Below are 56,005 nucleotides of genomic sequence, written 5' to 3' on the forward strand. Positions count from 1 at the left end.
CCCCCGCTCGCTCTTACCGGCCGGCGTGGGCCCGGTCGGCGGTTCGTTCGAAACGCACGTCGCCGAACATCACGTTCCGTGTCATCGGTCTGGCCAGGAAATCGTGCGGGAATCCGAGTTCGATCGCACTGACCTCGTCGAGCTCGGCGAGCGTGTCCTCGGTGAACGACAGGTCGAGGGCACCGAGGTTGTCCTCCAACTGGGCGACCGTTCGCGCCCCGATGATCGGAGCCGTCACCGCCGGGTCGCGCATGGTCCACGCGAGCGCGACCCGCGACGGCGTGGTGCCCATGTCGGCCGCGACCTTCTTGACGACCTCGGCGATGGCCAATCCGCGTTCGGTGAGCGCGCCGTTGGCCGCCGCGACGTTCTTGCGGGTACCCACGGCATCGGCCGAACCGCCCTCGTGAGCCAGATCCGCCCGCGTGTACTTGCCGGTCAGCACTCCGCTGGCCAACGGCGACCAGGGAATGACTCCGAGCCCCATCTCACGGGCCATGGGGATCAGGTCGCGCTCGACGGTCCGCTCGATCAGGCTGTGCTCGATCTGCAGCGCGATCAGCGGCGACCAGCCCCGCAGGTCGGCGATCGCCTGCATGCGGGAGACCTGCCACGCCGGCGTGTCGGAGATGCCGACGTACAGCACCTTGCCGGCCCGGACGAGGTCGTCCATCGCCCGGAGCACCTCCTCGACGGGGGTGGTGCCGTCCCAGGCGTGCAGGTACAGCAGGTCGATGTAGTCGGTGCCCAGCCGGCGAAGGCTCTCCTCGACCGAGCGGACCATGCTCTTGCGGTGATTGCCGCCCGAGTTCGGATCGCCCGGCCTGGTGGTCAGGGTGTACTTGGTGGCGAGCACGAGCCTCTCGCGCTTGTCGCGGGAGAACTCCCCGACGAGTCGTTCGGACGTTCCCTCGGTGTACTGGTTGGCGGTGTCGATGAAGTTGCCGCCCCGATCGACGTACGAGTCGAAGATGCGGCGGGCCTCGTCCCTGTCCGCGCCCCATCCCCAGTCGGAGCCGAACGTCATCGCGCCCAGCGCCAGCGGTGACACACGCAGCCCGGATCGGCCCAGCAGACGGTACGTGTCCAGCGATGCAGCCATGGTGATCTCCCTGTTCTCAATGTCCTGGTCCAGGGTGCGGCGGCTGCGGGTGCGAGGGTAAGGGAAGCTCTTTCCTGGGACTGGCCGTCCCACCCGGCCGAATTAGGATCAAGAGCATGAGCGCCAACGTGGACGTCACCCATGAGCTGGCGGTCTTCCTACGGGACCGCCGCAAGCGCCTGGCTCCCGAAGAAGTCGACCTGCCGGCGAGCAGGCGTCCGCGCCGCACTCCCGGGCTCCGCCGGGAGGAGGTCGCCGAACTGGCCGGCGTCAGCGTCGACTACGTGATCCGGCTGGAGCAGGGACGCGGGCTGCGTCCCTCCCCGGAGGTGCTCGACGCCCTCGCGCGGGCACTGCGACTCAGCGACGACGAGCACGCGTACCTGTTCGACCTGGTCGGGCACAGGACGACGGGCAGGCGGGGCAACGTCACGGCGGACTCCCTCGCCCACCTCGTCCGTGCGATGTCGCCCTTGCCCGCGATGCTGGTCGACCGGCGTTTCGACATCCTCGCCTGGAATCCGGAGATGGCCGAGCTGATGCTCCGGTTCGACCGGCTGCCGCCCGAACAGCGCAACACGATGACGCTGTGCGTCCTGCATCCCGCCTACCGCGACTTCTACCGCCACCGGGAGCAGACGATCCGGGAGGGCATCGCCGACCTACGAGCCGCGTGGGCCGCCCATCCCGACGACACGGCGCTCTCCGACCTGGTCCGCACACTCAGGTCGGAGAGCGAGGAGTTCGCCCGCCTTTGGGAACGGCGCGACGTCAAGGTGAACGGACACGGCCTCAAGGCCCTGCTCCACCCCGATGTCGGCCCGCTCACGATCGAGTTCGACGTGCTGACGCCGCTCGGAGACACGGCGCATCGCCTGGTCGTCTACCGCCCCGCCGACGTGCCGTCGAAGAAGGCACTGGACCTGATCGCGCGTAGGACGGAGTCCTTGCCCCTCCGCGCGATGGAGTCCACGCCGGCCGGCTGACCTGGTCGTCGGCCGGATCGCCGGCATTTGAGAGCGCGCGTCGCTCACCGGGGCTGGGGTCGTAGCCCGTCGAGGATGAGCTGGGCGATGTGGGCCGAGCGCTCGCGACTGTTCTCCGCGCCGGCGTGGCGGATCGCGGCGAAGGCGCCGGCGACCAGTGCCATCACCTCGTCGACGGTGAGATCGTCGCGTACGGCGCCGGCCGCGTGCGCGCGATCCAGCAGGTTCGCGACCTGGCGGGTGAGATCCGCCGCGACATCCGGCGCGGCGGTGCGCAGGTCGAACTCGGCGGCCACCAGCGCGCTCTTCACCGCGACGTTCTCGGCGCCGTCGGCCATCATCCGGGACAGCAGCGTGAACAGGGCTGCGGGATCGCCGGTGGCGGCGAGCACTTCCGCCTCCGCCACCAGCTGCTTCAGCTGATCGATCGCGACGGCGAGATACAGCGCCTCCTTGGCCGGGAAGTGCCGGTGGACGGTGCCGGGGCCGACGCCCGCGCGGCGGGCGATCTCGTCCAGCGAGACGCCGAGACCTTCCGTCGCGAACAACCGCTGCGCGGTCCGCAGCACCCGCTCGCGATTGCGGCGCGCGTCAGCGCGCAGCTCACGGTCACTCCCGTGAACCGCCGGTGCGGGCTTTGGGGGCTGGCTGGACATCTCGGTATCAGCATAACCGGGGCGTCGCACCGGATACGCTGAGGATCGTAACCGGGGCGACGCACCGCTTACGGCTCGCGCCGCTCCCCATGACCCCCATGAGGAGATCACGCCGATGCCCACACGCGATGACGCCGCCGCCCTGATCCAACGGATGCAGGAGTGCTTCAACAGCCGGCGATTCGACCGGGCCACCGATCTGCACACGCCCGATTTCTTCAGCCACCCGCTCGGCGGTGGGTTCGAGGCGGGCATGGACGCCTGGCGCACGCTCACCGCCCGGTTCCCCGACATGCGCGTCGTCGCCCAGGACATCCTGGTCGACGGCGACAAGGCCGCCGTCCGCTCGACGGTCGAAGGGATCGCGACGCCGGACGGCGACGCGCAGCCGATGCTGTTCGAGATCTTCCGCATCGACGATGGCCGGTTCGCCGAAATGTGGGGAGCCAGCGCGGGATTCCCAGCCTCAGCCAGCCCCGAGGATGCGCTCGGCCACTGAAGCGAACGCGTGGGTGGCGCCGGCCTGCTACCGCTCGTGGACGGTGTAGGTCAGGTGGGTCACCCGCCGCATCGGCTCCGCGCGGACCGGCTCCAAGGCCACGCGGCCCGCGTCCACGCCCTCGAACAACCTCCTCCGGCCATGCCTGCTCGCCGGCGTCGAACATGCGCTTGCCCATCACGCTCGCGCCCGTGCGCTCGAACGTCTCCCGCACGATGTCGTTGTCGCGCCCCTCCTCACCGCCCTCGCCGAGCTTCAGGTTCTCCCGGAAGAACCGCTGCGGGAATATCCACTGCTGCAGTTCCATCCACTGCTGCCCCATCAAGTCCTCCATGGCCTCGGGGGCGATGAACCCGTCCAGCGACATCGACACGCTGAAGAACACCTTGCCGGCCATCAGTCCTCAACTCCCTTCCGAACGATCTCGGTGACGTAGGCAGCCGCTGCGGGAGCGCTCGGGGTGGGCCGGTGCTGGTAGACCCGGGCTAGGGACTGTTTCAGAAGTGGATCAAGTGATGACGTGCCGGGATGGGCCGTATGCTGCACTCGCATGAAGGATCTTGGTAGTCAGATCGCGTACTGGGACAGCATCGGCGCAACGAAGACGTTCACCCATCCGGTGAATCTCAGCTGGCTGGCGGGGGTGAGTCCGGACGCTCGGGTCCTGGACTACGGCTGCGGGTACGGCCGTGTCATGTCCGAGCTGAGCGAGCACGGCTTCCGTGACGTATCCGGCGTGGACCTGTCTCCCGCGCTGATCGAGCGGGGCCGTCAGTTGCAGCCTGGCCTGCGCTTCGCCGTCCTGGAGTCCCCGCCGGACCTGCCTGACGCGTCGGAGAGCTTTGATGTCATCCTGCTGTTCGCAGTGCTGACGTGCGTCCCCGACGGCAATGCTCAGCGGGCGCTGGTCGACGAGCTGAACCGCGTCCTGGCGCCCGGCGGGATGCTCTACGTCAGTGACATGGTCCTGCAAGACGACGAACGAAACCACAGCCGTTACGCCGCCTACGCCCGGCAATTCGGCACACCGTACGGGGTCTTCGCCACTGACGACGGTGCGGTGTGCCGGCACCACGACATCGTGGAGCTGCGCACTCTGTTGTCGGACTTCGACCTGGTGGACGAGCACCCGATCGAGGTCACCACAATGAACGGCCACCGGTCGCAGGCGGTGCAGCTGCTGGCCCGCAAGCCGTAGCGATCACAGCCACTCGAGGATGGCCGCGATCAGCACGGTCGCCTCGTAACGGACGGAGAGCTCGTCGTACCTCGTGGCCATCGCGCGGTGTGGAACTGCGGGGAGTCACCGCGCTGCCCGGCCGTGATGACCAGCGACATCGGCTTCTGGGCCTGCTCGACCGCGAGGTGGATCTTGGTGGTCAGATGTCCCAGGTGATCAGGCCTTTCGCGTCAGCCTGAGCCTGGAGCTGCTCGAAGATGCGGTGCCATGATCCGTCGCGCTGCCAGCGGCGGAACAGTCCGTACACGGTCTCCCACGGCCCGTACCGTTCGGACAGGTCCCGCCACGGTATCCCTGTCCGAGTGCGAAACCGTATGCCGTTGATCAGCTGCCGCTTCGTGTGGACCGGCGGCCGACCAGGCTTAACGCCCTTCGGCAGCAACGGTTCCAGCACCGTCCACTGAGCGTCTGTCAGATCTCCCCGAACCACGAGGAGCGATCATCGCACGCTCTTGATCCACTTCTAAAACAGGCCCTAGGACGGGAGAAATCCCGAATACCGCGAAGAAAGAATTCTTCACGGTGCTCAGCATGCAATGGGCACGCCTGGCGTTGTGGTCACCATTTCAGCGCAACATCCGTACGCTGACCAGCGAAGACGTCACTGCGGGAGGGAATCCGCAAATTCCGCAAGGAGGCATAACATGCCCACTCCCCCAAGCCCTACGCTGATCACACTCGGCCGCCTCGTCCGGCGTTACCGCGACGCGTCAAGCATCCTCCAGGCCGACCTCGCGAAAAGGCTCGGCTACTCCGACGGATGGCTGAGCAACATCGAGACCGGCCAGCGACGCCTCCGACGCGACCAGGTCACCGCCATCGAGCAGGAGCTGCGCGTCCCGCCCGGCGTGCTCATGGAGGTCTACGACCTACTCGAGAGTGAGAGCCTGCCAGGCTGGATGCGCGACTGGGTCGACGAGGAACGCCGCGCGTCGGCGCTCCGGGCGTTCGAACTCTCCGTCGTCCCCGGCCTGCTCCAGACGCCCGACTACGCCCGGACGGTCCTCGATGGCGACGAGGCGGCCGTCACCGCACGCCTCGAACGGCAGGCCATTCTCAATGGCGAAAATCCACCTACACTCAGGTGTGTACTGGACGAAACGGTCCTCACCCGCGGCTTCGGCGATGCGAAGGTGATGCGTGATCAACTAGAGCACCTGGTTAATTCCGTGTCCCCGCGACTCGCGGTCCAGATCGTCCCCTCCGGCGTTCGCTATGAGGGTCTGGCGGGCGCATTCACGATCGCAACCGTCGACGGCAGCGACGTGGCCTATGTCGACACCGCCGTCCGCGGTCTGGTCACGAGCAACCGGGACGACATCGCATGTCTCATCGACGTCTGGGAGTCGATCCGGACGTTCACCCTGTCCCAACGCGAATCGATCGAACTCATCAAGAGAACGGCAGACGAACAATGGACCTGAACAACGCAGCCTGGCGTAAGTCTCAGCGCAGCAGTACCAACGGTGGAAACTGCGTCGAGGTATGCGTCGCGGAGCAGGCGAAGTAACCTCGTCTCGTTCGATGCCCCCTGGCCGTGAACGGCCCGGCCAGGAGACATCGAACGGGTTAGTCCGCCACCAGTTTCAAACGGATGAGGCTTTCCCCGGTGTCGACGATCGTGGTCTCCGGGTCGCGGGGCGCCCACCCGAGCATGTCACGGGCTTTCTCGGTGTGCAGGACGGGAATTACGCCCAGGCGGCCGACCACTTCCTCCAGCGCGGGGTTGGACCGGGCCGCCTCGCGCACCTGATCGGCTGTCAACTCCTGCGTCGGCACCTTGGCCGCCGACGCGCCCAGGTGCTCGGCGAGTATCTGAGCGACCTGGAGGAAGCTGATCGCCTCGCCGCTGCCGGCCAGGAACCGCTCGCCGGCAGCGGCGGGATGCCTCATGGCCCGTACGTGGAGGTCCGCGACGTCGCGCACGTCCACCACGCCGAAGTACACCGGGGGCACCACCGGCATGCCGCCTTCAAGCATCGCCTTGACCAAGCCGGTGGAGGTGGACAGGTGCGGGCCGAGAAGTGGGCCGAAGATCCCGCTAAGGTTGATCACCGTCAGTTCGAGGTCGTTCCCTTCCGCCTGGGCGAAGTCCCAGGCGGCCCGTTCGGCGATCGCCTTCGACTTGATGTACGGGGGATTGTCGTCAGCGGGGTCCGTCCAGTCGGTCTCGTCGTACTCGTTGCCGGGCTTGTGGCTGTATCCCACTGCCGCGAACGACGACGTCATGACCACTCGCTTGACCTCGGCGTCGCGTGCGGCTCGTAGGACGCGAAGCGCGCCGTCCCGCGCCGGAGCGATGACCTCGTCGGGGTTCTCCGGTTGAGTGGCCGGAAACGGTGATGCGACGTGCAGGACGTAGGTGCACTCGGCCACCGCGTCGGCCCAGCCTTCGTCTGCGGACAGATCGGCGCTGACGATCTCCAGCCGACCGCCCGGATCGGCCACCATCGCCCGAAGCTCGGTCGCCCGCCTGGGCGAGCGGACGGTCGCACGTACCCGGTGCCCGTCCGCGAGCAGGCGGCCGACCACGTGCGACCCGAGGTAACCGCTGCCACCGGTCACCAGCACAAGACCATCGTCGTTCGTGGACTCCAGCGTCATGTCGTTCTCACCCCATCTCGGGCACCACGCGGATGATCTCCGCGATGACCTGGCGCTCGGTCTCGGCGTCGCCGCGCTCGCGCGCGTCCCACAATTCGGCCTTGAGCCGGAGGTAGCGCAGGCGGACCTGCATGCGTTCCATCTCTTCGGCGATCCGCTCGGCGTTCCGTTGGAACAGCTCGCGCATCTGTCCGGCCTCCCGGTGCCCCGAGGCCAGATGCCGGAGATAGGCCCGCATGTCCTGGACGCTCACCCCGGCACCTCGCAGACAGCTCAGCGCCTCGATCCTGTCCACCACGACGGCGCTGTAACGCCGGTGACCGCTGCTCTCGTCCCGGTCGACCGAGTCGATGAGGCCGATCTTCTCGTAGTAGCGCAACGTCGGTTCCGACAGGCCGCTGAGCCGGGAGACCTCCTGAATCGTCAGGGGCCAGGCGTTCTGAACCTTCTGTGCCGCCGTCATGCACCGAGTGTCGGATACTTGAAGTGCTTTAAGTCAAGCGCGATCACGCGCGATGCCCCTGCCCGGAGAGGGGACGCCGGAGGTCGTGCTACGGCACGCGCCGGGGCTCAGGCGACGGCGTGGACCGCGCGAGCGGCCAGGAGGCGGCTGCGGAGCAGGATGCCCAGGCGCGTGGCGACCACCATGCTGAGCGTGAAGAACAGGATCGAGTCGCCGAAGGCGGCCGGGCTGATGCGGTTCTCGACGAGGAACCGGCCCAGGTCCCGGGTGAACCAGTGCTGGCAGCCGTACACGAACAGCTGGCGCAGCACGGTGATCAGAACCCAGACGACAACGTACGCGTAACCGGCGTCGTACCAGCCCCTGCCCTCCTCGTCCACGCTCACGCGCAGCATCGCGCAGGCGAACACTCCCACCGCGACGCCACCGGCCAGCGCTGCGGCCTCCAGTGCCAGGCCACCGCCACCGGCGTCGAACTTCGGCAGGAAGAATGGCACGATCAGGACGCTGAGCAGAAGCGGCCGGAAGACGGCGAAGAGCGTCACCCGGTTGTGCCCCCAGTCCTTGATCAGGACGGCGGCGAAGATCACCAGGTTGACGATCGTTATGGCGGACAACATCTTCTCCTCGCGCTGCCCCGGCGCACCCCGGCCGGTCGTGTCCGTCAACGTACGAGGAGAGCCGGGTGGAGATCGTCCGCCTCCTGGTTGGATATCCGGGTGGAAGCCGCCGCATCACCGTGGTGGGGAGGGTGTGGATCGTGCGAAGGTCGTTTCGCGGCCGGTTGAGCGGCCAGTGGCCGGCCCGTGCGGCGATGCTCGCCGGGCTCGCGTTCATGGTGTGGGGGGAGACCGCCCACCAGGGAGCCGCCGGGCTGCACGGCGCGCAGCTGCGGACCTCGATCGCGCTGACGGTCGCGTCGGTCGCGTGGTTCGCCTGGGCGGTCATCGGGCCGCGCGGGAACGGCCCGGCGCTGCGAGCGGCGATCGCCTGCACCGGCCTGGCCGGCAGCGCGCTGCTGTTCGTGCACCCGCAGCCCGCCGTGTACTGGTTCACCTTCTGGGCGAGTGTGGACGCGGGGACCGTCTTCTCCCGCCGTGAAGGCACGGTGCTGATCGGCGGCTGCTGCGGCGTCCTCCTCACCGGCTACCTCTTCGGGTACGGCGACGCGCTCGCCACGTTCTCGGCGGTCACCTTCGTGGCCTACCTGGTCGGCCGCAACCACCGCCTCCACGCCGACCGCGCCGAGCAGGCGCGGCTGCTCGCCGAGCAGACCGTACTGGCGAGCGAACGCCAGGCGCAGGCGGCGACCCTCACCGAGCGCGGCCGGATCGCCCGTGAGCTGCACGACGTCCTCGGGCATTCGCTGACCGCCCTGTCCCTCCAGCTCGAGGCCGCCGACGCCGCGTTGGAGTTCGCCGACGACCCCGACCAGGCCCGGCGGCACCTCGCGCGGGCCCGGACGCTCGCGCGGTCGGGTCAGGAAGAGGCCGTCGCCGCCGTACGGACGCTGGGCGACGGCGAGGTCGCCGTCCAGGAGCTGATCGAGGGACTGGTCGAGGCGTTCCGCCATGACACGGGGGCGTCCGTCGAGTGGTCGCTGCGCGGTGACGCCTGGCCACTACCCGCCGACTCGGCGCTGGCGATCTACCGGGCCGTCCAGGAGTCCCTCACCAATGCCCGAAAACACGCGCCCGGCGCCGACGTACGCGTCAGCCTCGACTACCTCGACGACGGTCTGGCGGTCGAGGTGACCAACGGCGCGGCACGAGCGCGCGTCACCGACACCGTCGGCGGCGGATACGGGCTGTCCGCGATGCGGGAGCGCGTCCGGCTGGCCGGCGGCACGGTCACCAGCGGATCGACCGAGAACGGCTGGCGGGTGCACGCCCGGGTCGGCCGGTGAGCGAGCCCGCCGTCCGCGTGGTCGTCGCGGACGACCAGGCCACCGTACGGGAGGGGCTCGTCGCGCTCCTCGAACTGCTCCCGGGCGTCGAGGTCGTCGCCCAGGCCGAGGACGGGCACGCGGTGCTCGCGGCGGTCGCCGCCCATCGGCCGGACGTCGTGCTGATGGATCTGCGCATGCCGGGGATGGACGGAACACGGGCCACAGAGCGGATCGTCGCGGACCATCCCGAGGTCGCCGTCGTCGTGCTCACCTCGTACGCCGACGACGACTCGGTCCTGGCCGCCCTGGCCGCCGGCGCCCGCGGGTTCCTGACCAAGAACGCGGGCCATCGTGAGATCCGGCAGGCCGTCACCGCTGCGGCGGCGGGTCTGGCCCCCGTCGACCCGGCCGTCCAGGCACGCCTGGTCGCGACCGCCCGTACCGGGCGTGTTCCCGAACGCACGCGGCTCCCCGACGGGCTCACCGTACGGGAGGCCGAAGTGCTCACACTGATCAGTGCCGGGCTGTCGAACGGGCAGATCGCCGCCCGGCTGCACATCGAGACGGTGACCGTGAAGTCGCACATCAACCGGGCCTTCGCCAAGGCGGGGATCACCGCCCGAGCCGAGGTCGCCGGCTACACCGCCCGCCACGGCCTGACCGGCTGACCCCGCCTTTCCCCTCAATGGTGGAAGCTCGTGCCGTCCTCGGGGCCCATCATCGGCCGGGGCTGCTTTCGCAACCACGGCAGTAGGCTCACCAGGTCCTCGATGAGCCTGTCGGCGAGGTCCAGGGAGAATCCGTTCCGGACCACGATGCGGAGTACCGCCAGGTCCTGGCGGTTGGCCGGGAAGGTGTAGGCCGGCACCAGCCAGCCGAACTCCCGCAGCCGTCGAGAGACGTCGAAGACGTCGAACTCGGTCACGTCATCGGTGGTGGTGAAGGCGAGCACCGGTAGCTGGTCGCCTCGAGTGAGCAACCGGAAGCAGCCCATCGCCTCGATCCGCTCGGCCAGGTGCGTCGCGACGTCCCGGCTCGCCTGCTGGACGGCGCGATAGCCCTCGTAGCCGAGCCGCAGGAAGTTGTAGTACTGCGCGACCACCTGCGAACCGGGCCTGGAGAAGTTGAGCGAGAAGGTGGGCATGTCGCCGCCCAGGTAGTTCACGCGCTCGACGAGCTCTTCGGGCAGCGCGTCGCGGTCGCGCCACAAGGCCCAGCCCACTCCCGGGTACACCAGCCCGTACTTGTGGCCGGAGGTGTTGATCGAGGCGACGCGCGGAAGCCGGAAGTCCCATACCAGGTCGGGATCCAGGAACGGCGCGATCATTCCCCCGGATGCGCCGTCCACGTGGACGCGCACGGTCCACCCGGTGCGCTCCTCCAGCGCGTCGAGGGCGGCGCAGATCTCGGCGACCGGCTCGTAGCTGCCGTCCATCGTCGAGCCGAGGATGGCCACCACGCCGATGGTGTTCTCGTCACACCGGGCGGCGGCTTCTTCCGCACCGAGGTGGAACCGGTCGCCCTCCATCGGCACCTGACGCGCCTCCACCTCCCAGAAGTTGCAGAACTTCTCCCAGCACACCTGCACGTTGGTGCCCATCACCAGGTTGGGTCGCGCCCCGGCGGCGTACCGATCGGCGTTGCGGTGCATCCATCGACGCTTGAGCGCCATCCCGGCGAGCATGCACGCTTCGCTCGATCCGGTCGTTGAGCAGCCGACCGCGGTTTCGGGGTCGGGGGCGTTCCACAGGTCGGCCAGCATCGCGACGCAGCGGCGCTCCAGTTCGGCGACCTGCGGGTACTCGTCCTTGTCGATGATGTTCTTGTCGGCGGTCTCGGCCATGAGCGTGGCCGCCTGCGGTTCCATCCAGGTGGTCACGAACGTGGCGAGGTTCTGCCGGGAGTTGCCGTCCAGCATCATCTCGTCGTGGACGAGCTGATAGGCGGTCGCCGGTGCCATCGGACGCTCGGGAAGCCGATGCCGTGGGAGGACGGCCTCGACACCGGATACCGGGTCCGCCTCCCCGAACAGCGGATTCACGTGTAGCGGCCGTTGACGGCCGTCCTCGCCCTTGTGCAACGCCATCGGTCGTGACCTCCTTCGTCGGATTGCGCGAGCCGCAAGCCTGACAGGCAGCGCCTTAAGAGGAAGTATGTCGCGCAGTCCGGTGACGTGGCTCAGGCGAGTTCGGTCGTGTAACTTTCAGCCGCGCGTCGCGCGATGACCGGCCCGTACGTGGGGCGGGTCGGTCCGCGCTGGACGACACCGCGGCCGGGGTGTTCGACTCCCCATCCGGGATTCGCAATCGCGGAGGCTCGCATGTCTCGAACCGGACGCCGCGTCAGGCTGACCGCCACCACCGCCCTCGTCCTCGGTCTGGCGTATCCGATGCAGCCGGCGAATGCCGCGTCAGCGGTGACCGTCAACGGCGGCACGACGTACCAGAAGATCGACGGATTCGGTTTCTCCGAAGCCTTCGGCCAGGCCAACTCGATCCGCAATGCGACGAGCGCGACGCGGCAGCAGGCGTTGGACATGCTGTTCAGCACGACCAAGGGCGCCGGGTTCAGCATTCTGCGCAGCATCATCCCCTCGGGCAGCGACTCCATCGAGCCGAACGCCCCATCCAGCCCCTCGGCGACCCCCAAATACGTCTGGAACGGCAACAGCGACGCGCAGGATCAAGGGCAGGTGTGGCTGGCCAAGCAGGCGAAGAGCTACGGCGTCACGGGCTTCTACAACGACGCCTGGAGCGCGCCGGGGTTCATGAAGACCAACGGCAGCGAGTCCAACGGCGGCTCGTTGTGCGGCACCCCGGGAGCCTCGTGCGGTTCAGGTGACTGGCGGCAGGCCTACGCCGACTACCTGGTCCAGCACGCGAAGTTCTGGGCCTCGGCCGGCCTCACCCCGTCCGCGGTCGGCTTCGTGAACGAGCCGACCCTGAGCACGAGCTACTCCAGCATGCTGGTGAACCCGGCGCAGGCCGCGAGCTTCCTGTCGGTGTTCGGCCCCACCATGAAGGCCTCCGGCCTGACCACCAAGGTCGCGTGCTGTGACGCCCTCGGCTTCAACAACCTGCCCGGCTACGTCAGTGCCGTGCAGGGCAACCCGACCGCGAACTCCGGCGTCGGGCTGTTCACCAGCCACGGATACTCGGGCGCGCCGGCGTCCCCGATCGACACCGGCGGCCGACCGCTCTGGGAGTCCGAGTGGTCGGTGAACGGGAGTACGTGGACCACCGCGTGGGACGACGGCAGCGAAGGCTCCGGATTCACCTGGGCGCAGCGTGTCCACACGGGCCTGACCCAGGCCGGTCTCAGCGCGTTCCTGTACTTCTGGGGAGTCAGTTCGACGAGCCACGACAGTTCGCTGATCGGGTTGAGCGGCTCGACGCTGACACCGTCCAAGCGGTACTACGCGCTGGCCGGCTACAGCCGGTTCGTCCGCCCGGGCGCGACCCGGATCTCAGCCACCACCGGGGACGGCACCCTCAAGGTCTCCGCCTACAAGAACACTGACGGCTCCGTCGCCATCGTGGTCCTCAACACCGGTACGAACGCCACGTCGGCGACCTACACGCTGTCCGGCACCGGCGTGTCGACCGGAACCGTGACCCCGTACCTGACCAATGGGAGCAACAGCACCACGCCTCAGGGCACGACCGCCCTGAGCGGTGGCGCCTTCACCGCGACCGTGCCCGCACGGTCCCTCGTCACCTACCAGGTATCGCGCGGCTGACGGCAGAGCTAGGGCGTCGGTGAGGTCGTTCCCGACGAGCAGGCGTTGCGGGTCGGTGAGGCGCCCGCTGGACAGCCGTACCGGCGGACGCTCGCGATGATCTTGTCCAGATCGGCGTCGGTGAGCGCGCCGCGAACATCGCGGTCGGCGAAGACGGTGAACATCAGCGGGCCGGACGTCGCGGCGTTCTTGCCCGCCGCCATGGCGACCGTCTCGACGAGGGCGTGCGGCGGCGTGCAGGCGTCGTGCCGCGCGGTGGTGGTCACGTTGAACGACACGCGCGCCGCCTGGATGCCGTGCATCGTGACGGTGCCGGTCGGACCGGGCTCGGACTTCGGTGGGTGCGGCGGGGTGTCGACGCCGCCGTAGAGGGCCGACACCCATTTACGGGCCTCCGTCTGCGCCGCGCCGGTCAGCGCCGACATCTGATCGGCCCCCGGATTCGCCACCGGGTCCGAGCCGCCTCGAAGGCCGGTCTGCGCCCGCGTGCACTTGCCGTTCTGGCTGTCGGCCACCGCGTTCTCACCGGCGTACACCTGCCCCTGGTCATCCTGGACCCAGGATGACCAGTCGGGCGTCCGCACCTTCCACCGGGGAGGGACGTCGTACGCCACGCCCCACTTCGGCGCGAGGACGGCCTGCCAGCCTGGTGTCACGGGCCTCGGGTCCGACGGCACCTTCGCGGTGACGCTGTGGGAGGGCGTAGGGGTGGAGTGCGGCTTGCCGCCTTTGAAGACACCGCTGAGGGCGACCGCCCCGCCCCCGACCACGACGCCGGCGACCACGACCGCCGCCACCGCGGTGCGGACGGCCTTGCGGCGGCGCGGGTGCGATGATTCGGCGGTCGTCGCTTTTTGCCCGCCTTCCCACGTTTCGGTGAGCGCCGGCCGGTCGGGTCTCGTCGGCGGTGTCGGCATCGCCGAGTGGCGTGTGTCCTCGGACCCTCGGAGCAGGGCGGCGACGGCCGCCGCGCCGGCGGGCCGCTCGCCGGGGTCCTTGGCCAGCAGTTGCAGCGTCACCTTCTCCAGGTCCGCGGGCACGGCGGGGCGGCGGGCGCGCAGCGGGTCGGGAGCCTTGTTGAGGTGCTGGTACATGAGGGCGGCCGGGCCGGTGTCCTGGATGAACGGCGGAGTTCCGGTCAGCAGCTCGTACAGGACACAACCGAGGGCGTACAGGTCGACGCGCGCGCTGAGCTCCCCACCGCGGAACTGTTCGGGCGCCATATAGAGGGGTGTCCCGATGAAGCCGCCGGCGGCCGTGAGCCGCGTGGTGGTGTCGGCGAGCCGGGCTATGCCGAAGTCGCAGATCTTCACCCGGCCGTCGCCCAGCAGGAACAGGTTGGCCGGTTTGATATCTCGGTGAACGATGCCGTGCGCATGCGCCGCGGCCAGTGCGTCGGCGGTCTGCGTGGCGAGTGTGACCGCTTGGCCGATCGGCAGGCCATCGGCGTGCCCGGCAAGGAGCGTGCCGAGGTCCTGTCCGGTGAGCAGCTCCATTACCAGGAACAGCAGACGTCCTTGTTCGGACGGGTGCTCGTCGACGTCGAAGATCACGGTGATGCCGGGATGCTGGAGCGCCGCGGTGGTCTCGGCCTCACGCCGGAACCGCTCGGCCGCGGTCTGGTCGGCCGCCAGTTCGACGGGCAGAATCTTGATCGCGACCGGTCGGCGCAACCGCAGGTCGACGCCGCGCCACACTTCGCCCATGCCGCCGGCACCGATCCGTTCCTCGAGCCGGTATCGGCCGCACAGTTCCACTCCGCGCCGCAGGCCCGAGTCGCCGCGCAAGACGCCTCCCAATGGTCGTGATCAGCTACTCGCAGGACATTCCACCAGAACCTCCCAGGTCTCGCAGGCATCAGCGCGACAGATGCGGCACATCGGCGAGACCTCCGCGATCACCTGACGTTCATGCCATGGCCGACCACCGGTGGCGAGAGTTTGATCTCCGCCGGTTTCACTCGCCCTGCTTCCTCATGATCGGGAGATGGGCGAATGACGCAGGACCTGGGACGGCGGACCTTCCTGACGGCGACCGGTGCGGTGGCCACCATGGCGGCGATCGGCACTCCCGCGTACGCGACGGAGGACGCCCGCGACGCGGCCACCGCCGACGAGTACGTGGACGTGCAGCTCCTCAACATCACCGACCTGCACGGTTACCTGCACGGCAGCAGCGTGATCACCGGCGCCGGCGGCTCGCGCTACACCGTCGGCGGTGTCGGCTACCTCGCCGCCCACCTGAACCGGCTCCGCGACGGGCACCGTAACTCGATCTTCTTCGGCCCGGGAGACATGTTCTCCGGGTGGGAGTTCGACGCCGAGAGCGTCGCCGACGAGTCGACCGTCGAGGCGCTCAACCGCATGGACTTCCGGTTCAGCTCCGCCGGCAACCACGAGTTCGACAAGTCGCCGGGCTTCCTCACCGCGCACATGGAGCGCGGGATCCCGTTCCCCGAGATCGGCTGGGACGACGAGTTCGCCGACTCGACCGGCCGCCGGTTCCGGGGCGCGAGGTTCCGGTACTACAGCGCCAACGTCGTGTGGTCGGCGACCGGCCGGACGGTCGTCCCGCCGTACAACATCGAGTGGGTGGACGCGGGGCACGGGCGCCGCATCCCGATCGGGTTCATCCACCTCACGGCGTTCGGGACGGAGACCTTCCCGGCGTCGTTCCAGCCCGCGCTGAAGACCCTCGACGAGGTCGAGACGGTCAACCGGTACGCGGCCCTGCTGAAGGCGCGCGGCGTCAACGCGATCATCCTGAGCATGCACGACGGGGCCGTCGCGGGCAGCGACTTCAACAGCGGCAGCAGCCCGTCCGGCCCGGCGTACGACCTGGCCCGGCAGGTGTCCCCGGACGTCGACGCGATCGTCACCGGGCACTGGCACTGCCGGTTCAACATGATGGTCCCCGACCCGAACGGCGTCCCGCGTCCCTTCGTCGAGGCCGGCTGCAACGGCCAGCTGATCAACGAGATCAACCTGCGGCTCGACCGCCGTACGGGCAAGGTCATCCGCGAGCTCACGGTCTCCACCAACCACGCCAACACCCAGGACGTGACGCCGGACCCGGAGCTGCAGGAGGTCGCCGACTACTGGCTCGGCTTCGCCACCAAGCGGGGCCAGACCTCGATCGGCCGGGTCACCGCGTCGTTCACGCGCACCCGGAACACCGCCGGTGAGAGCACCATGGGCGACCTCGCCGCCGACTGGGCGTACTGGGCGGCCCGGCAGCCGATCGACCCGATCAACGACGGCAACGCCCACCGGAACGTCCCCGCCGACCTCGCGCTGATCGCCATCGCGCCGCGCGTCGGCCAGGGCGTCGTCGGCGGTGACCTGGTCTCGGCCGCGCCGGACGGGTCGATCACCCTCGCGCAGGCGTTCAAGGCCGTGGGGTACGGCGACCCGGTCGTCACCGCGACCGTCACCGGGCAGCAGATCCACGACGCGCTCGAACAGCAGTGGACCGCCGGTGCCGACGGCAAGGTCGTGTACGCGCCGTTCGCGGTGTCGCACAACGTCCGCTACACGTACGACGCGAGCAAGCCGGTCGGCGACCGGGTCGACCCCGCCGACGTGCTGATCGACGGCAAGCCCCTGGATGTCAAGCGGAACTACCGGCTCGCGACGATGGCCTACACGTTCGTCCAGGGCGACGGGTACGCCGCGCTGGCCGCGTACGACCGGCCGTACCGCAGCATCCGCGACTTCGAGAGCTTCGTGAAGTTCGTCCGCGACCAGAAGGTGCTGACCCCGGCTCCGCTCGACCGCGTCACGGCCAAGAACGCCGGCTTCGCCGCCCGCGCCCTCGAGGTCCCGGCCACCCCGTCCGACGAGCCCCGGACCGGCAACAACCTCACGTACGGCGACTTCCGGATCCCCTGCTGAAGCGCCTCCGGCGGCAGGTGCCCGGGCCCGCCGACCTCGGCGGGCCCGGGCACCTGCCTGGTCATCGGCTCACCGCACCTCCCGCGCGTACTGCGCGACGGTGATCCGGTCGATCAGCGGCGCGTAGCGGGAGCGGAGCAGCACGCCGGGGAAGGTGTCCGAGGCGTAGGTGGTGCCGTCGAAGTTCGGCAGCTCCTCGGAGCGGAAGGCGATCGTGTTCTGCCCCTTCTTCAATTGGACCGGGACGGTCAGCTCCCAGAAGTCGTTCTGGTGGAAGCTGTGCGGGAAACCGACCCGCTGCACAGCGCCGCCGTTGACGCTGATGTCGGCGTGGCGGGCGAGCGGGTCCGGGTTGTAGTGGGTGGCTTCGGACTGCTCCGGGTTGGAGTAGCGGACGCGCAGCGCGTACAGGCCGCTCCGGTCGGCGGTGACGGTGAACGTCGCGGTGTTGCCGTTGCCCGGGTCGCCGCCGACACCGGTGATCGCCGTGCCTTCGGTGGCCAGGGAGAGCGGAGTCAGCGTGGCCGTGCCCGCCAGCCTGGCGTCCTTCGCCTCGTACGTGCGCGCCGGGAGCGCGCCCTCCGTGGGCGTGACCGTGAGGCGGTCGACGAGGGTGGCGGACGAACCTCCGGTCAGCGTCACCTTGTTGACGCCGCCCGAGAGGGAGACCGCCACGCTGCTCCTGCCCTTGGCCGAGCGCAGGACGTCGTGCCCGTTGACGGAGAGCCGGGCGCCCCCGCCACCGAGGCCATCGACCGTGAGCGTGGCTTCGCGGTCGGCGGGTGAGTAGACCCAGAACGTGGCGGTCCCGCCCTTCGGGAGCCGGGCCGCGCCCGAGCCGGTGGCGGGGGTTCCGGCGTGCTTCGGCAACTGGTAGACGGGCCGCGCCCCGCCGGCCAGCCAGGCCAGTTCACCCTCGTACACCTGGGTGCTCGCCGAAGCCTCGGGGAGGGAGAGAGTGAGGCGGTCGACGATGGCGTCACCCTTCGTGGCGCGCTTGCCATCAGCGCTCTTGGCGGCGAGCGTCAGGGTGTGCTTGCCCTTGGTGAGCTTGACCTTGGTGTCGGTGTGGTCCCACACCACCCACTTGTAGCCCAGCGGCAGGTACAGCTGCTGCTCGCTGTCCGCCGTGCCGTCCACCCGCAGGAAGACATTGGTGGGGCCTTGCTCCTTCACCTTGTCGAAGGTGTTGAGCGAGTTGGCGAAGACGCTCAGGTCGTAGGTGCCGTCCTGCGGCACGTCCACGGTGAAGTCGAGCGTGACGTCCGAGCCGGTGCGCAGGCCGCCCACGTCGTAGCCGCCGGAGGTGTAGAACTTCGACACGTCACGCGTCGAGCCCTCCGGGCCGTTCTTGGAGTAGCCGGACCCGGTGTGGGCGGCGTCCTCCGCCTCGTACGAGCCCTGCCAGCGCACGGGCGGGGACTGCGTGCCCGCGGCCTTTCCGGCCGGGCTGAGGACGATCTCGTAGGCCGAGGACTCCTTCAGCGTCGGCAGCCCGCCGTCGCCGAAGTCGACGGCGACCGTGCCGTCGTCACCGACCTTCAGGTTCTGCTCGCTGAGCAGCTTCGGGCCGGAGGAGTCGCCCACCTGCCCGGTCCACTCGATCTCCCGCACCCAGGCGTGCACGCGGTCCCCGAAGAGGTTCTTCGGGACGTTGCCGAAGGTGATGTGGCCCTTGCCGGTGGAGCCACCGAAGAGCAGCCGCGCCTGCCGCTTGCCCTTGTCGAGCGTGGCGACGCCCTGCATGGTGTAGTTCTGACCGGGGAACGGCGGCGTCACCTTCACCGTGTGGCCGCTCATCGAGGCGTACGAGTGCAGCAGCCACCACTGGCCGTTGCCGCGGTTGGACTGCACCGCTGAGTCGGAGAGGTTGCCGTCGATGTTCCAGTAGGCGATGTCGGCGTCCACCTTGGACTCCTCGATCGCGGACGCCCACTGGATCATCTGGCCGGGGACCGAGGTGTGGTAGTTGAAGGCGTACTCGTTAACGTTGATCGGCAGCTGGGTGCCCTCCTTGGCGGTGCCCTTGAACAGCGCCTTCTCCCACGTCCGGTACTTGGCGACGTCCTGGCGCACCGCCTCGGGGTGGCTCAGCTCGTGCCAGGTGATGACGTCCGGGAGGGTGCCGGCGGCCAGGGTGTGCGTGAGAAAGCCCTTCACCTGGTCGTAGAGGACGCTGGTGTTGGGGCCGGCGATGCGGGCGCTGGGCATCTTGCCCTTGATGAGCTTGTAGACGTCGTCCCAGGCGGCGAAGTAGTCGTGCGGGTCATTGAGCCAGCTGACCTTGTCGTAGCTCCACTCACCGGTGCCGAACATGTTGCCCTCGGGCTCGTTGAACGGCACGAAGACGATGTTGTCCCGGTACTTCGCGGGCAGTTGCAGGACCTGGTCGACCTGCTTGGCGATCTTCTCCTTGTAGAGCTTGAGCTTCTCCTCCGGGGTGGCGCCCGGCCACTCGTACGGGAAGCCGCGGTGGATGTCGGTCATGTAGATGTACACGTCACCGTTGGTGGAGTCGGCCAGCGGCTTCACCACGTCCAGCGCGTCGGCGCCGGGGTGCTGCGGGCCGTCCTGGGCCTTCGTGGAGACCGTGCGCAGGCCCATGCCCTCGATGAGATTGTTGGTGGGGACGTCCGGTCCGTACACCCCGTAGAGGGTGCCGGAGGCACCGCCGTGGAAGGCGCCGGTGTCCGAGCCGAGGTCGACGGTGAGCTGCCCCTCGCGGACCACGGTGACGGTCGCCGTCACGGCGTGCCCGGCCGCGGTCCCCGACACCGTGAACGTCCCCGGCCGGCCGTACTTCTCCGGTGGTACGGCGTCCCAGGTGATCGGCGTGTCGCGGTCGTAGCCGTCGGAGAAGGAGGAGCGGACGGCGGCGGGGAGGGACGGGGCGGTCCCGGTCGTCGTACGGACCTCGAATGACGTCTGCGAGAGCTGCTGGAGTGTGGGCACCGTGCCTCCGACCGTGCCGGCCACCTGCTCCGGGCTGAGCGCCGAGTGCCACACGGTGAAGTCGTCGATCGCGCCCTTGAGCAGCGGATCCGGGTAGAAGGACTTGCCGATGTACCCGGCGGCCGTGGCCGAACCGTCCAGCAGGTCCTTGGCCTTGATGCCGGTCTCGGCGGAGGAGACCGCCACGCCGTCGAGGTAGGTGGTGACCCGGTGGGCGGTGCTGTCGAGGGTGACCGTGACGGTCCGCCACCCGTCCGCGGGAAGCATCGCGTAGCCGTTGACCTGCGCCTCCGCACCCCCTCCGCCGGTGGTCACGGCGGTGCGCAGCAGCCCGTCCCCGCTGTACGGGGTCGTGAAGAGGTACTTGGTGGTGTTGGTGCCCAGATCGAAGATCCGCTGCCAGGACGACTTGTCACCGCTCCACTTCACGCGGGCGGAGACCGTCACGTCGGCCGCGTCGCCGAGCACGTCACGGGGCAGCCGGACGTACGCGCCGTCGGAGTCGGACGCGCCGCCGGGCAGCGCGAGCGCATTGCCTCCGTCCCTGCCCGCGACGGACTGGGCGGTGGAGCCGTTCACCAGGCTCGCCGTCAGGCCGTTGCCGGAACTGTCGGTGATCTTCCCGGAGGCGAGGTCGTCCTGGTCGAAGGTGTAATGGGCGACCGGCTGGAGCGTGTCGGCCGCCTGCGCGGAGGTGACCGGGGCGGCCAGCAGGCCCGCGCCGAGGGCCAGCGCCACGGCGGCGGGGGCTCTGCGCCGCGTGGTTCTGTACGCGGATGGCATGGATGGCGTCCTTTTCAGATCGTCGTCGAACCGATTCGACTTCAGTCGCGACAGTTGGCGGGACCGATCGGATGGTCAGGCGTTACCAGGTCAGGCGCTACGGGGGCAGGGTGTCGGGGAACACGGCGCAACGGCACCGGTTCTTCGGCGGCGACGGACGGTACGGCGGGACCGTGCGGGCTGACGGGAGTCGGAGGGGGCGTACCTGGAACGGCCGATGAGCGCGGGCAGGAGCCTCGGTCGGCGCCTACGACGCTCTACGTGGCACGGTTCGGGCACGGACGGCTCGGCAATTCGGCTGCGGAGGCGGGCTCCTTTCGACTCGACCCAGGTGTTCGATATTTCGAACACAGTTCGCAGTGTGGGCGAGACCGTAAGCGCAGGCGGGGGTGATGGTCAAGACCTTGCGCCAGGCTTTGGCGGGTGCACACCGGGTTGCCCGGTCGCGGGCATAACGCCCCACCGCCCGCACCCACCCGTGCCAACACGGCGCCTGCCGAGCGCCGCACTAGGGTGCGATCGGGACACAAGCGGCCCGGGACTCCATTAGGGCTGCGACCCCAACGACATCCAAACATGAAGCCCGTGCCTCGGCGACGCGGCCATCAATGTCCGCAACGCGGTGCTCTGACGCCGGACGATCGCGCTCAATCGATCGGTGACAACATGTGCAGATTAGCGATGCAGGCCGACCAGGAAATACCTGGCCAACCTTGCGCCGAATCCGCTCCGCCGACTGGATTCGAATCCCTCCGCATGGCGCGCTACGGCGTCGTCAGTAGCTCCTGCGAGACTCGAGCCTGCGCTTCTCCCTGATGCGTGGCCGTTAACCAAGTCATGCCGCCGGTTCGGAAGAACCTCTGGCGTCGTCATGCGCGATGCGGTCGAGGAGTGCCTGGGCGGCGACGGTACGGCGCTTGCCGAGCCAAGGAAGGACGGCTTCGGTGATGGACTTGAGGTGTGCCCGACGGTAGATCGTCCACCGCCACACGTCCTTGTGATGCCCCTTCTGTCGGCCCAAGGCATAGACGCGGCCGACGCCGGTGAGAGTGGACAATCTCTCGATCACGTCCTGATCCGTCATGGCGACTGAGATCGATAGCTTCGTCTTCGATATGAAGGAGCCTTCACCCTCAAGGATCCCGGCCAGCCAGGCGTTGTTGGAGTTCGAATCCAGCATAACGCAGTTAACAGCCGCGCATCCTGCCGTTGGATGACACCGAAATAGTGGCGCAGGTGGGATTTGAACCCACGATCTCTAGCTTATGAGGCTAGCGGGGACGGCCGAGCTCCCCTACTGCGCTCCGCGTGACCCCTGCGGGACTCGAACCCGCTTCCTGGAATTGAAAGTCCCAGGACCTAACCCATGGTCGAAGGGGCCATGAAGCGTAGCCCGTGCCGGAATCGAACCGGCGCCGCCCGGTAGAGAGCCGGGAGTCCTAACCACTGGACCAACGGGCCTTGCAACGGAGGCTCCTCATCCAGACAGACGCCTTCCGCATGCGTACCGCCCCAGGGATTCGAACCCTGAACCTTCCGGTCCTGAACCGGACGCCTCTGCCGTTGGGCCAGGGCGGCATGGAATGGATATGAAATTGTCAAGGAGCGGTCCGTCGCCGTGACGGTCGTCCCGCATGGGTGACAGGAGTCGAACCCGCTTCTCACCGACTTTGGAGGACGGTCGCCTATCCGTTGGCTCACCCATAAGAAAAGGCCGCCGGGGTATCCTCCGGGCGGCCTCTGGACAGAGCATGACCTCTATCCGGAGCACTCCCAGAGGATGCCGCGCAGATTACCCCGCTCGGACCGCCATTCCCATGAGGCGGTGAGCGTCGAGCTCATCATGATGGACATCCTTCCTCGTTCCGTTCTGCTTCAATGATAGGAATTCCGGCCGCAGGCACAACATATTTTCCGGGACACGCGCCGGGTCGACCGGCCACGGGCCGTCCGGCAGGGGCGACCGTCTGGACCACTGACGGGTCGTCCGCTCACGCAAAGCAGCCTTGACCTGGTCTGACTTGCGATCACTCGAACATCAGTTCGATGATGGCCGTATGCACGACGCCCGACCGCTCGACCACTACCCGCCCGGCTCCCACCGGATCGAGGCCCGCGACTCATGGGTCTGGATCCACCACAAGGGGGCCTGGCGTAAGGGAGCGATCCACTGCTGGTACGTCCACGGCAAGACGTGGATGGCCTGGATGCAGCACGAGGATCCCACCCCGGACGTCCCGTGGTCGGCGTGGGGTCTGTACCTCTACGACGGGGTCACCATCAGACGCCGGCACGCCCCGGCCGCCACGGCCAGCGTCGAGATCCCAACGGGCGACGCGCGCCGAGAACGAATCACCGCCCTACTCCGCGACACCGGCTACAGCGTCGAGCCCTACCGCCCGACCTCCGGCGACCAGAGGACACTGCTCATCTGCTGAAACCGCCACACGACCGAACGGCGCCACACGGCTCAGTCGAACAGTTCGTCGACGGAACGCGCGGTGACGGCCATGCGAACCCACCTCTCCAATCGCATCGGCATGCACGGAAGATTATCGATTTCACATCGAACGTGTGCGCGAATTTCACCATAACCTGCAGAACATAACGACCATCTCGGATTAAAATCACCATTTATGGCGGGATGATGGGTCGTGAGACCTGTGGCACCGGCATCACGGCCCCCCGTTTGGGGGGCGGCAGGTGGGTAGGACCGCCGATATGCCGATGCTCGTCGGGACGTCCGGGTGGCAGTACACGCACTGGCGTGACGTGCTGTACCCCACCGGATTGCCCCAGCGCGTGTGGCTGGAGCGCTTCACCGAGTGCTTCGAGACGGTGGAGAACAACAACGCGTTCTACCGGCTGCCGAGCCGTGAGGTCTTCGCCGGGTGGCGGGAGCGTACGCCGCCCGGGTTCGTGATGGCCGTGAAGGCGAGCCGGTACCTGACGCACATCAAGCGGCTGAAGGACCCGGAAGAGCCGGTGGACCGGTTGATGGACGCGGCCGGTGGCCTGGGCGACAAGCTCGGGCCGATCCTCGTCCAGTTGCCGCCGACGCTGCAAGTCGACGTCGAACGCCTTGCCCGCTGCCTGCGCCGCTTCCCGGCCGGCGTACGGGTCGCGGTGGAGCCCCGGCACCCGTCCTGGTGGACCGACGAGGTACGGGACGTGCTGGTCCGGCACGGTGCCGCGCTGTGCTGGGCCGACCGGCTGGGCCGACCGCTGATCCCGCTGTGGCGGACGGCGGACTGGGGTTACCTCCGGTTCCATGAGGGCGCCGCGACGCCGTGGCCGGAGTACGGCGATCAGGCGCTGCGGTCCTGGGTCCGGCGGCTGGCCGAGACCTGGGACGACGACGCCGACGCGTACGTCTACTTCAACAATGACCCGGGCGGGGCGGCCGTACGTGATGCCGCGCGGTTCGCCGAGTGCGCCCGGCAGGCGGGCCGGCGCGTGACCCGGACGCCCGCCCTCGTCACGCACTGACGGATCGCCAGGTCACCACGGGCAGCGCGCAAAACCCGCCGGTCAGGCGGCAACGGGCAGTGCGGAGAACGCGCCGGTCAGGTGGTGACGGGTCACCAGGTCACGGGCAGTGCGGAGAAGCCGCCGGTCAGGCGGTCGTGGCGCTGGGGAAGCTCCTCGAGCGGAACGGTCAGGCGCAGGTCGGGGAACCGCTGGAAGAGCGTGCCGAAGACGGCCCGTAGCTCGACCCGGGCCAGGTTCGCGCCCAGGCAGTAGCGGATGGCGTAGCCGAAGCCGAGGTGCGGCTGCATCTCGCGGCCGATGTCGAACCGTTCGGGGTCGACGAAGACGCTCTCGTCGCGGTTGGCGGCCGCGGTCACGAGGACGCAGAGCTCCCCGGCCTTGATCCGCGTGCCATCGATCTCGACGTCCTCGCGGGCGTACCGGCCGAGGCCGTGGTCGTTCGGCGAGCCCAGGCGCATGATCTCCTCGACGGCCGCGGGTGCCAGCGCCGGGTCTCGCTTCAGGCCCTCCAGCTGTTCGGGGTTGTGCAGCAGGAGCACGGTTCCGCCGTCGATGCGGTTGACGGTCGTCTCGTGTCCGGCGAACAGCAGCCCGCCCGCGATGGTCGCGATCTCGTCGTCGGGCAGGTCGGCCGTTGCCAGGTCGGAGTAGACGTCCTCGCCCGGGTGGTCCCGCTTGGTCTTGACGATGCCGTGCGAGTACTCCTCCATGGCCGTACGGGCGGCGGCGGACCGGTCCGGGTCGGTGAGGTCCGTCATCTCCTCGGCGATCGCGCGGAAGTGGTCGCGGTCGGCGAGTGGGACGCCGAGCAGTTCGCAGATGACCTGGATCGGCAGTGGCACCGACAGCGACGCGTGCAGGTCGGCCGGCGGGCCCTGCTCCTCCATCCGGTCGAGCAGGCCGTCGATCAGCTCCTGGACGTGCCCGGACAGGGCCCGCATCCGGCGCGCGGAGAACGCCGGTGCGAGCAGCCGCCGCATCCGGTCGTGCACGTCCTTCTCGGTGGCGTAGTCCCCGTTGGGGCCACCGGTGAGGGCGGAGTTCGACACCCGGGGGGCGTTGTCGGGGTCGGGGTGGGAACGGCCGAAGCGCTCGTCGGCGAAGATCGCCCGCACCTGTTCGTACCCGGTCACGAGCCACGCCTCGTCGCCGGTCCGGGTGCGGACTCTCGTGATCGGCGCCTTGGCGCGCAGCGCGCCGTACGTGGCGGAGATCTCCAGCACGTCGGAGCGTTCGAACGGCAGTCGCGGAAGCTCAGCCATGGGGCGACGTCCCTTTCCCCCTTGAATCACAGTAATTTCCACCGTCGCACCCGTAATGCCTTGTGTCAATGCGTGAAAAGCGTGAAAGGCGGCTATCCGTCGACGATCAGGCCGCCTATCGTCGAACGCCCGACCTCGGGAAAGGGAGTTTTCATGAAACTCCGAACTCCGATCCGTACGGCGTGGCTGCGCCGGGCCGTCGCTTTGACGGCGGTCGCCGTGCTCGGCTTCTGTTATGGCGTGGCCGGTGCCGGAGTGGCGTCGGCGAGTGCCGCGCCGTCGCGGGCCACGGCCGCCGCCGACGCCTGGAACCCGCCGAGTAACCTCGTGACCCCGCTGAACGAGGTCTGGTCCCACGTCGAGAGCACCTACCCGGATCTCTACGGGTTCAAGAATTACGGCTGGGACCAGATCATGGCCAACAAGGGCAGCATCAACTACTGCGTCCGCTGGGACTCCAGCGCCCCGGTGTCGGCCACGCTGCGCGACCAGATCCAGGCCGCGCTGAGCCGGCAGTTCGCCAAGTGGATGGCCACGATGCTCGACAACGGGCAGCGCTGGAACAACTGGCCGTACACCACGGTGCCGGTGAAGGTCGTCGGCTGGGCCGTACGGAACCGCAGCACGCTGCAGTGGAGCGACAACTCCGTCGACATCTACGTCAATGACATCAACGAGAACGCCCCGCAGTGCGCGGCTCCGTGCGGGCGCTTCTTCCACCAGGACGGCAATTACTCCGGCTGCCCCGGCGGCGCCGCACGCCACTATGACCTGTCGCTCTGGCTGACGTCCGGCTTCAACGGCGGAGCGGGCGGCGACTGGGGCCAGCGGATCGGCAGCGAGTACTACACAAGCAACCTGAACACCGACAACATCCACATCCTGCTGCACGAGATGGGCCATACGTTCGGGCTGGACGACTTCTACGACTGGACGCCGACCGGCCAGTGCTGCTTCCTGATGAAGGCGGGGACGGCGACCCAGATCACCGAGTTCGACAAGTGGATGTTCCGCGACTGGTGGCGTCACCTCAAGAACCGCTACGGCTACTAACCGATTTCAGCAGCCGCTGACGGCCCCGGCGCCGTACGCGACCGCGCCGGGGCCCGGATCGCGGGTCAGGGGGTCCAGGCGGGGTCGCGGCCGGCGAGGCCGAGTGCCCGGTCGAGCGGCGGGGCGGTGTCCGGCACTGCCACCTCCGGGCCGATCGCGCCGTACTGCCGGGCCGTCTCGGCCATCGCGGAGGCCTGGTCGAACAGCGCCCGCGCCAGTTCGTCGTCGACGGGAAGCTTCTGGCCCGTCGCCGCGGCCAGGTCCCAGGCGTGCAGCAGGACCTCCGCGAACATCATGCCGCCGACGAACCGGGCGGGCATCGCCGCCGCCTTGGCGATCCCCGTGTCGCCCTCCCATGCGTTGGGTTCGGACCAGGCGGCCGCGGCCGCGCGCACCTCGGCGGCGTACCGCTCGGCCCAGTCCGGCTCGGCCGTGAAGTCGTGGTCCTCCGCCGGGGGCTCGGACGGCGGCGTCTTACGGGCCGCGCCCTCGGAGCGGGCTCCCGTCCAGTGGATGAGATGGTTCAGCAGCGCGCGGACGTCGTACTCCGTGCACGGGGTCGGCAGGGCGAGCCGGTCGGGCCCGATCCCCTGGACCACCGTGATCGGCACCTCCGCGGCGCGCGTCATCAGTGGGCGAAGCTCCATCGTCGTCTCCGTGGCTCGTCTGGTGGCAGGGCTGACACGGTAGGCCGGTCGCGACCGGCCGTCTTGAACAAATGCGACACTTGACCGTATGGCCGACGCAGCGCCGCAGGCCCTCCGTGCCATCCTCCACCGCGCCGCGGGGCTGGAGCGCTTCCAGGTCTCCCACCGGGCACCGGCGGAGGATCTCGCGTGGATCGCCGACTATCACTGGATCCTGCACTGGGACCTGGGAGAGGGCGGATCCCACCGGCAGCAGGTTCTCACGCATCCGTCGGTGCACATGACGTTCCTCAGCGACGGGCAGGCCCGGGTGGTGGGCGTGGTGCGCGGCGTGTTCACCGAGACGATCGAGGGCCGGGGCCGGGTCGTCGGCGTACGCTTCCGGCCCGGCGGCTTCCGGCCCTTCCTCGGCGCCCCGGTGTCCACGATCACCGACCGGCGGATTCCCGTGGAGGACGTCTTCGGCCCCGCCGCGCGGGCCGCCGCCGACGCGATCATCGCCGCGCCGGATCCCGGCGACGCGGTCGCCTTGGCGGAGGATCTCCTCCGCTCTCGCGCGCCGCGCCCCGACCCCCTGGTGCTCGAGGTCGGTGACATCGTGGACCGGATCGCCGCCGATCCGGCGCTGACCCGGGTGGACCGGGTGGCCGCCGCGGCCGGGATGGGGACGCGGCGTCTGCAGCGGCTGTTCGCCGACTACGTCGGAGTCGGCCCCAAATGGGTGATCCGCCGGCACCGCATGCAGGACGCGGCGGACCGGGCGGCGTCCGGAACGGACGTCGACTGGGCGGCCCTGGCCACCGAGCTGGGCTACGCCGACCAGGCCCACTTCACCCGGGACTTCTCCGCCACGATCGGGATGTCCCCCACCCGGTACGCGCGGGCGTGCGCGGATCGACGGTGATCGACGCCAGTACGTTCCGGCCGCCGCTACGGGGCCGTGACCGCCTCACGTAGCATTTGAGGGACGACGACGCCTGCAGAAGGACTGTTCCCAAGGTGAGCACCGCTACTGAACCCCTGCGCGCTCTGCTGTTGGAAAGCATTCACTCCGACGCGGTCGCCTCTCTCGAGAAGAACGGCTATGCCGTCGAGACCGTGGATCGCGCCCTCGACGAGAACGAGCTCACCGCCCGTGTCGCCGGCGTGCACCTGCTCGGTATCCGGTCGAAGACCACGATCACCGACTCGGTGCTCGCAGCGGCTCCGGAGCTGCTCGCGATCGGGGCGTTCTGCATCGGAACCAACCAGATCGACCTGTCCGCCGCCTCGCAGCGCGGCGTCGCGGTGTTCAACGCGCCGTTCTCCAACACCCGCAGCGTGGTCGAGCTCGTGGTGGCCGAGATCATCGCGCTGACCCGCCGGCTCCTCGACAAGAACTCCCTGATGCACGCCGGGGTCTGGGACAAGTCCGCGGAGGGCGCCCACGAGGTCCGGGGCCGACGGCTCGGCATCATCGGCTACGGCAACATCGGCAGCCAGCTGTCGGTGCTCGCCGAGAGCCTGGGCATGAGCGTGTTCTTCTACGACACGGCCGACAAGCTCGCGCTGGGCAACGCGCGGCGCTGCGCCACCATGGAGGAGCTCCTCGCGGTCGCCGACGTCGTCACCCTGCACGTCGACGGCCGGCCCGGCAACAGCGGCCTGTTCGGTGAGGCGGAGTTCGCGCGGATGCGGCCCGGCAGCCTGTTCCTGAACCTCTCGCGCGGGTTCGTCGTCGACCACGGCGCGCTGCGGCAGCACATCGAGTCCGGGCACCTGGCCGGCGCGGCCATCGACGTGTTCCCGCACGAGCCGAAGGGCCGCGGCGACGAGTTCGTCTCGGAGCTGCGCGGGCTGCCCAACGTCATCATCACGCCGCACATCGGTGGTTCGACGGAGGAGGCCCAGCAGGACATCGGGCAGTTCGTCGCGGGCAAGCTGCAGGACTTCACGGCGACGGGCAACACCGCGCTGAGCGTCAACCTGCCGACCGTGTCGCTGCCCGCGCCGGCGGAGGGGCACCGCCTGACGCACCTGCACCGCAACACCCCGGGCGTGCTGGCCACGATCAACGGCATCCTCGCCGACCACGACGTGAACATCGAGGGCCAGCTGCTGGGCACCCGCGGGGAGATCGGCTACGTCATCACCGACATCGGCACCCGCTACACGCCCGACGTGATCGAGCAGCTGCGCGGGCTGCCGACGACGGTCCGGCTGCGCCTGCTCTCCTGACCCGGACGCGCCGCCCGTACGCGACGAGCGTACGGGCGGCGGCGCGGGTGTCAGGCGATGTCGAGCTCGGCCGCCGTACGCGCGGCGCGGGCATCAGGCGATGTTGAACTCGGGCTCGGCCGCCGTACGCGCGGCGCGGGTGTCAGGCGATATTGAGCTCGGGCTCGGCCGCGATCTCCGCCTCCTCCGCCGCGACGGCGGCGTTGACCTCCTCGCCGGACACGGCGATCCGCACGGCGAAGAAGTAGACGGCCAGGGAGAACACCGCGACGGTGACGATGTCCACCCACTCGGGGAGGATCTTGCTGCCGCCGTACCGGCCCAGGAACCCGATGACGATCATGCCGCCGAACCAGGGCCAGACCCACATGGACGCCGCCCAGTTGAGGGGCGCACGCTCGGCCGCGGGCCTCGTCGCCCGGGTCACTGCGAAGATCGCCAGGCCGAGCACCATGGCGAGGCCGAGCTTCCACTCCGCCTGGTAGCTCGACCAGTAGATGATCAGGTTGGCCGCGATGAAGGCGACCGGCGCGAGGATCCGGTACGCCGGAAGGCGGTACGGGCGCGTGCGTTCCGGGTCGCGGCGCCGCAGGGCGTGGAGGGCGATCGGCCCGAACGCGTACATGATCGCGGTGGCGGACGTGACGAGACCGACCAAGGACTTCCAGCTCGGGAACGGCAGGAACGCGATCTCACCGACGACGAAGGCGATGAGGATCGAGACGATCGGCACACCCGTCCTGCTCACCTTGGCCACCGGGCTCGGCAACGACTTCTCCCGGCCCAGCGCGTACGACAGCCGGGACGATGTGGCGGTGTAAACCAGGCCCGTACCGGCCGGGGAGATCACGGCGTCCGCGTAGAGAAGGACCGCGAGCCACGTGGCGCCGGCGCCGATCGCGAGGCTGGCGTACGGGCCGAAGTCGCCCTTGCCGACGGGGTTCGCCCAGCCGTGCGCGAGGTTGGCGGGGTTGAGGGCGCCGATGAAGGCGACCTCCAGCAGGATGTAGACGATGGTGCCGATCACGGTGGCCGTGATGACCGCCCGCGAGACGTCCTGCTGCGGTTTTCGCGCCTCACCGGCCATCTGGATCGCCTGCTCGAAGCCCTGCAGGGCGAAGACGACACCGGCCGGCAGCGCGGCGAAGATGCCGTGCACGCCGAAGGGCATGAACCCGCCGCCCGCCGTGAAGTTGGACGCGTGGAAGGTCAGCAGGAGGAGGACCACCACGGTGATGAGCGGGATGGCCGTCTTCCAGATCACGGTGATCGAGTTGGACTCGGCGAGGAACTTGACGCCGACGATGTTGATGATCGTGAAGAGGAGCATGAAGACGGTCGCGATCGCGAGGCCGGCGCCGGTCAGCGTCCCGTCGGCGTGCAACAGGGTGATGTTGTTCCGCACCCAGCTGATGTGATCGCAGTAGGACAGCGTCGCCTCGACCTCGATCGGGGCGATCGCCACCGCCTGCACCCAGGCCATCCAACCGGCCGTGAAGCCGGCCAGCGGGCCGAACGCGAAACTCGGGAACCGGGCGGTGCCGCCGGCGATGGGGTAGGTCGCGCCGAGTTCGGCGTGCACCAGGGCGAGGAGGGCCAGCATGACGGCGGCGAGGATCCAGGCCAGGAGCGAGGCCGGCCCGGCGATCGTCGCCGCCGTGAGCGCCCCGAGCAACCAGCCGGAACCGATGATCGATCCGAGCGATACGAACATCAGTCCCCAGAAACCGACGTCCCGCCGTAGATGTCGTCCCGAATCGACGGATCCGGTGGTCGTGGGCGCCATAGAGCCCCCTTTCGCAACGTAAAACTGGTGCATGGTGGGCCCGATACGGACGCATACCGCGTCCCGCCCCACGTCGGGCCAACCAACTAAAAGCGTGTTAATTGACGTTAGGGACAAGCCGTATTGCACGTCAACGTCGGAGGCAGACTAAATCGATCCAGCCGAGAATGCAAAAGATGAACCAGCAGATCAGCGGGACACGCGCCGACCACTGCGACCGATGTGGCAGGCGCAATGGGGAAACCACTTGGACCTACGGTTACCCATCCGTCGACCATCGCCCGCTTTTATTAGAGCAAAAGGCGATCTATCCGATTTTTACTATCGCCACAATCGGCGCGCCATCGCCGGAAAGGGGCGAAGCCTTATCGGCAGGGTCGGCGGACGCGCAGCCGCCAGAGGGAGGTCACCTCGGCGGCGCGAGCGGCGTGCAGCGGATCGTCCTCGTCGGCGGCACGGGGGTGGCGCGGCCGTACGTCCGACCGGCCGGCGACCTCCAGGCCCGCGCCCTCGAACGCGCCGAGCAGTTCGGCACGGGACCGCAGCCCCAGGTGCTCGGCCAGATCCGAGAGCACCAGCCAGCCTTCTCCATCCGGCTCGAGATGCCCGGCCAGGCGGTTCAGGAAGGCGAGGAGCATCCGGCCGCCGGGATCGTAGATCGCGCGCTCGATGGGCGAGCTCGGCCGCGCCGGCACCCACGGCGGATTGCACACCACCAGCGGCGCGCGTCCCGGCGGGAACAGGTCGGCCTCCACGACCGTGACCCGGTCCGCCAGGCCGAGCCGCGTGAGGTTCTCGCGGGCGCACGCGAGGGCCCGCGGATCCTGGTCGGTCGCCACGACGCGCTCGATCCCCCGCCGCGCCAGCACGGCGGCCAGCACCCCGGTGCCCGTTCCGATGTCGAACGCGAGCCCGTCGGCGGGCAGCGGCGTCTGCGCCACCAGGTCGACGTACTCGCCGCGCACCGGGGAGAAGACCCCGTAGTGCGGGTGGATCCGGCCCTCCAGCGCCGGGATCCGCACGCCGTTCCGGCGCCACTCGTGCGCGCCGATCAGGCCCAGGATCTCCCGGAGCGAGGTCACCGACGGCCCGTCACCAGGGCCGTACGTCTCCTCACAGGCCCGCCGTACGTCGGGCGCCCGCCGTAGCGGGATGGTGTGGTCGGGTTCGAGCGGCACGAGCAGCATGCCGAGCACGCGGGCTCGCTGCGACTGCGCCTGACGGTGGAGATGGAACGCCTCGGCGGGCGACGGCGCCGGCCGATGGCGCTGCTTCCGTACGACCCTGCGCGGGCGGCGGTCAGCGCGCCGTCCCATCGCGGCGAGCAGCTCGCGGGCGCCCACGAAGTCACCGCGCCAGAGGATGGCCGTGCCCTCGCACGCCAGGTGGTAGGCGTCGTCCGCGGTCATCCCGTCGGCCGCGACCGTCACGCGCCGGGGCGGCGGCGACCCGTTCTCGGACCGCCAGTGGGCCGAGAACGACGTCCCCGCCTCGGTCCAGTGGACGATCTGACCTGCTTCCACGCTCCGCTCCATTGCCAGGAGGCTATGAGGAGCCGGGTCTCCCCCTCAATCGAATTACCTGCGACCGCGCGGAGGGCGGTTTACCGGTAACAATCCCATTCTTTTCCCGTCGAAGGCGAAGACCGGCCGCCGTGGTACGGGTTAGATTGAGTCGCACCTGGCGGGGGCTTGGAGGTGCCTTTGGCCGAGCGAGCACGGCAACCGGGGGGCGTCGACGCCCACACACCGACCGACGCACGCGTGTACGACTACGCGCTCGGCGGCAAGGACAACTACGCCGCGGACCGCGTCCTGGCCCACCGGATCCTGTCCGTGGCCCCGGAGGCCCGCCACCTGGCGGCGGAGAACAACCGCTTCGCGCGACGCGCCGTGCGCCACCTGCGGGCCGCGGGCGTTCGCCAGTTCCTCGACATCGGCTGCGGCCTGCCCAAACGGGTCAACGTCCACGACCTGGCGGGTCCCGAGGCCCGGGTCGTCTACGTCGACTATGACCCGGTCGCCGTGACGCACTACGAGGCGACGCTGTCCGGCGGGTCGTCCGCCGCCATCGTCCACGCGGACGCCCGGCACCCGGAGCGGATCCTCGCCGACCCGGTCGTCACCGACGTGATCGACTTCGACCGGCCGGTCGCGCTGCTGTTCACCTTCCTGCTCCACGTCATCGACGACGAGGAGCATCCCGCCCGGATCGTACGGCGATTCCGCGACGCGGTCGCCCCGGGCAGCCATCTCGTGATCTCGCACGCCACGTTCGAGGAGAAGACGCCCGAGGCCGTCGAGGCGGTGGAGGACATCTTCATGGAGCTGCGCGAGTCGCTCACGCTGCGCGGACGAGAGGCGATCACGGGATTCTTCGACGGGTTCGAGCTCCTCGAGCCCGGCCTGGTCCTCGCCCCCGACTGGCGGCCCGACCGGCCGTACCGCACGCCGTCGGGCTGGCTGCTCGCGGGCGTCGGCCGCAAACCCTGACATCGGAAAAGGGCGGGGGCGCCGCGCGCCCCCGCCCTGCCCTCACCGCACCGTTAGCGAATGTTCTTCGGACGGTACGGGTGGTACTGGCTGCCCTTGCTCAGCCCGTACGTGAGGATGCGGTGGTCGGTGCCGTAATGACCCCGCTGCTCGTAGGCCCAGTAGCCGACGATCTTCCCCTTCGAGTTCCGGACCCACTTCTCGAAGATCACGACGTGCCGGGTGTTGTTGTTTCCGGTGGAGTCGATGACCAGGTCGCCCTTCAGCAGCCCGGACATCCTCCTGATGCGGTTCGAGTAGGTCCTCGACGCCAGTGCGACGGTGTTGGGCCCCGGCTTCGACAGCCCCAGCGCCATCGACACGTACCCGGAGCAGTCCGTGCGGTAGCCCCCGTGGTACTTCTTCTGGCTGTACGGGATCCGGTTCTTCGAGTGCGGGTGCCAGGTGTTGGCCCGCAGGATCACGCTGCGCCGGCTGATGGGGGCGGCGGCGGCCGAGACGTCCTGCGCGGCCGGCTGGGCGGCGGCGTGGAGGGCGGCCGGGGCGGCGTGAGCCGTGGTGTCACCGGAGGGCAGGCCGAACGCGGCGACACCCAGCGCACCGGCGACACCCAGCGCGGCGGCGCCGACCCCGATGCTGAGCCTTCGAGACACGGTCATGGAACTCCTTCGTCATGATGATGGGGCTTCGGCCGTTCCGCGAGTGTTGTTGGGGACTCGGCGTTCGGCCAGCGGCCACGTTAGGGAGAAAGCCGCCGTTCCACCACGGGAATCGGCCATCTAGGGACAGAGCTCGTGTCTCCGAAGCTCTGAGCAGCCCGGATGTCCGCGTTCCGGGACAGGCCCGAGACAATGAGACAACGGATTCCGCCGATCCCGAGGGATCCGGATCCCCTTCGCAGCCGCGCTTTGTCGATCTCGGCGACTACGATCTGCGGCCGGATGCTCCGAATTTGCGAACCGAACAGTATCGTCCCGCGTCCTAGGCACAATCGGCTTTCGGCCCAGTCGAGGGGGAGCATTGGATCGCCGACAGATGACGCATACACGCATAAACCGGACCCGACAACAGCGCCCATTGTCGACGAATCTCCCCCAAACCACCCGGACTCTGCTGGAAGAGCTGCGGGCGCTGAAGGACCGTTCCGGGTACGACCTCCGTGCGCTGGAGGGGAAGACCTACGCGAGCCGCTCGTCCTGGGGGCGCTGGCTCAGCGGAGAGACGTGGATCCCCTATTCGGCCGTCGAGACCATGGCCGAGCTGTGCGGCGGTGACAAGCAGCGCCTCCAGGCCCTGTGGCACCGCGCGGACGACGACCGGCGAAGAGCGACGCCCGATGCCGCGCCGCAGGGAGCGGTGCCCGATGCAGCCTCGCCGGAAGGTGCTGCGCGTGAGGATGTCCCGGCGGGGAGAGTGGCCCGGGACGACACGCCGCCGGAGAGGGTGGCGCACGAGGACATCGCCGCGGAAGGCTCCGACGCGGCGTCGTTCCGGCGGCCCGGCGCTCCGCGGCGAAGACGGATGCTCCACATCGGCATCACGCTCGGCTGCTCTCTCGCCGCCGGCACCGTCGGCCTCGCCAGCGGGCTGTCGCTCCGGCCGGAACCGGCTCGGCGACCGCACCCGGCCCCCACTGTCGCGCAGTGGATCACCCGGCCGCAGATCCTCACGCGCGCCCGGACCTGGCACCCGCACAGCGACCGGCGCATCCCGTACGACATGTCGAAGAACCGCGGCGGCTACCGCACGGACGGCTCCGGATACGCCTCCATGACCCTCGGACTTCCGGCACCGGGGCCCAACTCCACCGACCTCGCCTGGGGCGGCTACGCCCGGCAGATCCCCCCGTCCAAGCTGCTCCCCGGCGATCTGATCATCAACGCCACCGGCCAGGCGAGCACCCGGCAGGTCGCGATCTTCGAGAAATGGGCGAACACCGCGCACACGGCGTACTGGGTCTACCAGCAACGCCGCGAATACGGCACGGACCACCTGATGCTCCGCTACGCCCTGTCCGCGAACAGCCCCTACCGCCCGTACCGGCCCCTGAACATCAACGAACAGGACGAGCCCTCCTCCTGAGCCGCCCGGCCCCGGACGGAGGCCGACGGGAGCCGGCGGATATTGAGAGAATGACGTATGGGCTTGATCTCAACAGTCGGCATCGTCCTTCACCCCGAACGCGACTGTAAGGGCGTGATCGGCAGGATCACCGACTGGGCGCGTGCCCGGAACGCCCAGGTCCTCGGCGTACCCGGTGAGGTCGCCCGCATCGACGGTGACGTCACCGCCGTGGAGCCCGAAGACCTCGCCGAGCGCGCCGACCTGATCGTCAGCCTGGGCGGGGACGGCACCATGCTGCGGGCCATGCGACTCACCTGCCGCCGGCGGACCCCCGTCCTCGGCGTCAACCTCGGCCGTCTCGGTTTCCTGGCCGAGATCGACATTCCGGACCTGGACGCGGCGCTGTGCGCCATCGACGAGCACCGCTTCACCATCGAGACGCGCACCGGGCTCCAGGCGACCGCGGGCGGCGTGAACTCGGTCGCCTTCAACGACGTCGCCCTGGCCCGCGTGCCCGGGCACGGCTTGATCGTCGTCGAAGTGTGCGTCGAGGACAACCCGTTCGTCCGGTACGCCGCCGACGCCGTCGTCGTGGCGACGCCCACCGGTTCCACGGCGTACAGCTTCTCCGCCGGCGGGCCCATCATCTCCCCCAACGCCGAAGGGCTGCTCGTCACGCCGGTCGCCCCGCACTCGGCGTTCAACCGTGCGCTGTTCCTGTCCCCGCAGGAGAAGCTCGCGCTGCGGGTCCTGCCGACCAGCGGCGCCGTCGCCGTCGAGGCCGACGGCCGGCTCATCGGCCACGTGAGCCCCGGCGACGTCCTCGACCTGGCGGCACTGCCCGCCGCCGCCAGCGTCGTACGGCTCGGGCAGACGACCTTCTACCAGCGCGCACAGCGGCGCCTCCGGCTCACGGGCTCCGCCGAGGCAGGCTGACGAGCCGTCGGGCTCTAAGGTTCGGCTGTGGACCGCGGCCGAGGGGCCCTGCCGCGGGCAGCCGTCCTCCCCAACGGACAGGAGTACGAATCGATGATCAATCGCTGGAACCCCTCAGGTCTCGCGCCGCCCGTCGGGCAGTACAGCCACCTGGCCGCCGTACCGTCCGACCATGAGGTGGTCTTCATCTCCGGCCAGCTCGGCCTGCTGGAGGACGGGACACTCGCCGGCCCGGACGCCGAATCCCAGACGCGTCAGGCGTTCGCCAACATCGGCCGGCTTCTCGACTCGCTCGGGGTCGGGCCCGCGAATCTGGTGAAGCTGCTGACGTTCGTGTCCGGCACCGAGCACCTGCCCGGCAGCCGGGCCGCGCGGGAAGAGGTCTTCGCGGACTGGTACCCCGACGGCGACTGGCCCGCCCACTCCCTCATGGTCGTCGCCGCACTCGCCAGACCGGACCTGACCGTCGAGATCGAAGCCATCGCCGCCGTGCCCCGACGCTGAGGGAGCCGGGCCGGCGGCGCGCCGCTTGCGTGCCCAGGCGGACCTGACGGCCGAGGTCGAGGCCGTCGCCGCCGTCCCGCGCCGATGCGCGACGCTTGCGTGCCCGGGCGGACCTGTGCGCGGAGACCGGCCGGCTCCCGCCGCGCCGATGAGCGACGCCCGGTGGGCGGTCCCCGGACGACCGCGCCGACACGGTCCGGGCGAGCCCGCAGGCGGCGTCAGCGCGGCGGAGTCCACCATGGCGTCCAGAGGCGGGCACCGTCCCGGTCCCGGAGCCGTCGCAGGAAGGACAGCACCCCCGGGGTGCCCATCGCCCAGCTGCCGCTCGCCCCTTCGAGCGTGTTGTCGGGGAGGACCGGTCGCCGCAGGTCGCCACCGCTCCTGGTGAGGATCAGCTCGACCACGTGCTCGGCACCGCGCCAGAACTCCTCCTCCCCGGTCGCCAGGGCGACGTCGATGAGCATGTCGCCGACCCCGGCCAGCCCGCAGCACTGCGACACGACCCACGCCTGAGGGGCGATCGCCAGGCACGCGCGGGCACCCGCCCTGGCGGGCCGCAGGTAGCGCTCGTCGTCGTAGGCCCGCGCGGCGTGCAGCAGCGCGGTGACGATCCCGGAGAGCCCCTGGCACCAGGACGCCCCCATCGGCCGGGCGGCGGGCTCCCCCAGCACGCGGGCCAGGGTCGCGGCCTCGTCGGCGAGCGTGTCGAACCGTCGTCGCGCCGCCTCTCCCGCCTCCGGGTCCCCGGTGGCCTGGTGGTAGGTCAGCAGGAACACCGCGATGCCCGCCTCGCCGTGGGCGAAACCGGACTCGGTGGCCACCCCGGTGCCCGGCTGGGCGGGCGCGGCCGCGTCCTGTGTGTCGCGGACCTCTCCGGCCAGAAGCCGCCGCGCGCATTCGGCGGCGACGGCCGGATGGCCCGATCCGGGATCCAGATCCGCCAGGAGCAGGTGTCCGGCGCCGATCCCTGCCACGCCGTGCACGTAGTCGCCGCGTTCGGTGTCGCCGAGGCCGATCGGTTCGCACCCGGGAACGTCGGCGCCGAGCAACCGCCGCGCCGTGCTCAGGAACAGCGCCGTCCCGGTGCGGCCGAAGTACAGCGCCGAGGGCAGCGGCGTCGGCGGGATCACCTGGGCGGTCCAGCGCGCCAGCTCGCCCGCCACGGCCTCCGTGTCCGCGTGGTGCAGCAGCTCCATCCCGAGGCCGGACGACCCTCCGTACACGTGCGTCACCGGCGGCGAGGAGCGCCGGGGGTCCGCCGGGCCCTCCATCATCTTCTCGGCGAACCGCACGCACTCGTGTGTCGTGTGCGCGATGACCGCGTCGAGCAGGTCAGGGGTGAAGCGCGGCGGTGCGATCCCCGCCGCACCCGCGGTCGGCCGTCCCGTACGGTGCCGTCCGTCCCGGATGCCGGCCACGGCCGCGGTGCGCTCGGCCGGGTCGAGGCTGAGCAGGCCCGGGATCAACCCCCGTACGCCGGTCGTGACCCCGGGGAAGAGCGCCGCCAGACTCATCAGGGTGCGTTCGAGGTTGCGGGACGGATCGGGGTCGACACCGATCGGGTGCATGCCCGTGGCCGCGAAGAACAGGACGCCGCCGAGCGCGAAGTAGTCGTCGGCCGGTTCGGACGGGCGGCCGGTGTGCTGGTCCGGCACGCTGTAGCCCGGGGTCCAGCCGGGGATCTGGAAGCCGTCGTACCTGCTGTTGCCGAAGTCGACGAGCGTGCAGTGGAGGTCGTCGTCCAGCACGACGTTCTTCGGCGACAGGTCGCGTACGACGACCCCACGGGCGTGCACGGCGTCGAGGAGGCCGACCAGCTGTGTGGCGAGGACGGCCAGGTCGCGGCCCGTACCGGGCGGGTCGTCGGCGAAGATCCCGTGTTCGTTCACGAAGCGGTTGAGGTCGCGGCTCCCCTCCTCGGTGATCACGAGGTACTCGTCCTCTTCGTGCCGGAAGTGGTCGATCAGGCCGGGGACCCCATCGACCCCCGCGAGCGCCTCCAGGATGCGGCGTTCGTTGCGGATCTGCAGCCGCAGATCCATGCCGTCGGCGTTCTCCCCCACGTACGCGCGGGCCTCTTTGATCACCGCACGGCGTCCCGACGCGGTGTCCTCGGCACGGTAGACGTTGCCGCGCGCGCCGCGTACCACGCCGGAGGTGAGCCGGTAACGACCGCCGAGGGTCGGCGCGTCCTCGAGCGCCCCGCTTCGGTCCTCAGAGTGGCCGCCGACGGGCTCCGGAGCGCCGTTGGCCGACCGCGCCGTGCCACCGGGCGTCCCGGACGCCGGCTCCGCGGCACCGGTCGCCGGATCCGGTGTGCCCTGCCGGAAAGGGTCGGACGCCCAGGGCGGGCAGCGGAACTCCGGGGCGGCCGCTCCCGGGAGGAACTCACCGTCGGGGCCGATCAGCACGAGCTCGTAGTCGCCGTTCTCATCGACGCGGTACTGCGGTACGAACGGCCCATAGCGGTAGTAGACGGGCGCACGCCGGTGCACCCGGCGGTCACTGGGCACCCTCGGCGCGGCGAATCCGGCGAGCGCCGCCGCGAGCACCCGTCCGATCCGCACGACCCGGTCCTGGGGCGGGTACACGGTCACGGCCTTGCCGACCGCGCCGGGATCGACGTCGCCGGAGTTGAGCTCGCGCAGCACCGCGGTGGACCGCGCGACCTTGAAGTCGCAGTCGAGTTGGAACAACAGCGGGAGAATCCGGTCGAGCGTCGCGACCAGGGTGCCGGGGCGCGCGGACACATGGAGCTTCCAACCCTGCCCGGGAACGTCGAGGCCGGGCCGGTGCACGCTGACCCAGGTGTCGTCGACATAGACCTCGCGCCCTTCACGCGCGGCTATTTCAGCGACCCTTTCCGCCATGTCCTCAGTTCGGTCTGAAACGGCGGCGTCCATGTAGCCCCTCCAGGTGGTTGCCGGATCACGTATTCACCGCTATAGGTCAGCGAGAAAGGCCACCGGGACACGCCGATGGCCTTTCTCTCATGCCTTTTCCGGGAGCGCTCCATCCCGGCGGGCGTGGTCAGCCTCGAGCCGCACCAAGGCCCGGACGACCGTCAGGCAGCGGTTACTTGATGGACGGGCAGCAGGGGAAGGTGCTGCAGACGGTGCGCTTGCACGTGTTCACACAGGCCTGCGGGCCGTGCAGCAGCTCCATGAGCTCGCCTTCGAAGTCGATGGCGAAGTCGTCGGCCTCGAGCACACCTGCGTCGCGGGGTTCGAGCGTGAGTGCGGGCATTGCCAGGCTCCTTTCTCGGCCGGCGCCTCGTGGGCGGGCCGAATCCGCAGGGCACACCAATCGGGTAAGGAATGCGCCCTGTGGCCATCAATGGCGAAAACGGGAGCGCGAACAACGTCTTCGCCATGATCAACCTCCAGCAGTATGAGCATGATCACGAACACTGTCCAGGCGTAATCAAAGATTTTACCTGCACCGCGATCCGGCTTCCGGTCCGCCGATTCCGCCGCTACCGATTCGCACTCTTGCGTTTTCCGGAAGAGAAGGCATAATGGCTCGGCCGGGAGTTCCCTACCATCCGAGTCTGATAGATGAATATTATTTACAGCTGCGGATCGATCGTCTAGCTTGAGGGTTCATGATCACGATGACCCGCACCCGGTGAGACTCCGGCGAAGGAACCGGCCCGCGGCTCCCGCCGCCGATGAGTCGGGTCTCGCGCTGCGCTACTGGGAGATCCACGACGAGCGGTTCATGTCCGCCGGCCTGACCACGATGGCGCGCCGACTGCCCGCCCTGACCGGCGCGGCCCTGCGCCTGGCATGGCAGGCCGACCGGCTCGACACGGCGGCCGCGCTCGGCCTGAACCTCATCGCCGGAGTGTTCACCGCCTTCGGCCTGCTGGCCACGACGGGCGTCCTGGAGTCGCTGTTCGCGGCCGGCCCCACCGCCGACCGGGTCCGCGCGGCACTGCCGGCGCTGCTCCTCGTCGCCGCGGCGACCGCGGTCCGCGCCGGGCTGCTGGCGACCGCCGGATGGGCACAGCTACGGCTCAAACCGCGTGTCGAACGGCTCGCCGAGACACGTCTCTTCCGGCTGACGACGCGGGTCGAGCTCAGCGCCTTCGACGACGACGAGTTCCACAACGCGATGCAGCGGGCACGCGACAGCGGCGTCCCCGACTCGGTGACCGTCGTCGAGATGACGGTCAACGTCCTCACGGGCGCGGTCGGCGTCGTCGCGTCCGCCGCGACCCTCGGCGTGCTGCATCCGGTCCTGATGCCACTGCTGCTGATCACCGCGCTGCCGGACGGATGGGCGGCACTGCGCGCCGCCCGCATGCGCTACCTGGCCTTCCGCAGAATGTCCCGGGCGCGGCGCCGCAAGTACATGCTCTCGGACCTCATGGCCGAGCGGCCGCCGGCCGCCGAGGTCCGCGCGTTCGGCCTGCGCTCCTTCCTGCTCGGCGAATACGACCGGATCGCCGACGCCGAACAGCAGGTCGAGCTCGACGTCGCCCGGCAGCAGACCGCCACCCGCGTCGCCGGCGACCTCCTGACCGGCACCGCCACCGGTCTGGTCTACGCGGCGCTCGGCGGCCTCCTCGCGGCGGCGGTCATCCCGCTCGCCGTCACGGGAACGGCCGTGCTCGCCATCCGGGCCGGTCAGTCCTCCCTCGCCGCCCTCATGCAGGCCCTCAACAAGCTGTACGAGTCCGGCCTCTACTTCGGTGACTACCTCGACTTCTGCGCGATGGCCCGCGAACGCGTCCCCGCCCGGCGCTCTGTGGCGGCGCCGGAGTCCTTCGACCGCATCACCGTCGAGAAGGTCACCTTCACCTATCCGGGCTCCGGCACGCCCGCGCTGCGAGACGTCGACCTGACGATCCACCGCGGCCAGGTGATCGCACTCGTCGGAGAGAACGGCTCCGGCAAGACCACGCTCGCCAAGCTGCTCGCCGGCCTGTACGCGCCCGACTCCGGCCAGGTGCGCTGGGACGACATCGATATCTCCGCGATCGACGGTGACACGCTCCGCGAGCGCATCGCGGTGATCGCGCAGGACCACACCCGGTGGCCGCTCACCGTCCGGGACAACATCCTCATGGGCCGGTCACCCGACGATGACCGGCTGGCCGACGCCGCCCGGGCGGCAGGCGCCGACCAGGTCGTCGCCCGGCTCCCCCAGAGGTACGACACGCTGCTCGACCGTAGGTTCGAGGGCGGGCACGAACTGTCCGGCGGCCAGTGGCAGCGGATCGCGACGGCCCGCGGCTTCTACCGCGACGCGCCCTTGATGATCTTCGATGAGCCGACCTCCGCGCTGGACGCGCGCGCCGAGCACGCCCTGTTCGAGCGCATTCGCGACCACGCGCTGGATCGCACGGTCGTGCTGATCACGCACCGTCTGGCGAGCGTCCGCTACGCCGACCACATCTACGTACTCGACGACGGCCGGGTCACCGAGCACGGCACGCATCTCCAGCTCATGCGCGCCGAAGGCCTGTACGCCCAGCTCTATGAACTCCAGGCGGCCGCCTACCGCGCGGCTCCCGACCTGCAACCGGGCTGACCCGGATATTCTCGCGATGTGGCGACACAGACCGGTGGCGGTTCGATCGACAAGGCACTCACGGTGCTGGAGGCACTGGCCGAGCACAGCCGGGTGACCGACATCGCGGCCGGCACCGGGCTGCCGAAGTCGACGGTGCACCGCATCCTCCAGTCCCTGGTCGGGTGGGGCTTCGCCCGCACCGACGGCAAGGGCGGCTACCTCCCCGGCCCGCGGATCCTGACGCTGGCGGGCAAGGTGATGAGCCGATTCGACCCGGCGCAGCACGCCGACTCGGCGCTCCAGGCGCTGCGCGACCGTACGGGCTTCACCGTGCACTTCGCGATCCGCAGCGGTGACGAGGCCGTCTACGTGCGCAAGCTCGAGGGCCTGCGGCCGTACCAGATGGGCTCCCGGGTCGGCATGAGCCTGCCGCTGCACTCCACCTCGATCGGCAAGGCGATCCTCGCCCGGCTGCCCGACCAGGAGGTCACCGCGATCACCGCACGGACCGGCCTGGCACCGCGCACCCAGCACACGATCACGGACGTCGACGCGCTGATCGCCCACCTGGGCGAGGTCCGCCAGTGTGGCTACGCGATCGACAATGAGGAGAACGAGCGCGGCATCCGCTGTGTGGGCGCGCCGGTCTTCGACCATACGGGCGCGGTGATGGGCGGGATCTCCATCTCCGGTCTCGCGTTCGAGGTCGATCCGGACGACCACACGCTCATGGCCGAGGTGGTGACCGCCGCGCGGGACGTCTCGCTGGCGATGGGCGCACCGCCCGACCGCGTGCCCACCCCCGCGCCCGCCTGATCTGCCCGCGTTGCCGGCACCACGCGAGCGCGGGCCTGACCGCTCAGCTCTCGGCGAGGAGCCGCTCGATGTCGGCGGCCGTGGCGATCCGGCCGGTGCCGCCCTGGCCGCCGAGGCAGATCGACGCCGCCGCCGCGCCGCCGCGGACGGCGTCCACGATCGACGCGCCGCGCGCGAGACGCGCGGTGAGCGCGCCGCCGAAGGCGTCTCCCGCACCGGTCGCGTCGACGATCTCCGTGGCGGGGATGGCCGGCAGGTGCCGCCGCTCTCGCCCGCTCGCGAGAAGGACCCCGTCGGCGCCGCAGGTGACCGCGACGGCCGCCGCGCCCAGGTCGAGGCAGGCCTCGGCGGCCTCCTCGGGATCGGTGGTGTCCAGCAGCGCCGAGGTGTCGGTGGGGCAGGACGGCAGGACCAGCGCGGCCCTGGGCGCGACCTTCGCCAGGATCTCGCGCGCGGCGGCGGGCGTGGTCAGCCGGCTCCGGAAGTTGGGGTCGTAGACGACCTTGCCGCCGGCCTTCTCGGCCGCGTGCACGACGGCGGCGGCGCAGGAGTCCGACAGCGCGGCCGTGATGCCGCTGAGCAGCACCGCCCTCGCCTCCGCGACAGGGGCGCGGTCCACGTCGGCGGGGCCGAGCCGGGAGGCGGCGCTGCCGGAGCGCAGGTAGGCGAAGGCGCGGGTGCCCAATGGGTCCGCTCCGACGACGTACGCGCCCGTGTGACCCGGTCCCCGCCACATCCAGCGGGTGTCGATGCCGTGGCGGGCGGCGAAGTCGACGAGGCGGTCGCCGAACTCGTCCTCCCCGGTCCGGGTGACGAGGGCGACGTGGGCTCCGGCGGCCGAGGCGGCGATCGCCGCGTTGAGCGCGTCACCGGAAAAGGACAGCCGGAAGGTCTCCGCGTGGGTCAGCGGGTCGGCGGCCGAGAACTCGACCAGCGGCTCCCCGACGATGACGACGTCGGGCACGTCGCCGCGGTTCACTTGGCCACCTCGATCAGCTCGCGTACGGCCTTGGCCGGATCGGGCGCCTTCACCAGGTCGGATCCGACGCCGACGGCGTACGCGCCCGCGTCGAGGTAGGCGGGGACGTCGCGCAGCGCGATGCCGCCGGTGGGCACGACGCGCGCGCCCGGCAGCACGGCCAGGACGGAGCGCAGGTACGCCGGGCCGCCCACGTGCGCGGGGAACAGCTTGGCGATACCGCGTCCGGCGGCCGCGGCGACCTCGCCGGGGGTGAACCCGCCTTCGAGGAAGGGCGCCTCGCCGGTGACCGCGCGGACGGCCTCGGCCGGGTACGGGCTGACGAGGAAGTCGGCGCCCGCGTCGAGCGCCCGGCGGGCGTCCTCGGCGGTGGTCACGGTGCCGGCTCCGAGCACCGCCGCCGGATGGGCGCGGCGCAGGCCGGCCAGGGCGTCGGCCCAGCCGGGAGTGGTCGCGGTCAGCTCGATGACGTCCAGGCCGGCGTCGAGCAGCGTCTCGGCGGCCTTGACAGCGCCCACGGCATCCGGCGTTCTGAGCACCGGCAGCACCCGCGCCGCCCCGATCGCCCGTTCGATCTCCACCCGATCCATCCGACCGCCCCTCGTTCTATACAGCGGGACAACGTTCCATAATGAATGATAAATGAGAAGCGGATCGAACGCCTCGTCGCTATGGTGCTGCCAGCCGGATGATCTACCGCCCCCGGGACCGCACATGACCGAGCGGAGCGAGGGAATCGAAAGCACAGCCCGTACGAGTCGCCTCTCCGACGCCGGGAGGTCGGCCGGGGTGGGTTGGTCGGGCGAAGCCGGGAGGTCGGTCGGGGTGGGTTGGTCGGGCGAAGACCGGGAGGGCCCATGACCGAGATCCTGCTCGCCGGCATCGTCGGCTCCACCGCGTACGGCCTGGCCACGCCCGACTCCGACATCGACCGGCTCGGCGTCTTCGCCGCGCCGACCCGATCCCTGCTGGGGCTGCGGACCCCACGCGAGTCGATCGTGTCCACCTCTCCCGACCGGACGCTGCACGAGGCCCGGAAGTGGTGCAGCCTCGCCCTGGGCGGCAACCCGACCGTCATGGAGCTGGTCTGGCTGCCGGACGACCTGTACGAGACGCGCACCCCGTTCGGCGACGAGCTGATCGGCATCCGATCCGCCTTCCTGTCCGCCGGGCGGGTCCGGGACGCCTATCTCGGCTACGCCACCCAGCAGTTCCGCAAGCTGGAGAACCGCGGCGACGGGTCGTTCTCCGCCGACACCCGCCGGCGGACGGCCAAGCACGCCCGGCACCTGGCGCGGCTGGTCCACCAGGGCCGCGACCTGTACGCCACCGGCGGCCTGCGGATCCGCCTCGACGACCCGGACTGGTACCGCGACTTCGGGGACGGCGTGGCCGACGGCGACATCGAGGCCGCCCGGCGCCTGCTCGCCGAGGCCGAGGCCGACTTCGACCGGATCCGCACACCGCTCCCGGACCGCCCCGACGAGGACACCGTCGAGGCATGGCTCCTGGCCGTACGCCGCGCCCACTACACCGAGCCCGAGTGACCCAGTGCCCGGCCGGGCGGGTCAGAGACGGGTGCGGCGGCCCGGGCGCAGGCGTTCCAGGCGCCACCAGGCGATGATCACGAACACCAGCCCGAGGCCGGCCAGCACTCCCATGTCGGTGGCCCAGGTCGTCGCGTCGGGGTGCCAGAGCCGGTCGTGGATCGGCTTGTGCGACAGGTGTCCGAGGTCGACGGTCGAGGCGGCCGCGCCCAGGCCCCAGCGCGACGGCGTCACCCAGGAGACCTGTTCCAGGCCTGCCTTGCCCTCCAGCGGCATGAGGGCCCCACAGAGGATCACCTGGGCCAATGAGAGCAGCACCAGCAGCGGCATGGTCTTCTCGGACGTGCTGACCGCCGCCGACACCAGGAGACCCATCGCCATGGACACGATCGCCAGCCCGGCCATGGCCAGGATGAGCTCCGGGTACGGCGAGGTGAACGCCCCGTGCGCCGGCATCGGCCGGAACACCAGCCCGATGAGGACGAGCACCACCGCCTGCACGCCGGTGATCAGCCCCAGGATGAAGATCTTGGACAGCAGGTAGATCCCGGCCGACAGTCCGGCCGCGCGCTCCCGCCGATAGATCGGACGCTCCTTGACCAACTCGCGTACGGAGTTGGCGGCGCCGACGAAGCAGGCGCCGATCACCAGGGTCAGCAGCAACGACGCCGCGTCGTCGTTCTCCCCCAGGTCGGTCAGCCCGTGCGGGGCGGGCATCGCCCGGATGAGCAGCCCGACGACCAGCGGCAGCACCGCCAGTACGGCGAGGTAGCTGCGGTCCGAACCGATCACCGCGAGGTACCGGCGGCAGAGCGTGCCGAGCTGCGCGAGCCGGCCCTGTCGCCGGGGCGGCTGGGAGGTCGGTCGGGGTCGGTTGGTCGGGGAGAGCGGAGTCGCCGTGACCCGCTCCGCGCCGGGCGTCTCGGCGTCGCCGTCCAGCCCTGACAGGACATAGCGCGAGTAGAGCGGCGCCATCCGGAACTCGGCGGCCCAGTCGCGGTCCGGCTCGCGGTCGAACGCCTGGAACACCTCCGCCCAGCTCGCCTTGTCGAAGAAGCTCAACCCCTCCTCCGGCGGACCGTAGTAGGCGACCCGGCCACCGGGGACGAGGACGAGCAGGCGGTCGCAGGTGTCCAGGTTGGCGACGCTGTGCGTGACGACGACGATCGTGCGGCCGTCGTGCGCGAGGTCACGCATCATCTCCATGACGGACTTGTCCAGCCCCGGGTCCAGGCCGGAGGTGGGTTCGTCCAGGAACAGCAGCGACGGCTTGGTCAGCAGTTCGAGCGCGACGCTGACCCGTTTGCGCTGGCCGCCGGACAGGGAGTCGATCCGGGTCTGCGCGTGCAGGGTCAGCCCGAGCTCCTCGATCACCTCGTCGACCCGCCGGTCGCGTTCGGCCGCGACCGTGTCCCCGGGGAACCGCAGCTCCGCGGCGTACCGCAGCGCCCGTCGGGTGGGCAGCTGGGTGTGCAGGATGTCCTCCTGCGGCACGAGGCCGATGCGATGCCGCAGCTCCGCGTAGTGCCGGTACAGGTCCCGGTTGTCGTACCGAACGCTGCCCTCGGTCGCCGGGCGGGTCCCGGTCACCGCGCCCAGCAGGGTCGACTTGCCGGCGCCGCTCGGGCCGATCACCCCGACCAGGCACCGCTCGGGGATGGGGAAGCTGACGTGGTCGAGGAGGACCTTGCCCTTCGAGGTCCGTACGGTGAGGTCCTGCGCGACGAGGGAGACGTCGCCGGTGTCGATGAACTCCCGGAGTTCGTCGCCGACGAGCCGGAAAGTGGCCCGACCGATTCCGACGATGTCACTTTCGGTGAGCGCCGCCGAGGTGATCCGTTTTCCGTTGACGAAGGTGCCATTATGGCCGCCGAGATCGACGATCTCGTGCCGCCCGTCGGCTCTTTTCCGCAGCTCTGCGTGATATCGGGAAACGATCAAATCGGACAGTACGACGTCATTGTCCGGGGCGCGCCCGATTCGCAGCGGGCGAGACGGGACGCGAATGACGGAGGTCGGCTCGCGGTCGACGCCGATGCGCGAGTCGGGCACCAGCGGGACCGAGCAGGCCAGCTGCGGGCCGCCGCCGACGTCGCCCAGCCGGAAGACGATCTCACCCTCGATGCCGGCGCGCTGGATGCGCCGGGACCCCGCGAACGTGCCGTTCGTGCTGTCCTGATCCTCCAGGAGCCAGCCGTTGTCATCCGTGCGCAGAATGGCGTGCCGCCAGGAGACGCGCGGGTCGGCGATCGAGATGTCGGCCGCCGGATCACGCCCGACGACGTACGAGCTCCCGGGCTGAAGTCTGCGGACGGACTCCTTCGTCCGCACGACGAGAACCGCCGGGGCCATCGATGAGACAAAGCCCTCGGCCTCCATATCCCCGCAGTGTAGAGCGGATGCCACGAAAGGCCCAACTTTCCGTCATGACTTTGCCGTGAAAGCATTGACGGTTCCCGCGCGGTGAAATTTGCTGAGCGTCATGGCGACCCGTACCATGCCCAAATGAGTGCGCCCGAGAGCGACCGGACGCGCCCGGATCTTCGCCCGCCGAGGCGGCGCCGACGGCGACCGTGGATCGTCGCATCGGTGATCGTTCTTGTATTGCTCGGCCTCCTGGTGGTCTCGGACCGGTTCGCGGCCGCGTACGCCGAGAGCCGCATCGCCGGTGAGGTCCAGAAGCAGGGCTTCGGCACCCGTCCCGACGTGACGATCTACGGCTTCCCGTTCGTGACCCAGGTCCTGGACCGGCACTTCCCGCACGCCCACATGACCGCACGCAACGTACGCGAGGGGCCGATCACCATCAGCCGCATCGACGGTGACGTACGCGACGTACGCGTCGGCTCGGGGTTCCGCAAGGGCACCCTCGGCCGGGTGGACGGCACCGCGACCATCGCCTTCGGCGATCTGGCCAAGGTGTCCGATCAACCGGGGGTGAAGTTCTCCGCGGACGGACCCGACAAGGTGAAGGGCGACGTCGACTTCGGCATCGCCTCCGGCACGGTCGTCTGGCAGGTCACCAAGGTCGGCCGGAACCAGATCCGCGTCCACCCCCTGTCGGCCGAGGGCTTCTCCCTCGCCGACCTCGACCAGGACCTCGACTTCACCGTGCCGGTCGACGGGCTGCCACTCGGCCTGACGTTCCAGAGCCTGTCGGTCACCGACAAGGGCATCGAGCTCCGCGTCACCGGCTCCCACATCGCGTTCAGCGGCTGACCGGCCCGCCGCGGGCGCGGGCGGCGCGCGCGTACTGGTCGTCGAAACGGCGCGGGAACGGCAGCATCCGGTGCCGTTCCCGCCATCGGGCGAGCTGCCGTACGGCGTTGCAGCCCGCCGCGGTGATGATCCGGTCGGCCTCGGCGAACAGCGGCCACGCCGGATAGACGTCGCGGTGCGCGACCTCCGGCGGCAGGGCGTCCGGGCGGCTCGGCGACACGAGCGTGAGGTACGGCCGTGCGCCCTCGATCGCCGCGATGTCCTGCGCGTACGCCACGAGCTGGGTCTGCTCGTCCGCGGGCCCGGAGTGGACGATGAGCCAGCCGCCGGGCTCGACCGGGACGGCGGGGCGCGGCTCCGGTGGGTCGGCCAGCGTCAGGGTCGCGACCCCCGACGACACCGCGTCGAGGTACGCGCGATGGGCACCGCCGACCGGCTCCACCAGCCAGGTCCGGGCGAACGTCAGCGGTTCCGGCGGCAGCAGCGGCCGGTAGGCGTCCCAGCGCAGCAGGCGGGCGAGGTGGACGACGCGGATGCCGGGCGGAACGGCGGCGGCGCTCAGCTCGCCGGACAGCCCGGCCGGGAAGGCGTCCACGACCAGCTCGCGCGGACGCAGCGCGGCGAGGGTCGCCCGCACCCACCGGGTGAGCTCGTCCCGGTCCAGCCCGGCGGGCGCGGAAAGGACCCGGTGCCCGGACAGGACCCGCGGATCGCCGGCGAACGGGGAGCCGGTGAGGATCATAACTTTTTCCGCACACAATCCGCGGGTGTGGAGGTAGGCCCGGATCCGGGTGAGATGCCCCAGCCCGCCGCCGTGCGCGTAGCAGACGATCAACGCCGGGCCACCGGCCCGGCGACGGCCCGCAGGTCCCGCGGCCGCCTGAACCGGCGGGGCTTCACCCTGCGCATTCGGGTCAGGCCCGTCGTGCGGTCTCGGTCAGCACCGCCAGGTATCCGGCCGTCTCGGCCTCGGGGGTGAAGTCCCGGTGGACGCGTTCGCCCGCGGCCGCCCCCAGCTTGGCCAGCCGCTCGTCCGTGGCACGGGCCGCTCGGTCCACGGCCGCGCGGCAGCCGTGGGCGTCACCCGCCCGGAAGGTGAAGCCGATCTCCTCGTCCGCCACGTCGGCCAGGCCGCCGGCGTCCGAGGCCAGCAGCGGCACGCCGAGCGCCGCCGCCTCCAGGGCGACGTTCGGCAGCCCGTCGTAGAAGGACGGGAGCGCGACCAGGTCGCAGGCCGCGTAGACGCCCGGCAGGTCGTACCGGTCCTGGAACGGCATCCGCGTGTGGGCCACGGCGTCCAGGCGGGCCGCCACCCCGTCCTCGACCTCGCCGACGAGGAGCAGGTGGAACGCCGGAGCGTGGCCGGAGGCGAGCAGCGCGTCGAGCAGGAATCCGACGCCCTTCTTGTTCTTCAGCTGCCCGATCAGCCCGATCACGCGGCGGCCGGGCTCGACGTGGGCCGCCCGCCAGTCCCGCGCGCGGGCGCGCTCGGAGGGCAGGATCTCCCAGCTCGCGGGGTCGACGCTGTTGGCCACCCAGGTCACGGCGGTCTCCGGGACGAGCGCGGACACCAGCGGAGCGTGGGAGCGGGCGACCACGCAGACGCGAGCGGAGCCGCGCAGCGCCGTCAGCAGCGCCTCCCGGCGGCGCAGCGAGAAGACGCCGGTGTCGAAGTCGTTGCCGCGCAGCAGCGTGACCAGCGGCGCGCCGAGCCAGGCCGCCAGGACCGGGGCGCCGAGCACGGCGTACGTGCCGCCGAACGCGACGACGTGGGTGTACTCCTCGCCGGTCAGCTCGGTCCACAGCCGGCGCAGCGCGTGCTCGGGATTGTCCTCCAGCGGAACCACCAGCAGCCGGCCGCCCGCCTCACGATCCACTCGCCACGGTCGCGACCGGCGCGTCAGGTGCGCCACGTCGACCTCCACGCCCGCCCGGCGCAGTCCCCGCACGATGCGGTCGCAGGACTCGGCCATGCCGCCGCGGCTCGGCGGGTAGTGCTCGGTGATCCACAGAACGCGCATCAGCTGTCGACCCAGTCGTTCCCGTCGTCACCGCCGACGTCGAACCCGCCGTCGTCACCGGTGTCCCCGCCGACGTCGAAGCCGTCATCGAACTGGCCGCGGTCGTATGAGTCGAACTGCGAGTACCAGATCGGGTCGCTGTACTGCCCGGAGCTCTGCTCGTAGTACCGGCGGCGGTAGCCGCGCGCCCACCCCGGGTGGAAGGGGTCCGCGTAGGCCTGCGCGGCGGCGCACTCGGGGCACAGCCCCTGCGGGTCGACGTGCTCGGCGCAAATCGGCCGGCCGCAGCGGCAGACGGTGACCGGCGGCCGCCCGCACCGGCCGAGCAGGAAGAAGCCGGTCGTCACGGCGCAGGGGTTCACGCGGTCCTCCTCGCCGTCGTCGCCGGCGGCGTCCACCGGAACGGCTCGGTCGCCACCGCCAGGATCCACTGGAGCATGTCCACCTCGGCCGGTGCGGGGGCGACCTTCATCGTCGAACTGATCACCGTCCGCTTGCCGGACTTGACGCGCACCGCGATCCAGGGCGGCGGCGGGGTGTCCGGCCGCCGCGCCTCCGTGCCGGGCGGCAGCGTCCGCCTCGCGGTGATCCGCTGCACCGTCTTCGTCTTGGTCTTCGTCTTGTGCTTCCCACGCGGGTTGACCTTGTGGATCTTGCGGTAGCGGACCCGATCGGTGACGGTCAGCTCGAGGACGCTGCCGTCATGCAGGACCGCCCGCACCGCGAGCCACGGGTCCAGCGCGAACCACTCGGTGATGCTCCGGATGGGCCGCCGGGCCGGCAACCGCTGGCTCGGCCCGGCCTTGCCGGGCACCTTGGGCCCGCGAAGGTCGGCGGTGACGCCGACGAGGCCGTCCGGCGCGACGTCTTCGCACAGCACCCGGATCAGCGGCACCAGCACGGTCACCGTCCGGTCCGGCAGACGCCACTTGCGCCGCTTCACGGTGCCCTCATGCTGGGCGAGGCTGGTCACCACGGCGTTCCACTCGGCCGGCGGAAGCGTGACGGATGCGGTGCGCTGCCAGATGAGCCCCTGGTGAACCGGGTGAAACCCTTCGATCGCCGTCCGTGTCTTCCGCCAGAACATGGCCGGACCCTATCAACCGGACATGACCCGCCATAGGCCGTAAGTGCCACGACAGGTCGTACGCCGGAGTCGTCGGCCGGCGTGACCCTGCGGCGGCAACTCGCTACAGCGCTGTCGGGTGCGTTCCCCGATCGGTCACCAGGTCGTACACGTCGGCCAGGCGGGAGCGGGAGGCGGTCCAGGTGAAGTCGGCCATGATGCGATTGCGGCCGCGGTCGCCCATGGCGCGGGCGGCGTCCGGGTACTCCAGCAGGACGCGGAGCGCGCGGGCCAGCTCGGCGGGGCGGTCGGCGGGGACCAGCCGGCCGTGTTCGCCGTCGGTCATCAGCTCGCGTACGGCGGGCAGGTCGGAGGCGACCACGGGGACGCCCGCGGCCATGGACTCCAGGATCTTCAGGGGCGCGCAGCCCTGGTCGAGGTTGCGGGCGCAGCCGGTGAGCGGCGCGACGGAGACGGCCGCGCCGGCCAGCCAGGCGGCGACCTCCGGGTGCGGGAGCGTGAACCGCCAGACGATACGGTCCGCGACGCCGAGGCGTTCGGCGAGACGGCGCAGCGGCCGGGCACGGCGTTCGGGCACGGACGAGCAGACGACGAGCCGCAGGTCGGTCAGGTCCGCGAGCCGCGCGAACGCCCGGAGCAGCACGTCGACGCCCTGCCACGGCTGGATGGCCCCGACGTAGATGAGGTACCGGTCGGGCGCCCCGTCCGGGCGCGCCGTCGTGTCCCGTACGTCGGCGCCGTTCGGCACCAGGTGGAGCTTCGTCTCCGGCACGCCCCGGCGGGACAGGGCCGACGCGATGACCCGTGAGGGCACGACGACCGCGTCGGCGCGGTCCAGGCAGACGCGTTCGAGGTCAGCGATCTTGGCCAGCGTGGCGGGCGTCACCGACGGCCGGGTGTGCGTCAGCTCCACCGAGGGCAGGCCGTTGACCTCGTAGACGACGCGATATGCCCGATCGGGGAGGGTGACCACGGGCAGCGCGCTCCACGGGTCGCGGACGTGGCAGATCCGCAGGGTCGCCCGGTGGGGTTCGAGGTGTGCGGCGACCCACCGGGAGTACGCCTCCGCGCGGTCGAGCAGGTTCGGGATCTGCTCGCCGAAGCGGGCGATCTCGACGCCGCCGGGCTCCCGTTGGTAGCGCGGCAGGCCTCCACCGCCGAGCACGCCGAGCAGTCCGCCGTCGAAACGGGCGAACAGCTCGGCCGCCATGTGGCCGATGTGCACGGCCGACCCCTTGCTCGACGGGAAGCGGTCGAAGGCGAAGTACGCGGCGCGGACACCGCAGACCACCGCGGACCCTTCAACGCTCACGCGGCGGGCTCCGTACGACGCTCGTGGTGCCAGCGGACCTGGTCGGCCAGGCCCTCGGCCAGTCCGATCCGCGCGGACCAGCCCAGCAGGCGCCCGGCCTTCGTCGTATCGGCCCACGTGCGCGCCGCGTCCCCGGCCGCCGGGGCCTGCTCGCGCACCTGCGGCCGTACGCCCAGCAGTCCGGCCAGCAGGGCGATGGCGTCCCGGACGGTGACGGACTCCGGGTGCCCGACGTTGAGCACGGTCCCGGGCGGGAGGTCGGCGGTGGCCGCGGCGAGGGTCGCGGCGGTCACGTCGGCGACGTGGGTGAAGGCGCGTGACTGACCGCCGTCGCCGAAGACCGGCAGGGGCCGGCCGGCCCGCGCCGCCTCGATGAACCGGTGGAAGGCCATGTCGGGGCGCTGCCGTGGGCCGTACACCGAGAAGTAGCGCAGGGTCACGGTCCGCAGGCCCTCCTCCGCCGCCCGCGCGGCGAGGCGTTCGACGGCGACCTTCGTCGTCGCGTACGGGCTGGCGGGACGCGGCGGGTCGTCCTCACGGTGCGGGCGGGCATCGGCGGAACCGTACACCGACGAGCTCGACGCGATCATCACGCGTGGGCGGCGGCCGGGTGCCGCGGCCCCGCAGGCGGCGAGCAGCCGCCGGGTCGCGGTGACGTTGTCGCGCTCGGCGACCGAGGCTCCGGCGCCCCAGGACGTGCGCACTCCGGGCCGGCCGGCCAGGTGGACGACCGCGTCGGCGTCGGCGAGCTTGGTCAGGTCGTCGGTTGCCAGGTCGGTCTCGACGAGGGTGACGCCGGCCCGGTCGGCCAGGCACGCCCAGGTGTCCCGTGCGGCGTCCGGCGCGGCGGACCGGTGGAGGGCGTCGACGGCGAGCACCTCATGGCCCGCCTGGGCCATCGCCTCCGCCACATGGCCGCCGATGAACCCGGCCGCCCCTGTCACCACCACCCGCACGGGGGGCAACCTTATTCGACGGCGGCCGTCCGGGAGGCGGCCCATGCTCCGATCCGGTGGATCAGCGCCGGGGTCGCGGCGCTCTCGGCGTGGCCGTAGCCGGGTTCGATCCACAGCTCGCGCGGGTCGCGAGCCGCGCCGTACAGCTGTTCGGCGTGGTCGACCGGCAGGAACGGGTCCTGGTCGCCGTGCACGATGAGGAGCGGTGTCGGCGCGATGCGCTCCGCGACCTCGTGCGGCGCCTCCGGCACCTTCGCCCAGGCGCCACCGGCGATCCGTGTCCGCCTGACGACGCGGGCGGCCAGGCGGCCCGATCGCCGCTCGATGGCCCAGTGGACGCGGCGCATCGGCTTGGTGTCGCGGTAGTACCACCGGGCCGGGGCGCTCACCGCGACGACCGCGTTCACTCCTCCGTGCAGGGCCGCGTGGCGGACCACGACGGCCCCGCCCATCGAGAAGCCGACGAGCCCGACGCGCTCGTATCCGAGGTGACGGGCATGGCGGACGGCTGCGTCGACGTCGAGGATCTCCCGGTCGCCGACCGTGGACCGGCCGCCGGACCGCCCGTGGCCGCGAAGGTCGATCGCGATGACGCCGCCGACCTTGTTGAGCACGGCGGCGATCCGCCGCGTGGTCGGTTGCCGCCACGCGCCGGTGAACCCGTGCGCGAGGACCAGGCACAGGCCGTCCGGGCCGGGCAGGTGGCCGGCGTCGATCCGGACGCCGTCCATCGAATGCAGGGTCAAAGACTGAACGCTCACACGTTCATCGTGCCCGCACCTGGCCGGGTCCGGGGACCGGTGCCCCGCCGTACGGCGGGTTCAGCGTTTGATGTAGTCGACGAGCTGTTCGCGTTCGGTCTCAAGCTCGGCGATCGTGCTCTTCACGACGTCGCCGATGCTGACGATCCCGACGAGGCTCCCGTCGCGTACGACGGGGAGGTGACGGATGCGGTGCTCCGTCATGATGCCCCGCAGGCCGTCCACGTCGTCGGTGGGCGCACACGTGCGCACCGGCGTGGTCATGATCGTCGACACCGGAGCGTCCAGCAGCTCCGCGCCCTGCTCGCCCAGCCGCCGGACGATGTCACGCTCCGAGACGATGCCCTCGATCGTGTTGTGGTCGCTGGACACGACGACGGCACCGATGTTGTGCTCCGCGAGCAACGCGAGCAGCCGCCGTACGCTCTCGTGTGGAGCGATCGTGGCGACGTCCCCGCCCTTCGCACGGAGAATCTCCGAAATTCGCATTTATCGACCTCCCGGCTGGTCGGGACCGGCATCACTACGC

51 protein-coding genes and 5 tRNA genes are annotated in these 56,005 nt (G+C 70.3%); 23 read left to right on the forward strand and 33 right to left on the reverse strand.

Annotated elements, in window-relative coordinates; genetic code table 11:
* Positions 1-13 precede the first annotated feature (13 nt).
* Positions 14-1,102, reverse strand: coding sequence for an aldo/keto reductase (locus ACQP2O_RS43550; RefSeq protein WP_433175097.1), 1,089 nt, complete (start codon positions 1,100-1,102; stop codon positions 14-16).
* A 116-nt stretch (positions 1,103-1,218) separates the two neighbouring features.
* Here ACQP2O_RS43550 and ACQP2O_RS43555 point away from each other — a divergent pair, with 116 nt between their 5' ends.
* Complete coding sequence (locus ACQP2O_RS43555; RefSeq protein ID WP_433175098.1) at positions 1,219-2,088, forward strand: helix-turn-helix transcriptional regulator; 870 nt, start codon at positions 1,219-1,221, stop codon at positions 2,086-2,088.
* 44 nt (positions 2,089-2,132) lie between these two features.
* Here the strand turns inward: ACQP2O_RS43555 and ACQP2O_RS43560 are convergent, their stop codons facing one another.
* Positions 2,133-2,744, reverse strand: a complete 612-nt coding sequence (locus tag ACQP2O_RS43560) for a TetR/AcrR family transcriptional regulator (RefSeq protein ID WP_433175099.1) — start codon at positions 2,742-2,744, stop codon at positions 2,133-2,135.
* 115 nt (positions 2,745-2,859) lie between these two features.
* Here ACQP2O_RS43560 and ACQP2O_RS43565 point away from each other — a divergent pair, with 115 nt between their 5' ends.
* Complete coding sequence (locus ACQP2O_RS43565) at positions 2,860-3,243, forward strand: ester cyclase (protein WP_433175100.1); 384 nt, start codon at positions 2,860-2,862, stop codon at positions 3,241-3,243.
* Positions 3,244-3,793: 550 nt separating this feature from the next.
* Positions 3,794-4,441 (forward strand): class I SAM-dependent methyltransferase, encoded by a 648-nt coding sequence (locus ACQP2O_RS43570; protein ID WP_433175102.1) that lies wholly within the window; start codon positions 3,794-3,796, stop codon positions 4,439-4,441.
* A gap of 181 nt (positions 4,442-4,622) precedes the next feature.
* Here ACQP2O_RS43570 and ACQP2O_RS43575 read toward each other — a convergent pair whose 3' ends face one another.
* A complete protein-coding gene (locus tag ACQP2O_RS43575) occupies positions 4,623-4,913 on the reverse strand; it encodes a transposase (protein WP_433175103.1) in 291 nt (96 codons plus the stop codon).
* Between the two features lie 214 nt (positions 4,914-5,127).
* Between ACQP2O_RS43575 and ACQP2O_RS43580 the strand changes: the two genes are divergently transcribed.
* Both ACQP2O_RS43580 and ACQP2O_RS43585 read left to right on the forward strand, forming a co-directional pair.
* Positions 5,128-5,907: a helix-turn-helix domain-containing protein gene (locus tag ACQP2O_RS43580; protein ID WP_433175104.1), complete on the forward strand. Its 780-nt coding sequence runs from the start codon at positions 5,128-5,130 to the stop codon at positions 5,905-5,907.
* Complete coding sequence (locus ACQP2O_RS43585) at positions 5,898-5,993, forward strand: DUF397 domain-containing protein (protein ID WP_433175105.1); 96 nt, start codon at positions 5,898-5,900, stop codon at positions 5,991-5,993. Before ACQP2O_RS43580 ends, ACQP2O_RS43585 begins: the two co-directional genes overlap by 10 nt.
* 59 nt (positions 5,994-6,052) lie before the next feature.
* Here the strand turns inward: ACQP2O_RS43585 and ACQP2O_RS43590 are convergent, their stop codons facing one another.
* The 3 genes from ACQP2O_RS43590 to ACQP2O_RS43600 form a co-directional block, all read right to left on the reverse strand.
* On the reverse strand, positions 6,053-7,087 hold the full coding sequence (locus tag ACQP2O_RS43590) for an SDR family oxidoreductase (protein WP_433175106.1): 1,035 nt from the start codon (positions 7,085-7,087) through the stop codon (positions 6,053-6,055).
* Between the two features lie 7 nt (positions 7,088-7,094).
* Positions 7,095-7,550: a MerR family transcriptional regulator gene (locus ACQP2O_RS43595; protein WP_433175107.1), complete on the reverse strand. Its 456-nt coding sequence runs from the start codon at positions 7,548-7,550 to the stop codon at positions 7,095-7,097.
* Positions 7,551-7,657: 107 nt separating this feature from the next.
* On the reverse strand, positions 7,658-8,218 hold the full coding sequence (locus ACQP2O_RS43600) for a hypothetical protein (RefSeq protein ID WP_433175108.1): 561 nt from the start codon (positions 8,216-8,218) through the stop codon (positions 7,658-7,660).
* A gap of 92 nt (positions 8,219-8,310) precedes the next feature.
* Between ACQP2O_RS43600 and ACQP2O_RS43605 the strand changes: the two genes are divergently transcribed.
* Positions 8,311-9,456 carry a histidine kinase gene (locus ACQP2O_RS43605; RefSeq protein WP_433175109.1) on the forward strand — a complete coding sequence of 382 codons (1,146 nt, stop codon included), beginning with the start codon at positions 8,311-8,313 and terminating at the stop codon, positions 9,454-9,456.
* Positions 9,453-10,106, forward strand: a complete 654-nt coding sequence (locus ACQP2O_RS43610; RefSeq protein ID WP_433175110.1) for a response regulator transcription factor — start codon at positions 9,453-9,455, stop codon at positions 10,104-10,106. Before ACQP2O_RS43605 ends, ACQP2O_RS43610 begins: the two co-directional genes overlap by 4 nt.
* Positions 10,107-10,120: 14 nt before the next feature.
* Here ACQP2O_RS43610 and ACQP2O_RS43615 read toward each other — a convergent pair whose 3' ends face one another.
* A complete protein-coding gene (locus ACQP2O_RS43615) occupies positions 10,121-11,524 on the reverse strand; it encodes a glutamate decarboxylase (protein WP_433175111.1) in 1,404 nt (467 codons plus the stop codon).
* Positions 11,525-11,758: 234 nt separating this feature from the next.
* On the opposite strand from ACQP2O_RS43615, the gene ACQP2O_RS43620 reads away from it, so the two are divergent.
* Positions 11,759-13,177, forward strand: coding sequence for a glycoside hydrolase family 30 protein (locus ACQP2O_RS43620; RefSeq protein ID WP_433175112.1), 1,419 nt, complete (start codon positions 11,759-11,761; stop codon positions 13,175-13,177).
* Positions 13,178-13,185: 8 nt separating this feature from the next.
* Here the strand turns inward: ACQP2O_RS43620 and ACQP2O_RS43625 are convergent, their stop codons facing one another.
* Complete coding sequence (locus ACQP2O_RS43625) at positions 13,186-14,964, reverse strand: serine/threonine-protein kinase (protein WP_433175113.1); 1,779 nt, start codon at positions 14,962-14,964, stop codon at positions 13,186-13,188.
* Between the two features lie 207 nt (positions 14,965-15,171).
* On the opposite strand from ACQP2O_RS43625, the gene ACQP2O_RS43630 reads away from it, so the two are divergent.
* Positions 15,172-17,070, forward strand: coding sequence for a bifunctional metallophosphatase/5'-nucleotidase (locus tag ACQP2O_RS43630; RefSeq protein WP_433175114.1), 1,899 nt, complete (start codon positions 15,172-15,174; stop codon positions 17,068-17,070).
* A gap of 69 nt (positions 17,071-17,139) precedes the next feature.
* On the opposite strand, the gene ACQP2O_RS43635 is transcribed toward ACQP2O_RS43630, so the two are convergent.
* The 7 genes from ACQP2O_RS43635 to ACQP2O_RS43665 form a co-directional block, all read right to left on the reverse strand.
* Entirely contained in the window at positions 17,140-20,805 is a 3,666-nt protein-coding gene (locus tag ACQP2O_RS43635) for a LamG-like jellyroll fold domain-containing protein (RefSeq protein ID WP_433175115.1), read from the reverse strand.
* 835 nt (positions 20,806-21,640) lie between these two features.
* A complete protein-coding gene (locus ACQP2O_RS43640) occupies positions 21,641-21,985 on the reverse strand; it encodes a hypothetical protein (protein WP_433175116.1) in 345 nt (114 codons plus the stop codon).
* Between the two features lie 48 nt (positions 21,986-22,033).
* Positions 22,034-22,109: transfer RNA gene (locus ACQP2O_RS43645), tRNA-Met, on the reverse strand.
* A gap of 5 nt (positions 22,110-22,114) precedes the next feature.
* A tRNA-Glu gene (locus tag ACQP2O_RS43650) sits at positions 22,115-22,186 on the reverse strand.
* Between the two features lie 8 nt (positions 22,187-22,194).
* Positions 22,195-22,266: transfer RNA gene (locus ACQP2O_RS43655), tRNA-Glu, on the reverse strand.
* A 44-nt stretch (positions 22,267-22,310) separates the two neighbouring features.
* Positions 22,311-22,383, reverse strand: a tRNA-Leu gene (locus ACQP2O_RS43660).
* Positions 22,384-22,438: 55 nt separating this feature from the next.
* Positions 22,439-22,510 (reverse strand) — tRNA-Trp (locus tag ACQP2O_RS43665).
* Between the two features lie 352 nt (positions 22,511-22,862).
* Here ACQP2O_RS43665 and ACQP2O_RS43670 point away from each other — a divergent pair.
* Positions 22,863-23,243: a hypothetical protein gene (locus ACQP2O_RS43670; protein WP_433175117.1), complete on the forward strand. Its 381-nt coding sequence runs from the start codon at positions 22,863-22,865 to the stop codon at positions 23,241-23,243.
* 283 nt (positions 23,244-23,526) lie between these two features.
* On the forward strand, positions 23,527-24,294 hold the full coding sequence (locus tag ACQP2O_RS43675; protein ID WP_433175118.1) for a DUF72 domain-containing protein: 768 nt from the start codon (positions 23,527-23,529) through the stop codon (positions 24,292-24,294).
* 92 nt (positions 24,295-24,386) lie between these two features.
* Here the strand turns inward: ACQP2O_RS43675 and ACQP2O_RS43680 are convergent, their stop codons facing one another.
* Complete coding sequence (locus tag ACQP2O_RS43680; RefSeq protein WP_433175119.1) at positions 24,387-25,559, reverse strand: cytochrome P450; 1,173 nt, start codon at positions 25,557-25,559, stop codon at positions 24,387-24,389.
* Positions 25,560-25,712: 153 nt separating this feature from the next.
* On the opposite strand from ACQP2O_RS43680, the gene ACQP2O_RS43685 reads away from it, so the two are divergent.
* On the forward strand, positions 25,713-26,612 hold the full coding sequence (locus ACQP2O_RS43685) for a hypothetical protein (protein ID WP_433175120.1): 900 nt from the start codon (positions 25,713-25,715) through the stop codon (positions 26,610-26,612).
* A gap of 65 nt (positions 26,613-26,677) precedes the next feature.
* Here ACQP2O_RS43685 and ACQP2O_RS43690 read toward each other — a convergent pair whose 3' ends face one another.
* Positions 26,678-27,259, reverse strand: a complete 582-nt coding sequence (locus tag ACQP2O_RS43690; protein ID WP_433175121.1) for a TIGR03086 family metal-binding protein — start codon at positions 27,257-27,259, stop codon at positions 26,678-26,680.
* Between the two features lie 88 nt (positions 27,260-27,347).
* Here ACQP2O_RS43690 and ACQP2O_RS43695 point away from each other — a divergent pair, with 88 nt between their 5' ends.
* Positions 27,348-28,163 carry an AraC family transcriptional regulator gene (locus tag ACQP2O_RS43695; protein ID WP_433175122.1) on the forward strand — a complete coding sequence of 272 codons (816 nt, stop codon included), beginning with the start codon at positions 27,348-27,350 and terminating at the stop codon, positions 28,161-28,163.
* 95 nt (positions 28,164-28,258) lie between these two features.
* Positions 28,259-29,476, forward strand: coding sequence for a phosphoglycerate dehydrogenase (gene serA, locus ACQP2O_RS43700; protein WP_433175123.1), 1,218 nt, complete (start codon positions 28,259-28,261; stop codon positions 29,474-29,476).
* 142 nt (positions 29,477-29,618) lie between these two features.
* Here serA and ACQP2O_RS43705 read toward each other — a convergent pair whose 3' ends face one another.
* Entirely contained in the window at positions 29,619-31,262 is a 1,644-nt protein-coding gene (locus tag ACQP2O_RS43705) for an APC family permease (RefSeq protein WP_433175124.1), read from the reverse strand.
* A 365-nt stretch (positions 31,263-31,627) separates the two neighbouring features.
* Positions 31,628-32,785: a methyltransferase gene (locus ACQP2O_RS43710; RefSeq protein ID WP_433175126.1), complete on the reverse strand. Its 1,158-nt coding sequence runs from the start codon at positions 32,783-32,785 to the stop codon at positions 31,628-31,630.
* A 174-nt stretch (positions 32,786-32,959) separates the two neighbouring features.
* On the opposite strand from ACQP2O_RS43710, the gene ACQP2O_RS43715 reads away from it, so the two are divergent.
* A complete protein-coding gene (locus ACQP2O_RS43715; RefSeq protein WP_433191348.1) occupies positions 32,960-33,754 on the forward strand; it encodes an SAM-dependent methyltransferase in 795 nt (264 codons plus the stop codon).
* 53 nt (positions 33,755-33,807) lie between these two features.
* On the opposite strand, the gene ACQP2O_RS43720 is transcribed toward ACQP2O_RS43715, so the two are convergent.
* Positions 33,808-34,413: a hypothetical protein gene (locus ACQP2O_RS43720; RefSeq protein WP_433175127.1), complete on the reverse strand. Its 606-nt coding sequence runs from the start codon at positions 34,411-34,413 to the stop codon at positions 33,808-33,810.
* Between the two features lie 418 nt (positions 34,414-34,831).
* Between ACQP2O_RS43720 and ACQP2O_RS43725 the strand changes: the two genes are divergently transcribed.
* From ACQP2O_RS43725 to ACQP2O_RS43735, 3 genes are all read left to right on the forward strand, one after another.
* Positions 34,832-35,836 carry a helix-turn-helix domain-containing protein gene (locus ACQP2O_RS43725; RefSeq protein ID WP_433175128.1) on the forward strand — a complete coding sequence of 335 codons (1,005 nt, stop codon included), beginning with the start codon at positions 34,832-34,834 and terminating at the stop codon, positions 35,834-35,836.
* Positions 35,837-35,893: 57 nt separating this feature from the next.
* Positions 35,894-36,754 (forward strand): NAD(+)/NADH kinase, encoded by an 861-nt coding sequence (locus ACQP2O_RS43730; protein ID WP_433175129.1) that lies wholly within the window; start codon positions 35,894-35,896, stop codon positions 36,752-36,754.
* Positions 36,755-36,847: 93 nt separating this feature from the next.
* Positions 36,848-37,258, forward strand: a complete 411-nt coding sequence (locus tag ACQP2O_RS43735) for a RidA family protein (RefSeq protein WP_433175130.1) — start codon at positions 36,848-36,850, stop codon at positions 37,256-37,258.
* 218 nt (positions 37,259-37,476) lie between these two features.
* On the opposite strand, the gene lanL is transcribed toward ACQP2O_RS43735, so the two are convergent.
* Positions 37,477-40,128, reverse strand: coding sequence for a class IV lanthionine synthetase LanL (gene lanL, locus ACQP2O_RS43740; RefSeq protein WP_433175131.1), 2,652 nt, complete (start codon positions 40,126-40,128; stop codon positions 37,477-37,479).
* A 205-nt stretch (positions 40,129-40,333) separates the two neighbouring features.
* On the reverse strand, positions 40,334-40,504 hold the full coding sequence (locus ACQP2O_RS43745) for an SflA family class IV lanthipeptide (protein ID WP_433175132.1): 171 nt from the start codon (positions 40,502-40,504) through the stop codon (positions 40,334-40,336).
* Positions 40,505-40,584: 80 nt separating this feature from the next.
* On the opposite strand from ACQP2O_RS43745, the gene ACQP2O_RS43750 reads away from it, so the two are divergent.
* From ACQP2O_RS43750 to ACQP2O_RS43760, 3 genes are all read left to right on the forward strand, one after another.
* Complete coding sequence (locus ACQP2O_RS43750; protein WP_433175133.1) at positions 40,585-40,776, forward strand: hypothetical protein; 192 nt, start codon at positions 40,585-40,587, stop codon at positions 40,774-40,776.
* Between the two features lie 109 nt (positions 40,777-40,885).
* Positions 40,886-42,796, forward strand: a complete 1,911-nt coding sequence (locus ACQP2O_RS43755; protein ID WP_433175134.1) for an ABC transporter ATP-binding protein — start codon at positions 40,886-40,888, stop codon at positions 42,794-42,796.
* An 18-nt stretch (positions 42,797-42,814) separates the two neighbouring features.
* Complete coding sequence (locus tag ACQP2O_RS43760) at positions 42,815-43,594, forward strand: IclR family transcriptional regulator (protein WP_433175135.1); 780 nt, start codon at positions 42,815-42,817, stop codon at positions 43,592-43,594.
* A gap of 43 nt (positions 43,595-43,637) precedes the next feature.
* Here the strand turns inward: ACQP2O_RS43760 and ACQP2O_RS43765 are convergent, their stop codons facing one another.
* Both ACQP2O_RS43765 and ACQP2O_RS43770 read right to left on the reverse strand, forming a co-directional pair.
* Positions 43,638-44,573 (reverse strand): sugar kinase, encoded by a 936-nt coding sequence (locus tag ACQP2O_RS43765; RefSeq protein ID WP_433175136.1) that lies wholly within the window; start codon positions 44,571-44,573, stop codon positions 43,638-43,640.
* Positions 44,570-45,163, reverse strand: coding sequence for a bifunctional 4-hydroxy-2-oxoglutarate aldolase/2-dehydro-3-deoxy-phosphogluconate aldolase (locus ACQP2O_RS43770; RefSeq protein ID WP_433175137.1), 594 nt, complete (start codon positions 45,161-45,163; stop codon positions 44,570-44,572). Before ACQP2O_RS43770 ends, ACQP2O_RS43765 begins: the two co-directional genes overlap by 4 nt.
* A gap of 267 nt (positions 45,164-45,430) precedes the next feature.
* Here ACQP2O_RS43770 and ACQP2O_RS43775 point away from each other — a divergent pair, with 267 nt between their 5' ends.
* The gene (locus tag ACQP2O_RS43775; protein WP_433175138.1) at positions 45,431-46,120 is read left to right on the forward strand and encodes a nucleotidyltransferase domain-containing protein; all 690 of its coding nucleotides are present in this window, start codon (positions 45,431-45,433) and stop codon (positions 46,118-46,120) included.
* A gap of 21 nt (positions 46,121-46,141) precedes the next feature.
* Here the strand turns inward: ACQP2O_RS43775 and ACQP2O_RS43780 are convergent, their stop codons facing one another.
* A complete protein-coding gene (locus ACQP2O_RS43780; protein WP_433175139.1) occupies positions 46,142-48,451 on the reverse strand; it encodes an FHA domain-containing protein in 2,310 nt (769 codons plus the stop codon).
* Between the two features lie 258 nt (positions 48,452-48,709).
* On the opposite strand from ACQP2O_RS43780, the gene ACQP2O_RS43785 reads away from it, so the two are divergent.
* On the forward strand, positions 48,710-49,339 hold the full coding sequence (locus ACQP2O_RS43785; RefSeq protein WP_433175140.1) for an LmeA family phospholipid-binding protein: 630 nt from the start codon (positions 48,710-48,712) through the stop codon (positions 49,337-49,339).
* On the opposite strand, the gene ACQP2O_RS43790 is transcribed toward ACQP2O_RS43785, so the two are convergent.
* From ACQP2O_RS43790 to ACQP2O_RS43825, 8 genes are all read right to left on the reverse strand, one after another.
* Entirely contained in the window at positions 49,329-50,081 is a 753-nt protein-coding gene (locus ACQP2O_RS43790) for a hypothetical protein (RefSeq protein ID WP_433175141.1), read from the reverse strand. The two genes, ACQP2O_RS43785 and ACQP2O_RS43790, sit on opposite strands and share 11 nt — an antisense overlap.
* Before the next feature lie 172 nt (positions 50,082-50,253).
* The gene (locus tag ACQP2O_RS43795) at positions 50,254-51,360 is read right to left on the reverse strand and encodes a glycosyltransferase family 4 protein (protein ID WP_433175142.1); all 1,107 of its coding nucleotides are present in this window, start codon (positions 51,358-51,360) and stop codon (positions 50,254-50,256) included.
* Complete coding sequence (locus tag ACQP2O_RS43800) at positions 51,360-51,722, reverse strand: hypothetical protein (RefSeq protein WP_433175144.1); 363 nt, start codon at positions 51,720-51,722, stop codon at positions 51,360-51,362. The genes ACQP2O_RS43795 and ACQP2O_RS43800 overlap by 1 nt, the downstream gene beginning before the upstream one ends.
* Complete coding sequence (locus tag ACQP2O_RS43805; protein ID WP_433175145.1) at positions 51,719-52,447, reverse strand: hypothetical protein; 729 nt, start codon at positions 52,445-52,447, stop codon at positions 51,719-51,721. The genes ACQP2O_RS43800 and ACQP2O_RS43805 overlap by 4 nt, the downstream gene beginning before the upstream one ends.
* Positions 52,448-52,550: 103 nt before the next feature.
* Positions 52,551-53,759 (reverse strand): glycosyltransferase family 4 protein, encoded by a 1,209-nt coding sequence (locus ACQP2O_RS43810; protein WP_433175146.1) that lies wholly within the window; start codon positions 53,757-53,759, stop codon positions 52,551-52,553.
* Positions 53,756-54,715, reverse strand: coding sequence for an NAD-dependent epimerase/dehydratase family protein (locus tag ACQP2O_RS43815; protein WP_433175147.1), 960 nt, complete (start codon positions 54,713-54,715; stop codon positions 53,756-53,758). Before ACQP2O_RS43815 ends, ACQP2O_RS43810 begins: the two co-directional genes overlap by 4 nt.
* 11 nt (positions 54,716-54,726) lie before the next feature.
* Positions 54,727-55,446: an alpha/beta hydrolase gene (locus ACQP2O_RS43820; RefSeq protein WP_433191349.1), complete on the reverse strand. Its 720-nt coding sequence runs from the start codon at positions 55,444-55,446 to the stop codon at positions 54,727-54,729.
* Between the two features lie 90 nt (positions 55,447-55,536).
* A complete protein-coding gene (locus ACQP2O_RS43825) occupies positions 55,537-55,965 on the reverse strand; it encodes a CBS domain-containing protein (protein WP_433175148.1) in 429 nt (142 codons plus the stop codon).
* Between the last annotated feature and the right edge of the window lie 40 nt (positions 55,966-56,005).

Source organism: Actinoallomurus sp. CA-150999 (genome assembly GCF_050942425.1).
Classification (GTDB): Bacteria; Actinomycetota; Actinomycetes; order Streptosporangiales; family Streptosporangiaceae; genus Actinoallomurus.

What these genes read in the sequence shown, in the direction of transcription:
- ACQP2O_RS43560 (WP_433175099.1), bottom strand. Translation starts at nt 2,744, where the DNA reads ATGTCCAGCCAGCCCCCAAAGCCCGCACCGGCGGTTCACGGGAGTGAC.
- ACQP2O_RS43685 (WP_433175120.1), top strand. Translation starts at nt 25,713, where the DNA reads ATGAAACTCCGAACTCCGATCCGTACGGCGTGGCTGCGCCGGGCCGTC.
- ACQP2O_RS43730 (WP_433175129.1), top strand. Translation starts at nt 35,894, where the DNA reads ATGGGCTTGATCTCAACAGTCGGCATCGTCCTTCACCCCGAACGCGAC.
- ACQP2O_RS43795 (WP_433175142.1), bottom strand. Translation starts at nt 51,360, where the DNA reads ATGCGCGTTCTGTGGATCACCGAGCACTACCCGCCGAGCCGCGGCGGC.
- ACQP2O_RS43585 (WP_433175105.1), top strand. Translation starts at nt 5,898, where the DNA reads ATGGACCTGAACAACGCAGCCTGGCGTAAGTCTCAGCGCAGCAGTACC.
- ACQP2O_RS43595 (WP_433175107.1), bottom strand. Translation starts at nt 7,550, where the DNA reads ATGACGGCGGCACAGAAGGTTCAGAACGCCTGGCCCCTGACGATTCAG.
- ACQP2O_RS43770 (WP_433175137.1), bottom strand. Translation starts at nt 45,163, where the DNA reads ATGGATCGGGTGGAGATCGAACGGGCGATCGGGGCGGCGCGGGTGCTG.
- ACQP2O_RS43705 (WP_433175124.1), bottom strand. Translation starts at nt 31,262, where the DNA reads ATGGCGCCCACGACCACCGGATCCGTCGATTCGGGACGACATCTACGG.
- ACQP2O_RS43825 (WP_433175148.1), bottom strand. Translation starts at nt 55,965, where the DNA reads ATGCGAATTTCGGAGATTCTCCGTGCGAAGGGCGGGGACGTCGCCACG.
- ACQP2O_RS43630 (WP_433175114.1), top strand. Translation starts at nt 15,172, where the DNA reads ATGACGCAGGACCTGGGACGGCGGACCTTCCTGACGGCGACCGGTGCG.
- ACQP2O_RS43570 (WP_433175102.1), top strand. Translation starts at nt 3,794, where the DNA reads ATGAAGGATCTTGGTAGTCAGATCGCGTACTGGGACAGCATCGGCGCA.
- ACQP2O_RS43695 (WP_433175122.1), top strand. Translation starts at nt 27,348, where the DNA reads ATGGCCGACGCAGCGCCGCAGGCCCTCCGTGCCATCCTCCACCGCGCC.
- ACQP2O_RS43640 (WP_433175116.1), bottom strand. Translation starts at nt 21,985, where the DNA reads ATGCTGGATTCGAACTCCAACAACGCCTGGCTGGCCGGGATCCTTGAG.
- ACQP2O_RS43620 (WP_433175112.1), top strand. Translation starts at nt 11,759, where the DNA reads ATGTCTCGAACCGGACGCCGCGTCAGGCTGACCGCCACCACCGCCCTC.
- ACQP2O_RS43675 (WP_433175118.1), top strand. Translation starts at nt 23,527, where the DNA reads ATGCCGATGCTCGTCGGGACGTCCGGGTGGCAGTACACGCACTGGCGT.
- ACQP2O_RS43820 (WP_433191349.1), bottom strand. Translation starts at nt 55,446, where the DNA reads ATGGACGGCGTCCGGATCGACGCCGGCCACCTGCCCGGCCCGGACGGC.
- ACQP2O_RS43680 (WP_433175119.1), bottom strand. Translation starts at nt 25,559, where the DNA reads ATGGCTGAGCTTCCGCGACTGCCGTTCGAACGCTCCGACGTGCTGGAG.
- ACQP2O_RS43615 (WP_433175111.1), bottom strand. Translation starts at nt 11,524, where the DNA reads ATGGCGTTGCACAAGGGCGAGGACGGCCGTCAACGGCCGCTACACGTG.
- ACQP2O_RS43580 (WP_433175104.1), top strand. Translation starts at nt 5,128, where the DNA reads ATGCCCACTCCCCCAAGCCCTACGCTGATCACACTCGGCCGCCTCGTC.
- ACQP2O_RS43670 (WP_433175117.1), top strand. Translation starts at nt 22,863, where the DNA reads ATGCACGACGCCCGACCGCTCGACCACTACCCGCCCGGCTCCCACCGG.
- lanL (WP_433175131.1), bottom strand. Translation starts at nt 40,128, where the DNA reads ATGGCGGAAAGGGTCGCTGAAATAGCCGCGCGTGAAGGGCGCGAGGTC.
- ACQP2O_RS43775 (WP_433175138.1), top strand. Translation starts at nt 45,431, where the DNA reads ATGACCGAGATCCTGCTCGCCGGCATCGTCGGCTCCACCGCGTACGGC.
- ACQP2O_RS43635 (WP_433175115.1), bottom strand. Translation starts at nt 20,805, where the DNA reads ATGCCATCCGCGTACAGAACCACGCGGCGCAGAGCCCCCGCCGCCGTG.
- ACQP2O_RS43555 (WP_433175098.1), top strand. Translation starts at nt 1,219, where the DNA reads ATGAGCGCCAACGTGGACGTCACCCATGAGCTGGCGGTCTTCCTACGG.
- ACQP2O_RS43735 (WP_433175130.1), top strand. Translation starts at nt 36,848, where the DNA reads ATGATCAATCGCTGGAACCCCTCAGGTCTCGCGCCGCCCGTCGGGCAG.
- ACQP2O_RS43790 (WP_433175141.1), bottom strand. Translation starts at nt 50,081, where the DNA reads ATGATCCTCACCGGCTCCCCGTTCGCCGGCGATCCGCGGGTCCTGTCC.
- ACQP2O_RS43690 (WP_433175121.1), bottom strand. Translation starts at nt 27,259, where the DNA reads ATGGAGCTTCGCCCACTGATGACGCGCGCCGCGGAGGTGCCGATCACG.
- ACQP2O_RS43565 (WP_433175100.1), top strand. Translation starts at nt 2,860, where the DNA reads ATGCCCACACGCGATGACGCCGCCGCCCTGATCCAACGGATGCAGGAG.
- ACQP2O_RS43550 (WP_433175097.1), bottom strand. Translation starts at nt 1,102, where the DNA reads ATGGCTGCATCGCTGGACACGTACCGTCTGCTGGGCCGATCCGGGCTG.
- ACQP2O_RS43805 (WP_433175145.1), bottom strand. Translation starts at nt 52,447, where the DNA reads ATGTTCTGGCGGAAGACACGGACGGCGATCGAAGGGTTTCACCCGGTT.
- ACQP2O_RS43720 (WP_433175127.1), bottom strand. Translation starts at nt 34,413, where the DNA reads ATGACCGTGTCTCGAAGGCTCAGCATCGGGGTCGGCGCCGCCGCGCTG.
- ACQP2O_RS43745 (WP_433175132.1), bottom strand. Translation starts at nt 40,504, where the DNA reads ATGCCCGCACTCACGCTCGAACCCCGCGACGCAGGTGTGCTCGAGGCC.
- ACQP2O_RS43590 (WP_433175106.1), bottom strand. Translation starts at nt 7,087, where the DNA reads ATGACGCTGGAGTCCACGAACGACGATGGTCTTGTGCTGGTGACCGGT.